Genomic DNA, 57,671 nt, shown 5'->3' with positions numbered 1-57,671 from the left:
GTCAACAACTCGCGGAACAGCGAGGTGTACATCGCGTCGATCTCGTCATCGCGGTCGCGAACGACATTGATCTGCTGCACCGAGCGCGACGCATAGGCATCGAGCACATCCTTGAGCTGGGTCAGCGCGAGTTCGGCCAGTGTTTCGAGCCCGCGATAAAGCTTTACCGGCTGGCGCGATTCCGAAACAGCGGCAACGCGCTTGGCAATGTTCTTGCCCAGATCGCCCACGCGCTCCAGATCGGCAGAGATGCGGATCGAGCCGATGATCTCGCGCAGGTCCACAGCCATGGGCTGGCGCTTGGCGATGATCATCACGGCCTTGTCGTCGATCTCGCGTTCGCTGGCGTCGAGGATGAGATCGTCGGAAATGACGCGCTGTGCGAGCGCATTGTCCGCATTGACGATAGCGGCGACCGATTGTTCGACCATACGTTCCGCATGTCCGCCCATTTCGGCGATCTTATGGGTGAGAAACTTCAATTCCTCATCGTAGGAGCGAACTGTATGCTGAGACGGCATAGTAGACCTCGTAATATAAATTGCGGGGAAGCCGCACTGTCTATCTCTTGATTGCAGTTCCGGATCAGCCGAAGCGTCCGGTGATATAGTCCTGCGTGCGCTTTTCGGTCGGCGCGGTGAACATGGTTTCCGTGTCGCCCACTTCGACCAGATTGCCGAGGTGGAACATGGCGGTGCGCTGCGAAACGCGCGCGGCCTGCTGCATGGAGTGGGTGACGATCACGATCGTATAGTTCTGGCGCAGTTCATCGATCAGCTCTTCCACCTTTGCGGTTGCAATCGGGTCGAGCGCCGAGCACGGTTCGTCCATGAGGATGACTTCCGGGCTGACCGCAATCGCACGTGCAATGCAAAGGCGCTGCTGCTGGCCGCCGGAAAGACCGGTGCCCGCATCGTGCAGACGGTCCTTCACCTCTTCGAACAGGCTGGCCTTCTGGAGGCTCGTCACGACGATTTCTTCCAGATCGGCCTTGGTGCGGGCCAGACCATGAATGCGCGGGCCATAGGCGACGTTTTCATAGATCGACTTTGGAAACGGATTGGGCTTCTGGAACACCATGCCAACGCGGGCGCGCAGCTCGACGACATCGATCTTCGGATCGTAGATGTCCTCATTGTCGAGCGTGATCCTGCCGCCGACCTTGCAGCCTTCGATCGTATCGTTCATGCGGTTGAGCGACCGCAGGAAGGTGGACTTGCCGCAACCGGAAGGACCGATCAGCGCCGTGACCATCTTTTCCTGGATATCCAGATCGACATCGAACAGAGCCTGCTTCTCGCCATAAAACACGCAGACCTTGTCGCCGCGCATCTTTATGGAATTGGCGTTGGCGTTCATTTTTTCTCCTACGGCTTTCTCGAGAGATCGTTCAGTCATCAGATTCATAGCTTTCGACTCCCGTTTACCAGCGGCGCTCGAAGCGGCGGCGCAGAATGATTGCAGCAATATTCATCACGGCAAGGAACAGAAGCAGGACGATGATAGCGCCTGATGTGCGTTCCACAAAGGCGCGTTCTGCTTCATTGGCCCACATATAGATCTGCACCGGCAAGGCGGTTGACGGGTCCATCGGCGTCGACGGTACATCGGCAACGAAGGCCACCATGCCGATCAGGAGAAGCGGCGCGGTTTCACCCAGCGCATGGGCAAGGCCGATGATCGTGCCCGTCAGGATGCCGGGAGCGGCGAGCGGCAGGACATGATGGAACACCATCTGCGTTTTCGATGCGCCGAGGCCAAGAGCTGCCGCGCGGATGGAAGGCGGCACGGCGCGAAGGGCGGCGCGCGTCGCGATGATGATGGTGGGAAGCGTCATCAGCGTCAGCACCAGGCCACCGACCAGCGACGCGGAACGCGGCAGGCCGAAGAAGTTGATGAAAACCGCAAGCCCGAGCAGGCCGAACACGATGGACGGAACCGCCGCCAGATTGTTGATGTTCACCTCGATCATGTCGGTGAAGCGGTTCTTCCTGGCGAACTCTTCCAGATAGATCGAAGCGGCAACGCCGATCGGCAGCGACAGGCCGAGAACGATCAGCATCATGTAGAACGAACCGACCAGCGCGACGCCAAGACCGGAGGTTTCCGGACGGCTGGAGGCACCGAAGGTGAAGAGGCCGGTATTAAAGGCCTCCTTCATGACGCCTTCATCCGAAAGCGTCTTCATCCAGCCGACCTGACGGTCCGAAACCTTGCGGCTTGTCTCGGGCACGGAAAGATCGATCTGCCCCTTGAAGGCGGAATCGATATCGGCACCGGCCAGAACCGGAACGGTCTGCGTCGTGCCGATGAGCGCGGGATTGTCCATCACCATCTTGCGCAACTGAAGGCGCACGCCATCGGAATAAAAGCGGCCCAGATCGCGCATGGCCGGACGGTCGGTCTTGGCCACACCCAGCTTTTCGGCCAGCGCATTGCGCACCAGCAGCGGATAATTGGCGGTGATGAGCACATTCGGATCGGTCGCGCGCTTGTTGCCCGGATCGATCACCTTTTCTTCAAGCTTCACCGGCAGATAAAGCGTGGTCTGCCAGAAGGCCGTATAACCCTTGGAAAAGACCGAGAACAGGAGCGCGCACAGGAAGAACACGCCGATGGCAATCGCGGCGATGCCATAGTAGCGGAAGCGGCGTTCGGCAGCGTAGCGGCGTTTCAGTCCGATATCGCGGCGTGCGGGCTGTGCCGTCGTGCCGCTGGCGTTGAAGGTCGTATCGGTCATTATTCGTACTGCTCCCGGTACTTGCGCACGATGTGGAGCGCAAAAATGTTCATGATCAGCGTCAAGACGAAAAGCGTGATGCCGAGCGCAAAAGCCACCAGCGTCTGCGGCGAATTGAACTCAAGGTCGCCGGTGAGCTGGTTGACGATCTTCACCGTGATGGTGGTCATCGCCTCGAATGGATTGATGTTGATGCGCGCCGCAACGCCTGCCGCCAGAACCACGATCATGGTTTCGCCGATGGCGCGGGACGCAGTCATCAAAAGCGCGCCGACAATGCCTGGCAGAGCGGCCGGAAGCACGACACGCTTGATGGTTTCGGAGCGGGTCGCGCCAAGGCCGAGCGAACCATCACGCAATGCGCGCGGCACGGCGGTGATGATGTCGTCGGAAAGCGACGACACGAAGGGGATCAACATCACACCCATGACAAGACCGGCGGTCAGGACGCTCTGTGCCATGATGAAGCCCTGACCGCCTGCGATGGCAATCGAGAGATCGCGCAGGAAAGGCCCGACCGTCACAAGGGCGAAGAAGCCGTAGACGATGCTGGGAATGCCAGCGAGAAGCTCCAGAACCGGCTTGACGACCGTGCGTACGCGCGGCGATGCATATTCCGCCATATAGATAGCCGAGAACAAGCCGACCGGAACGGCAAACAGCATGGCCACGAGCGCGATATAGAGCGTGCCGGCCAGCAGCGGGATAAGGCCGAACTGGCCTGTCTCGCCACCCGAACCGGCAGCGGCAAAGCGCGGGTCCCAGACGGTGCCGAAGAAGAATTCCCATGGCGAAACGGACTGGAAGAAGCTGATCGTCTGGAACAGCATCGAGCAGATGATGCCAATGGTCGTCAGAATGGCAATGCCGGATGCCGCAATCAGGCCCCATAGAACGATCCGCTCGACATTGTTGCGCGCACGCATGCGCCGGCTGATCGTTGAAAGGCCGAAGATAAGGCCCGCCACGGCGATCACCAGGGAAACGGCCGAACCGATGGTGTGCGTCAGCGCTGTTGCCTTTTTCAGGTAGAGCGCGATCGGCACCATATAGTCCTGGCCTTCGGTGGCGAGCGCCACGCCCTTCGTTGCCAGAACCGCACGGGCATCCTGATAATTCGACGGGAAGCTTTCCAGTTCAGCGGGTGTCAGCCGGTCAAGCCCTTTGGCGAGGCCACGCACCATGCCAAGCTGCAAGCTGCGATTGGTGAAGGAACCCTCCTCTATTGCATCCGGCAAGCGGGCGGTCGCGCTGTGATCGAGATAGACCGAGGTTCCAACAGCCCACACGGCGAGGAACAAAACCGCAGGCAATGCGGAAACGAGGAAAACCCACCAGCCGTGATAATGCGGGCGGGAATGCATTTTCTCTGTCGGCGAGGCTTTTGCGGAAGCAGACTGCGCCTTGTCCAGTGCAACGGCACGCTGGCGGCCTATGAAGAATCCGATCAGCCCGATTGCAACGATACTGACGAGAACCAGAAAGAAGGACATTCAATTTCCCCGGTTGCCCTGATGAATGCGAATGGTGTGAGGTGCAGCTTCCACCCATACCGTTCCACGCGAATGCGCCTGTCATAATGCAAAGGCGCGAAAGGAGAAGAACGCGGAGATGTGTCATCCCCGCGTTCCACAGACTAAAATTTACTTCGCTGCCATCGTCTTGCCTTCGGAGAAGGCGGCGCGCTGTGCTTCACGTTCTGCATCGGGAGCCGGAACCAGACCATATTCGGCGAGCGGGCCGTCAGGACCGATCATCTGGTCGTTCAGGAAGAACTCGACATATTCCTTCAGTCCCGGAATGACGCCGAGATGGGCCTTCTTCACATAGAAGAACAGCGGACGCGACACCGGATATTCGCCCGAAGCGACGGTCTCAGCCGAAGGCGTGACATCGTTGACGGTGGCAACCTTCAGCTTGTCGGCATTGTTTTCGAAGAAATAGAGGCCGAAAACACCAACGCCCGTCTTGTTGGAGTCGATGCGGGCCAGCGTTTCCGCATAATCGCCATCGATGTCGACAGCCTTGCCGTCCTTGCGCACGGCAATGCAGGCGGAAGCGGCAGCCTTGTCGTCGAGACCGGTCTTCTTGATTTCATCCAAAGCGCCGGAGTGCTTGCAGCCGTCGGCGAGAACCTTTTCTTCAAACACTTCGCGGGTGCCGTGCTTTTCACCCGGAATATAGGCAGCAATGTCCCAATCCGGGAGGTCCGGGTTGACCTGGCTCCATTTGGTGTTCGGATTGTCGACCAGCTTGCCGTCAACGACCAGCTTGGCGGCGAGCGCCTTGTAGATGTCTTCCGGCTTCAGCTTCCAGTCCGGGCCCTTGGCATCGGTGGCGAAGACGATGCCGTCATAGCCGAAGCGCACTTCTTGAACGTCCTTGACGCCAGCGTCGATGCACGACTTCAGCTCCGAGTCCTTCATGGCGCGCGATGCATTGGCGATATCGATGGTGTTTTCACCGACGCCCTTGCAGAATTCCTTGATGCCCGCACCCGAGCCGCCCGATTCAACAACCGGCGTCTTGAAGTTAGGGAAGGTTTCTCCGAAGGTCTCGGCAACGATCTTTGCATAAGGCAGAACGGTCGAGGAACCGGCAACCTGAATCTGATCGCGCGCCTGAGCGGCGGAAACCGACATAACGGCAGCGATGGCAAGCGCTGCGGTCGAGGAAATCATCTTGTTCATGAGCTGCGGCTCCTGTTGTAAAAGACACGTGACGATGTGGCGTCGTTAGCCCTCTACGCGCTGTATATTACACTCGTATGACACTAATGTTACAGCTTTGTTGCAAACTGCCAAAGACATGGACGCAGCCGCGAGAGACGCGAAGCCTGCCATCCTGCTCACCCGTTGGGACGGCTCAAGACATAAGCTGCCGAACCCAGCATGAAGACAGTGACGAGCATCGCCAGAGGCAACCCCGGATGTGCCCCCCACCAGAACAGGCCATAGCCGCAGATCATGCCAAGGCAGGCATAGAGCTTTGCCTTGGGTGGAATGGCGCCGCGCTCGCGCCATTTGATGACCAGCGGACCGAAACGCGGATCGGCCAACAGGCGCGCTTCAAGCTTCGGCGATGACCGCGCAAAAAACCAGGCAGCCAAAATGATGAAGATCGTGGTCGGCATGACCGGCAGGAAGGCGCCAATGATGCCAAGCCCCAGCATCAGGAAACCAAGGCAGAAATAGACTATCCGCCTGCTCGCTGAAATTGCGGACGAAGCGGTATCGGTCCTATCTGTTTCCGGCTGATCCTGCATGGCGCTCCATCGTGTGACCCACACGCTTATAGCAGGTATCTCGCGCTTTCGTGGAGGATCAAAGCAGTCAAAGAAATGTCATTCCACCAGCTTTCAACCCCTGTGGATAACTTTTCCGAACCCGGTAATGAATTGTGAAATACAGTCATAAATTGCAATTCGCCTCCGAAATGCCTCATTTCGTCAACTTTGCCGCTCAGGCTGAAAACTTGCCATACAAATAAAAATTGCACCCTGGTTCGTCCGGTCGGGCAGCCGACCAAGCAGCTTTTCTTGCAATCGCCATGGGAAAACAAGGCACAGCAAAAGCGCGCCGTAGATTCCTAACGAATCGTAAACGGATTTACAGAAACAAAACCAAACGTTTCCTAATATTCCTTGGTTATGTTTATGCAATCAAGTAAACAACGCTCAGTATAGGATGATTTTCCCGACGCGATATAGATTCATATATCGCACAATGTTCTCATTCGAACCACGCCAGCGCCACATTTAGATTCCAGTTCGCATTTGTCTTTCTCAGCGACAACTGTGGGACACCCCGTTAACAACTAGTGGATCTGGCATGACTTTCAAGACCCGTATGGCTATGCTTGCCGTTGCGGCAACCGGTCTTCTCGCGGCCACCGCAATCGAGGCTTCAGCACAGCAATGCGGCGGCGCCTCCTGGTACGCCCTCACTTCCCGCACGGCTTCGGGCGAACGCATGAACCCAGCCGGCATGACCGCAGCGCACCGCACCCTGCCGCTTGGCAGCAAGGTCAAGGTTACCAATCAGAAAAACGGCAAGTCGCTTGTCGTGCGCATCAACGATCGCGGCCCCTTCATCAAGGGACGCGTTCTCGACCTGTCAAAAGGTGCCGCAAGCCGTCTCGGCTTCATCGGCGCGGGACACACCAAGGTCTGCTTTACACCGCTTTGAGTTCAGCCGGAGCATTTCCGGCAAAACCGCCTCGAATTTCAGGCGGCATGTCTACCTGCGATCCAGCCGGTCGGTGAACCAGCGCGTCAGCTTGATCCAGACCTCGTCCTTTTCGGCGGCGTCCTCGATCCCGCGTTCAAGATTGGGATTGTCGTTGACCTCGATCACCACCACGCCGTCGTCGGTTTCCTTCAGGTCGACGCCATAGAGTCCGTCGCCAATGCAGCGTGCCGCGCGAAGCCCGGTTTCCAGAACCGCTGGCGGCGCATCGCCCAGCGCATAGGACCGAAACCCGCCTTCCAGCGGCTTGCCGCCCGTATCGTGCTTGACGATCTGCCAGTGGTTCTTGGCCATCATATACTGGCAGATGAAAAGCGGCTTGCCGTCGAGGACGCCGACGCGCCAGTCGAACCTGGTCGGCATATATTTCTGCGCCAGCAGGAGGTCGCTGTCCTCCAGCCATAATGTGGCAAGCGCTTTCAGCTCCTCAAAATCCTTCACCTTCTTCACGCCGCGCGAAAACGACGAATCCGGTATCTTGATGACCATCGGAAAGCCGAGCATATCGGCAGCGCGCTCCAGATCCTCCTCGCCCGCGATCATCACCGTTGGCGGAACCGCCACATCGTTTGCCTGCATCAATTCGTGCAGATAAACCTTGTTGGTGCAGCGGATCATGGAAATAGGATCATCGATCACCGGCATGTTTTCCTGCTGCGCGCGCCGGGCAAAACGATAGGTGTGATTGGAAATCGATGTCGTCTCGCGGATGAACAGGGCGTCATAATTGGCAAGCCGCGGCAGATCCCGCTTGCCAATCGGCTCCACTTCCACGCCGAGCCGCGCCGCGATCCTCGCCCAGTGCTTCAGTGTGGAGACGGTCGATGGCGGCATGGCCTCCTTCGGATCGCACAATGTCGCGAAGGAATAGCGTGCCGGAACCTTGGGGCGTGCGGCGCGCCACTCACGCTGGGTATAGCGATCAAGTGCCTCCTCGAAGCGTTCCTTCTGTGTCTTCGTAAACTTCGCGATATTCGCAAAGCCGATCTTCTGGATTCGCGCCCATTCGCCGGGCTTGATCGTGACTTCCAGCGACGGCGCGCGAAACCAGTCGAAGAGCAGCCGGCCAAAACGCTCAAAATCAGGATTATCGGCAAGCCCGAAATGCACATGGATCGTTTCCGGCGCTTTTTCCGGATGCTTGCCGAGCGCCTTGTTCAACATGTCTTCCAGTTCGGGAATGGCGTTTTCATAAAGCCGCCGTTCCGACAGATCGATCATGGTTTCCACGGAAGGAATGATGCGATGGCCACGCGCCTCAGCCAGAAGCGAAGCGTAATAGCCGCGGCTCTGATAGGCATAGGAGCGTGATAGATTGATGATGCGCGGGCGCAGCTGCCCGTTGAAGAGTGCGGGATGGGCGAGATAATCGCGCGTGGTCATGACCTTGTGCGGCGTCGCCCCATTGTCGATATCCGAGAGGCGCCCTACCAGAATGACGCAGATCGTCATCAGTCCGTCCTTTTTTCCAGAATAACGGCTGCCCTGAGCCCATCGCTGCCGAACCGTGCGATACGGTCGAAAATGTGAAAGGGAACAGGGACATTTGCAGCATCGGCGATGGTTTCGCCGAGCTCTTCCTCCACCCAGGGATCGTGAATGAGAATGTGCCGCCCATCTTCACCATGGGCCAGCACCCAATGCGGCACTTTCTTGCCGAACATATGATAACCGCTGACCAAGACGATCACAGCCGCCCCGCGGCGCAGGGCAGCCAGAATATCGTGCAGCGTGAAACCACGATAATCCACCGGAATGGCATAGGCTTCGGTGCGCTGGCGAAAATCGGTCTGCGCCAGTTGCATGACCTTGCGCTTTTCTTCCGAACGCACCGACTGCAGGAAAAGCATATCCTCGATGGAGACGATGATCGATGCCTTCAGACCACGCTCATGTGCGGCAACGGCAAGCCCGAAAGGTTCGCAACCGCCCGGTCCCGACATCATATAGATCGTCGTCGCATCGCGCCAAAGGCGAACTTCCAGCACGGGATCGAGCTGCATTTCCCGATTGTGCCGGGCAAGCACCATCATCAGACAGGCGGCACCGCAGGTAAAATCGGTTGTCTGTTCGTAATAGGGAAAGGCCGTAACCGGGGAAATGTCGCCGCGAACCGTCTTTTCGAAACGCAGCGCATCCGAATGATCCGCATAGTAATCGAGATAACGTCCGATGGGGCGATAACCGTGCCGCTTGTAGAGCGCGATGGCACGTTCATTATCCTCGCGCACCTCCAGCCGCAGCAATGGACGGTCGTGGTCGTAAGCTGCCGTTTCAGCGGCCTGTAACAAAAGCGATCCGATACCCTTGATTCCGGCCTCCGGATCGACGGCTATGGAATATAGCCGCGCAAGCGCGGTGCCATGACGGAACAGGATCATCGCGTAGCCGATAACGCTCCCATCCACCGTTGCAACGATGGTTTCGGCGGTCGGTCTTGCGATGAGGGCGCGAAATGAGCGGCGGGAAATCCGGTCCGTCTCGAAACAGCGTTCTTCGATGCGCAGGAGCGCATCCATGTCGTCTGCCGTGGCCTTGCGCGTCGTTGCGCCTGTCATCCCTTGGCCTTTGCATTGGGATCGTGACGATCCGGTCGAACACCAACAATTGGCTTATTCGCGGCAAAAGACAAGCGCCCGGACCGTGGCAAAATTATGAGTGGTTTTCACTGCCCGATCGGTTCCGCACAGCCGTTAAATTCAATCAATGCTTGTATTTTTCACGGATGCGCGCGTTAACCATTAATTAAGAAGTCAGGCGAAGCTGAGGCAAACCGAATTGACTCCAGACTGTTTCAGACTTTAACGTTTCGTTAATAAATGAGTAAATGGCGAGAGCCAAAGGGCGTTGAGTATGTTTTGCGTTGTTCGCTCGACCACAAAGATTATGGCAGCCGCCGGTTTCGCGGCTTCGCTGCTGATGGCAAGCTTTGGTGCAAAAGCCGCTTCTGGTGACTTCATGCAGACGGGCAAGCTGACCTCGCAGCCGATCGGACATTACGAATTCTGCAAGCGCGAAGCCAAGGAATGCGGCATCACCAGCCGCGACACTCGCCCGTTGCAGCTCAACCATTCAAACTGGCAGCGCATCGTGGAGATCAATCTTTCGGTCAATGAACGCATCAAGCCGATGACCGATATGGAAATCTACGGCGTTGAGGAATATTGGGCCTATCCGACGACCGTCGGCGACTGCGAAGATTACGTCGTGCTGAAGCAGCGCGAATTGCAGAAAGCCGGCATTCCGATCACCGATCTGCTGATTACCGTCGTTCGCAAGCCGGACGGCGAAGGCCATGCGGTCCTCACCGTCCGCACCGATCGCGGTGACTTCGTTCTCGACAATCTGACGGATGAAGTCATGCGCTGGAACGAGACGGATTACACCTATCTGAAGCGTCAGGCCGCAAACGATACCGGCCGCTGGGTCACGATTGAAGGCCCGGATAATCTGCTCGTCGGCGCGGTGCACTGATATCGAGATTGCCTCATTTGTTTTGAAAATGTCCCGGAATGTGCTATTCATTCCGGGTCTTAAAAGGAGAGGTCGGTGCGGTTAGCCCGATCCCCGTTGCAAAGCGGGTCCTGGCCTTCGCGATTGCTTGCATTCTGGCAGGTGCGTCGTGTCCCTTGACCTTCCACTCCGATGCAATGGTGCGCCGGAGAACAAAAGGTCTTGGTTATGAAACAGCAAATCTCCGTCATCACGCTTGGTATTGCCGATCTGGCGCGCTCGCGTCGCTTCTATGCCGAGGGCTTCGGCTGGGTGCCCGTTTTCGAAAATGAAGAAATCATCTTTTATCAGATGAATGGTTTCGTTCTCGGAACCTTTCTGAAAGCCTCGCTTGAAACCGACATGAACCGCGATGGTCTTCTACAGCCCGGCGCACTTTCTCTTGCGCATAATGTGGACCTGAAAGCGGATGTCACGCCCCTGATGGACCGATTGGTTGGGGCCGGCGGCAAATTGTTGCGGCCGGCCGATGCACCGGCTCATGGTGGTTTTCGCGGCTATGTCGCCGATCCCGACGATCATGCCTGGGAAATTGCCTGGAACCCGGCATGGGCCATCGACGAAAATGGCTTTGTAACATTCGGGATATGAACCTGAAACGGGCGCTATTCGTACAATTTTATGGCCATCTCCGTCATCGGAAGCGAATAGCGCCACGTTGACTGCCAAATCATGGAGCAGTCCCGTTACTACGGTATCGCTGGAAATGCTTATGCTGCGGAAACCAGTCTTTCCGCCCCCATGCGATAGGATATGGCGCTGGCCAGATGGATGCGGCCGACCTTGTCGGCCCCATCCAGATCGGCCAGCGTGCGGGCGACCTTCAGGATGCGATGATAGGCGCGAGCGGAAAAATGCATCTGCTCGCTTGCGTCACGCAAGAGCTTGAGGCCTGCGGCATCGGGCTCGGCGACCGTCTCGATCAGCCTGGCTGAACAATAGGCATTGGTCATGAAGGGTTCCAGACCGAGCGCTTGATAGCGGGCGGCCTGCGTTGCACGGGCGCGGGCGACGCGTTGTGCGACCGTCTCGCTGGTTTCCGATTGGGACGGCTTGATGAGATCGAAAGCGGAGACGGCGGGCATATCCACCCGCAAATCGATACGGTCGAGAAGCGGGCCAGATATACGCGCCTGATAGTCAGCCTGACAGCGTGGGCCGCGTGCGCAAACATGCCCCGGTTCGCCTGCCATACCGCAACGGCAGGGGTTCATGGCGGCAATCAGTTGAAAGCGTGCCGGATAGCTGGTGCGATGATTGACGCGGGCAATGAGACATTCGCCGGTTTCGAGCGGCTGGCGCAGAGAATCCAGCACTTGCGGTGAAAACTCGGGAAATTCGTCCAGAAACAGCACGCCGTTATGCGCAAGCGATACCTCGCCGGGCCTTGCACGCAGCCCGCCGCCAACCATTGCCGCCATGGAGGCTGAATGGTGAGGGGCGCGGAACGGACGGCGATCCGACAGTTTTCCGCCCGAAAGTTCACCTGCAATCGAGGCGATCATCGAAACATCCAGCAATTCGCGCGGAGAAAGGCGGGGCAGAATGGAGGGCAATCGCTGTGCAAGCATGGATTTGCCCGATCCCGGCGGCCCAACAAGCAGCAAATTGTGATTGCCCGCAGCCGCGATTTCAAGCGCTCGCTTTGCGGTTTCCTGCCCCTTGATATCGGCGAGATCGAGTTCCGTTTCACCGGAAATCCGCATGGATGGTTCCGGCCGGGTCAAGACCTGCGTGCCGCGAAAATGGTTGGCAAGGGCGATCAGGCTGCGCGGAGCCAGAATGTCGATGTCAGCACCCGCCCAGGCCGCTTCCGGCCCGCAGGAATGCGGGCAGATGAGCCCTTTTTCTTCCCGGTTCGCCCCGATTGCAGCAGGCAGGACACCTGCCACTGATGTTATCGAACCATCGAGCGAGAGCTCACCCAGAACGAGATAGGACTGGATTGCATCTGCGGGAATAGCGCCGATCGCCGCCATCAGCCCGACGGCAATGGGCAAATCATAGTGCGACCCTTCTTTCGGCAGGTCTGCTGGCGCCAGATTGACCGCCACCCGCTTGGTTGGCATGGAAAGCCCGGAAGCGTGCAATGCTGCCTGCACACGCTCACGGCTTTCCGCCACGGCCTTGTCCGGCAGGCCGACGATGGACATGCCCATCTTGCCCGGCGCAACCATCACCTGCACGTCGACAGGCACAGCCTCTATGCCCTGAAAGGCAACCGTTCCAACCCGCGCGACCATGTGCCCCCGCTCGCCACGCACCACATCTCTCAAGTGAGTAAACACTCAAATACAACTTGAGGAGTTAAGCACGAGCGAGCAACAAGTTCAAGAACGTTAAGAGAACAAATTAACGCTTGGCCTCAACCGCATCCCAGAAGAGGGCTGCGATATCGGTTCCGTCGAAACGCTGGATTTCGCGGATACCGGTCGGAGAGGTGACGTTGATTTCTGTCATATAGTCGCCGATCACATCGATGCCGACCAGAATGAAACCACGCTCCTTCAGCGAAGGGCCAATACGCTCGCAAATCTCACGTTCACGCGGCGTCAGCTTGCTCTGTTCGGCACGCCCGCCAACATGCATGTTTGACCGGGCATCGGTTTCCGACGGTACGCGATTGATTGCGCCGACAGGTTCGCCATCGATCAGGATGATGCGCTTGTCGCCGGCGCGCACGTCCTTCAGATAGCGCTGCGCAATGAACGGCTCCTTGAACAGCTGACCGAACATTTCCAGAAGCGAGGTGAGATTGCGGTCGCCATCAGCCAGATGGAAGACGCCCGCACCGCCATTACCGTAAAGCGGCTTCAAAATGATATCGCCGAATTCGCGCCGGAAATCCATGACTTCCTGCGGGTCTTTGGTGATGAGCGTTTCGGGCATCAGATCAGGAAACTCGGTCACGAAGATTTTTTCGGGACTGTTGCGCACCCAGGCCGGATCGTTGACCACCAGTGTCTTCGGATGAATCCGCTCCAGAAGATGGGTGGTGGTGATGTAGTTCATATCGAAGGGCGGGTCCTGACGCAGAAGCACCACATCCATTTCCGACAGGTCGCGGCGGATCGGCTCACCCAGCGTATAATGGTCGCCCTTGACGTCGCGCACGTCCATCTTTTCCAGACGGGCGGAAACAATGCCATCGCGCATCGAAAGCCGGTCGGGCGTATAATGATAAAGCTCATGACCGCGCTTCTGCGCCTCGAGCGAGAGGGCGAAGGTCGTATCGCCTGCAATATTCACCGTGCTGATATGGTCCATCTGGACCGCGACTTTGAGAGCCATGATTTCCTCGCGATTCGAAGTTGCGGGAAATCTAAAACGGAATGGTCAGGCAATATAGTCCTTTCTCTTGAACCGGCCTGGGCCCTGGTCATACTTTCCGATGGACGAAGTTGAACTGGATCAGCTTTCATCCGTTGTCTATGCTGAGTACAATCATATCGGCCGTTTCGGGAGGAAAAGGTGAGCGTCGTTAAAACTACCCTGTTTGCCGACCATATAGCAGAACTTGGCGAAGGCCCCGGCTACGATCCATTGAGCGGAAATGTCTGGTGGTTCGATATTCTCGGCCAGAACCTGATCGAGAAAAACTGGGACAGCGGTGAAATCCACGTCCATGCGCTGGGCATGAAGGCCAGCGCCCTTGCCGTCATCGATCGCGACCGCCAGTTGATCGTCAGCGAACATGGGCTGTTCATTCGTGAGCGGGCCAATGGGCGCCTGACACTTCATCATCCGCTTGAAGCCGATAATGAAATCACCCGTTCCAATGATGCGCGCGTGCACCCGTCAGGCTCGTTCTGGATCGGCACGATGGGCAAGAAGGCCGAGCCCGATGCCGGCTCGATCTGGTGGTATAGCGAAGGTCAGGTGAAAAAGCTTTTCTCCGGCATCACGATCACCAATTCGATCTGCTTTTCTCCCGACGGCAAGGTTGCTTATTTCGCCGATACGGATCGCAATATCATCTGGCGGGTCGACACGGACCCCGAAACCGGCTTGCCGATATCCGACAAAAGCGTTTTCCACCATCGGGCCGAAGAAGGCGGCATTGATGGCTCGGTCGTCGATGCGGAGGGCACGCTCTGGAATGCCTGCTGGGGCGGCAGTTCGCTCAATGCCTATTCGCCGCAAGGTCGCCTGATCCGCTCGATTTCACTGCCGGTGAAGCAACCTTCCTGCCCCGCTTTTGTCGGGCCGGATGCAGCGGTGATGATCGTGACCAGCGCCTATGAAGGTCTTGACGAGGAATCCCGCCGTTCGGACCCTCATGCCGGAAAGGTTCTGCAACTCGATCTGACGCTTGCCGGTCGTCACGATCCGCCGGTGCGGCTGTAGAAACCGAGTGGAAAAGGGCCCCTGCGGGCCCTTTGATTTTAGATACCTTCAACGATGACGATCTCGCCGTCAGCCACTGTCTGGCGGATCGCCTTCGCAGCCTGATATTCCGGCGAATTGTAGCAATCGAGCGCGTGCTGCATGGTTTCGAACTCGATGATTACATTGCGCGCGCGGCCCTGCCCTTCGACCGCGTCAGCCTTGCCGCCGCGTGCGATGAAATTTGCGCCATAACGCTCAAAGGCCGGTTTCGCCGTCGAAACATAATCCTTGTATCGCTCGGGATCGCGGACATCCACACGGGCAATCCAATAGGCTTTCGTCATATCCTCTCCTCCAGTCTTCACTCACGCAACGGAACGCATTTCTTCCAGAATGGCAAGGGCTGCCGCTTTGCGATCAACCGCGCCGACAATCGGGCGGGCAACGACCAGATGGCTGGCTCCGGCCTTCAAGGCATCGGCAGGGGTCATGACCCGTTTCTGGTCGCCTTTTTCCGAACCTGCGGGACGAATGCCCGGCGTGACAATGGCCATATCGGGCCCTACCGCCTGACGGATGGCAGCGGCTTCCACAGCGGACGCGACGACGCCACCCATACCGGCCTCACGGGCCTGACGGGCGCGTTTCAGCACCAGGGCTTCCGCATCGTCGGAATAACCGGCTTCCCGCAGGTCGGCATTGTCCATGGAAGTCAGGACCGTCACGCCCAGAAGGCAGAGGTCCGACCCTCTCGCGGCTTCCACCGCCGCACGCATTGCCTTTGGATAGGCATGAAGCGTGAGCATGGAAACACCCATCTTCGCAATATTCTCGACACCCTTCGCAATGGTATTGTCGATATCGAGCAGCTTCATGTCGAGGAAGACTTTTTTCCGCGCCGCCACAAGGCTTTTCGCGAAGTCGAGACCACCGGCAAAAACCAGCTGATAGCCGATCTTGTAGAAGGAAACAGCATCGCCCAGCTCTTCGACCGCCTTCTCCGCCTCAGCAATAGTCGGCACGTCGAGGCCCACGATCAGTTGATCGCGCAAATCTGTCGTCGTCATGAGAGTCTCCGTGGTGATTCTTACTCTCTTCGCACAACAGGCCCCGATACGAAAGAGACGCAATCAGCTTTTTGCTGCTTCCACCCGCGCGATGAGGCTGCGGCAGACAGCAGAAAGCATCCTGGCGTTTCGCTCTTCTTTCAGCGTACCATCCTCATTGAACGCCACCGATGCATGACCGACCGAACATTGCTCCGTGACGATCTGCACGCCGACATTCATCAGCACCGCACGCAAATGATATAGTCCACGCATGCCGGCAAAAGCGCCATCCGAACTTGAGCAGAGGCCCACTGTCAGACCGGCATAAGGCCTGAACGGCCTGTCTCCATCCCTCGAAATACGGCTCACCCAATCGATGGTGTTTTTCAGAAGCGGCGGGATCGAGGCGTTATATTCCGGCGAGCAGATCATCAGCCCATCATGTTCGGCGAACAGGCGGCCGAGCCTCATGGCGTTTTCGGGAACGCCATGCTCGTTTTCCAGATTCTGATCCATGATCGGCAGAGGATAATCTGCAAGCGTGATGCGCGTGACCTCGGCGCCCTGTGCCTGCAACTCCTTTTCGGCCGCATCCGCCATGTGGCCGGAAAAAGCGCCGATGCGGACCGAACCCGCAAAGACGAGAATACGTGCAGTCATGCCGAAACTCCGCGATTAAAAAATCTAGACCAGAGGGCTGCGATAAACCCAAAGCTGCGCCGGTGGCACATTGCGCACCACAAAATCATAGTGCTGGACGGTATAGTTGCCGCGACCGGCCGGAACCGGCGGCAAGGGACCATAGGTGATCTGCATCAGGGGCCGTCCGCGCGGAATGCGCGCAAGCAGGCTTTCCACGAGGTGAATGCGCCGGTCCGTAGGGAAATTGAGCATGGGAACGGCAGAAATGATGCAGTCGAATGTCTGGTCCTTCTTCTCCCCCAGCGCGGTATCCAGATCGAATGCGTCACCCTGAATGATATTGACCTCTGGAAAGATCGTATTCAGATGGTCCACGAAATCCTGGGAATATTCAATCGAGTAAAGATCGGCAGGTTTCACGCCCTGTTTCAGGATCGCCTTGGTGATGACGCCCGTACCTGGCCCCAGTTCCAGAACCGGAAGGCCGGAGCCCGTATCGATGACGCTTGCCATGCGTCTGGCGGTAATGGAACTCGTCGGCAAAATAGCGCCGACCGCTTTCGGCCCGTCTATCCATCCCTTGAAAAAACGGATCTCCTCATCGAACTTAGCGGCCAGTTTCCTGCCGAGCTGTCCTGCCATTCTTGCTGCTCCCATTGTCGTTATTAGACAAGTTTATGCCGCTTTGAATTCCCTAAGCAAGGCGGGAATAAGGAAAAGAACAAAAAAGGGAGCCGAAAGGCCCCCTTTATTACTCACCGATACCTTCGAAGAATTCCTTCATCCTTGAGAAGAACCCCGCGGATTTCGGGCTGTTCTCCTGAGAGGATAATTTTTCAAACTCTTCGAGCAGTTCACGCTGGCGCTTGGACAGGTTCTGCGGCGTCTCGATGTCGATCTGTATATAAAGATCGCCGACCGCTGCCTGTCGCAAAACCGGCATGCCCTTGCCCTTGAGGCGAAACTGCTTGCCGTTCTGCGTACCTTCGGGAACCTTCACGCGCGTCTGCGTGCCATCGAGCGTCGAGACTTCGAACTGGCCGCCAAGAGCCGCCGTCGTCATCGAAATCGGCACCTTGCAATAGAGGTCCGAGCCGTCACGCTGGAAAAACTCGTGCGGCTTGACCGAAAGGAAGATGTAGAGATCGCCCGCCGGACCGCCACGCATGCCGGCTTCCCCTTCACCGGCAAGACGGATGCGGGTGCCATCCTCGATGCCAGCCGGAATATTGACCGACAGGGAACGTTCCTGCGTGACGCGGCCCTGACCATGGCACTTGCCGCAAGGGTCCTTGATGATCTGGCCGCGACCGTTACAGGTCGGGCAGGTGCGTTCCACCGAGAAGAAGCCCTGGGCAGCGCGCACGCGGCCCGAGCCGGAGCACATGGTGCAGGTGGTCGGCTGGGACCCGGCCTTCGCGCCGGAGCCGGAGCACTCGTCGCAGGTGATGGAGGTCGGAACGCGGATCTGCGCGGTCTTGCCCGCATAGGCTTCTTCCAGCGTTACTTCCATATTGTAGCGAAGATCGGCGCCGCGTTCGCGACCGCCATTGGAACGGCGGCGACCGCCGCCCATCATCTCGCCGAAAATATCTTCGAAGATATCGGCAAAACCGCCTGCGCCGCCAAAACCATTGCCGAAGCCGCCACCCATGCCGCCATTTTCAAAGGCTGCATGGCCGAACCGGTCATAAGCGGCACGCTTCTGCGGGTCCTTCAGCGTTTCGTAAGCCTCGCCGATTTCCTTGAACTTGCGTTCAGCTTCCGGATTATCCGGATTGCGGTCCGGATGATATTCCATGGCGAGTTTGCGAAAGGCTGTCTTCAGCGTCTTGTCGTCTGCTGTTCGTTCAACACCCAGAGCTTCGTAGTAGTCGATCTTCATCAGTTCGTTATCCCGGCGACAGGAACGCGCCTTTTGTTTTCACGGACATCGTATCCCGAAACCGGTCCCCAGATTCGCGCGACACGCCCCAAAGCGTTCAACACTTGCCAGGGCCCAGCGTTTCCAATTGTTCATTTATCAAAGTGTCTTCCGGCAAACATGCCGGAGCGGCACCTCGGGTTCCAGCATCAACACCCACTTTGTCCGAAACCGTCTCATGCTTTTCAAGATGTATGCAGGCCAGAGCGATTTTTCAAACAGAGGCTGATTTCCGGTTTCAACCGACACTGGCCCATGTGCAGGCTTATACAGCCTGCGAATATGAACATTCAAAACCGGCAAAAGCCCGGGGCGAAACCCCGGGCTTTTGCGTATTGGGTCTGGAATTACGACTTCTTCTTGTCGTCGTCGATTTCTTCATAATCGGCGTCGACAACATCGTCGTTCGAAGCGGCAGCCTCTTCGCCAGCGCCGGCAGCTCCGGTTTCAGCAGCCTGAGCGGCTTCGTACATCGCCTGACCAAGCTTCATGGACGCTTCTGCAAGCGCCTGCGTCTTGGCCTTGATGTCCTCGGCATCGTCGCCTTCAAGCGCGGTCTTGAGGCTTGCCAGCGCATCCTCAATGGCCTTCTTGTCATCAGCCGAAACCTTGTCACCATATTCGCCCAACGACTTTTCAGTCGAGTGAACGAGGCTTTCGCCCTGGTTCTTGGCTTCAACGGCATCGCGACGCTTCTTGTCGGCTTCGGCATTCGCCTCGGCGTCCTTGACCATCTTTTCGATGTCGGCATCGCTCAAACCACCGGATGCCTGAATGCGGATCTGGTGTTCCTTGCCGGTGCCCTTGTCCTTCGCCGTCACGTTGACGATACCGTTGGCGTCGATGTCGAAGGTCACTTCGATCTGCGGCACGCCACGCGGTGCGGGCGGAATGCCGACGAGGTCGAACTGGCCGAGCATCTTGTTGTCCGCAGCCATCTCACGCTCGCCCTGGAAGACGCGGATCGTCACGGCCGACTGATTGTCCTCGGCGGTAGAGAAGGTCTGCGACTTCTTGGTCGGGATCGTGGTGTTGCGTTCGATCAGACGGGTGAACACGCCGCCCAGCGTTTCGATACCCAGCGAAAGCGGGGTCACGTCGAGCAGCAGAACATCCTTGACGTCGCCCTGCAAAACGCCTGCCTGAATAGCCGCGCCCATGGCGACGACTTCGTCAGGATTGACGCCCTTGTGCGGCTCCTTGCCGAAGAAGGCCTTCACGACTTCCTGAATCTTCGGCATGCGGGTCATGCCGCCGACCAGGATCACTTCATCGATTTCGCCAGCCTTGAGACCGGCATCCTTCAATGCCGCCTTGCAAGGTTCGATGGTGCGCTGGACGAGATCGTCGACCAGGCTTTCGAACTTGGCGCGCGACAGCTTGATGGCAAGATGCTTCGGACCGGACTGGTCGGCCGTGATGAACGGCAGGTTGACTTCGGTCTGCTGCGAGGACGACAGTTCGATCTTGGCCTTTTCGGCAGCTTCCTTGAGGCGCTGCAAAGCAAGCTTGTCGTTCTTGAGGTCTATGCCGCTTTCCTTCTTGAACTCGGAAACGAGGTATTCGACCAGACGCATGTCAAAGTCTTCACCGCCGAGGAAGGTGTCGCCGTTGGTCGACTTCACTTCGAAGACGCCGTCGCCGATTTCAAGGATCGACACGTCGAAGGTGCCGCCGCCAAGGTCGTAAACAGCGATGGTCTTGCCATCGTTCTTGTCCAGACCATAAGCGAGTGCGGCAGCAGTCGGCTCGTTGATAATACGCAGCACTTCAAGACCGGCAATCTTGCCGGCATCCTTGGTTGCCTGGCGCTGCGCGTCGTTGAAGTAGGCCGGAACGGTGATGACCGCCTGCGTGACCGTTTCGCCGAGATAGGATTCAGCGGTTTCCTTCATCTTCTGAAGGATCATCGCAGAGACCTGCGACGGGGAATATTTCTTGCCGTGGACTTCCACCCACGCATCGCCATTGTCGCCCTTGACGATCTTGTAAGGAACAAGATCCTTGTCCTTGGTGACCATCGGGTCGTCAAAACGGCGGCCAATCAGGCGCTTGACAGCAAAAATGGTACCTTCCGGATTGGTCACGGCCTGACGCTTTGCAGGCTGGCCGATGAGACGTTCGTCACTGTCGGTGAATGCAACGATCGAAGGGGTTGTACGCGCGCCTTCGGCATTTTCGATGACCTTCGCGTTCTTGCCGTCCATGACGGATACGCAGGAGTTGGTCGTTCCCAGATCGATACCAATAACTTTAGCCATATTTCTCTCCATTCAGCAAACCGCCAAGACCTCTACCGAGCGTTCCATGGGCGGTTCCTACAGATTTCACAATGCTCTTTTCACGATGCTTGTCCAGATTTCCAACCGGTTTTCGGACGCGCATCAATGCCCTGTGCGAGGCGTATATAAGAAACGCGGTTTTTCACTGCAAGTCACAACAGCCAAGCTGAAGCAGATTCCGCACCCGCAAACACTGACAGGCCCCTGTCGACGTGTGAAATAATGTGCGCGGACCGTCATACCATAGCCGATCCGCCGTCTTTTGCCGCGCGGTAGATCGCGTCGATGAATTTCTGGTTCGCCTTTGAATTTTCGAGCGAGAAAAGCAGTGCCTCCTTGTCGCCGCGCGCAGCGCGCACAAAGCTTTCCGCCTGAAGCTGATAATGATTGGCGTCGCCGAACGACCATTCCGTGGCCTTGGTGTGGCCGGCATCGAAAAGCGCGATGCTGCCGTGACCATATTTGCCGGTGTTGAACGGCGCATAGACTTCGATGAAGCCCTTGTCGCCATGAAAAACCATCGTCTGGCGCGCGCCAAGCTGTGTCGCGACATAGAAAGTCAGGTCAAATCCGTCGAAGCGGGCCGAAACATTGGCATAGCGGTCCGTACCGAAGGCCGGGTCGTATTCCACCGATGCCTGAACCGATACCGGTTCCTGACCGCTCACCATGCGTGTCACCACGGTCGGGTAAACACCGATATCCGGCAGAGCGCCGCCGCCCAGCTCCGGCTGGTTGCGCATATTGCCCGGATCGACATTGAAATAGGAAAAAGCGCCCTGCACATGGCGAAGCTTTCCGATGGCGCCTTCGGCCAGAAGTTCCCGCAGCTTGATCCATTGCGGATGGTAATAGACCATGAACGCTTCCGCAATCGTGACCTTATGCCTGTCACGCGCTGCGACGAGCCGGTCGATATCGTCGGCCTTCAGCGCAATCGGCTTTTCACACAGGACATGCTTGCCCGCTTCAGCCGCCTTGAGGCTCCATTCAATGTGCTGCGAGGTCGGCAATGGAATGTAGACGCCGTCCACTTCCTTGCTGGCCAGCAATTCCTCATAGGAACCGAATGCCAGCGGCGCGCCAAAACGATCGGCGACAGCACGCGCACGCGACTGGTCCCGGCTTGCTATGGCATGAACGACACCATTTTCGGAGGCGCAAAGTGCTGGAATCACCTGCGTGACACCGATCTTGGCAGTCGAAAGAATACCCCAACGAAACATGCTATTCCCTCTTTTTATCAGGAGCTCAATCCGGCATGTCCCAGCTCTGCACGGTCAGTTCCGGCCAGAATTTTAGGGCGCGGGCGGCCTTGATCTCATGTGTTTCGCGGTTATCGATGGCACGATTGGGCCGAATGCGAAACGAAAAAATATCATCGAGGCCAAAAGGGGCATGGATGAGCAGCCCCTGATCCGTGGCCTCATTGTCTTTCGCCAGCCGCGCGCCCACGCAATGGGCGATCGTCGCATAGCGCCCTATCGATTCGGTCGCGGAACGAAGCGGCGCATAAGGCTGCCCGAAGCGTTTTTCGAACCACAGATGCACCCGCGCCTGATTGCGTATCTCCACCGGAAGCGGGAATTTGCGAAATATCTCAACCCCGCGCGCGATGACCGCATCCTCGGCTTCCCAGGAAAGATTGCCGTCATCGAAATAGATGATGTCGATATCCTTGATCCCGTTCAGGGCTGGCCGCCCGGTCAGTTGGTTCCAGACGGAATTATAGAGCGCGCCCGACACCATCCAGAATTCGGACATTTCTCCCGCCAGTTCTTGCATCCGATGCAGCGCATCGTTGAGCATCGGACTTTCCAGAACCATCCGTGAAAAGATATCGCTCTGCCGTGCGGGCGATAAGCCAGCATAACGCAGATGTTTCGCCATCCCCTTCATGGGCCGTTTCCCAATACAAAAGTATAAGCCCGCCAGTTGGCGGGCTTATCGTCAGTCTATCCGCGAAGAACGCCGCCGGTCTGCTTGGCAACGCTGGCGACGATCTGTTTCGACAGCGTCTCCAGGTCCTCATCGGTCAATGTCCGATCCTGTGGCTGAAGCAGCACTTCAACCGCAATCGACTTCTTGCCTTCGCCAAGCGAAGCGCCGGTGAAGATATCAAAGACCTGAACGCCGACGATCAGCTTCTTGTCGGCGCTAGCGACCGCCTTCACGACATTTCCGGCTTCCACGGCTGCATCCACCACGAACGCATAGTCGCGCTTGAGGCTCTGGAACTGCGACAGGTTCAAAGCGGGCTTGGTGCGGGTGCTTTTCGCCTTCGGTTCCGGGATCGCATCCAGATAGACCTCAAAGCCGCAGAGCGCACCGGAAACGTCGAGCGCTTCCAGCGTATCCGGGTGGAATTCGCCGAACGTGCCGAGGACGACCTTCGGTCCGAGTTTCAAGGTGCCCGAACGGCCCGGATGGAACCATGCAGGACCACCGGCTTCGATCTGGATACGATCGACCGGCGCACCGGCAGCTTCCAATGCGGCCAAAGCATCGGCCTTGGCGTCGAACACGCCGACCGGGGCGGCATTGCCAGCCCAGAAACGGCCCGAGCCATCAACCTTTGCCGTGCCGCGGCGCACGCCGCCTGCAACGCGGCGTTGCTTGTCCGGCGTATCGCCTTCATAGATGCCCGAAACCTCGAACAGCGCCGTGTCACTGAAGCCGCGATCTGCATTGCGCTGGGCTGCGGCCAGCAGGCCCGGCAGAAGCGACGGGCGCATGTCCGACATATCGGCGGCAATCGGGTTGGCAAGCTTCAGTTCCGGCTTGCCGCCGCCGAATGCCTTGGCCTGCGTTTCGGAAATGAAGGAATAGGTCACGGCTTCCATCATGCCGCGCGAGGCAAGCATGCGGCGGGCGTGGCGCGTGCGGATCTGCAACGTGGTCAGGATACGACCGTTCACCGCGCCATGGCTTGGCAGGGGCTGCGGGTCGATCCGGTTGATGCCGTGGATACGCATCACTTCTTCCACGAGATCAGCCTTGCCTTCCACATCGCCGCGCCAGCTCGGGACCGTCGCCTTGATGGTCTTGCCGTCGCCTTCCACACGGAAGCCGAGGCGCTTCAGAATATCGAAGGCATCCTCATAGGAAACATCGAGCCCGGTCAGGCGCTTGACCTCCGTGACCGGGAAATCGATCACGCGCGGCGTGTGCGGCTTGTAACCGACCACATCGAGAACCGTCGGCTGACCGCCGCAAAGTTCCAACACCAGTCTGGTCGCAATTTCCGCGCCGGGGATCATCATTTCCGGGTCCACGCCACGCTCGAAGCGGTAGCGGGCATCCGTGACGATGCCAAGTTCGCGCCCCGTGCGGGCAATCATGCGCGGGTCCCAAAGAGCGGATTCGATCAGCACATCGACCGTGTTTTCATCGCAGCCCGAATGCTCGCCGCCCATGATGCCGGCAATCGATTCGGCACCGTTTTCATCAGCGATCACATACATGCCCGGCTTGAACTTGTATTCGCGCTGGTCGAGGCCGAGAATGGTTTCACCATCCCTCGCCGCACGGACCGTCAGACTGCCCTTGACCTTGGCCGCGTCGAAGACGTGCAGCGGACGGCCCTGATCGAAGGTCACGTAATTGGTGATGTCCACCAGCGCGTTGATTGGACGCAGGCCAATGGCCTTCAGGCGCTGCTGCATCCATTTCGGGCTTGGGCCGTTCTTCACGCCCTTGACCATGCGCAGTGCAAAGCCGGTGCAGAACGGATTTTCGGCATCCTGATCCAGAACGACCTTGACCGGCGTTTCGCCCTCGCCCTTCACCGCTTCCGGCAACGTATCTTTCAGCACACCAAGACCGGCTGCGGCCAGATCGCGTGCAATACCGCGAATGCCGGTGCAATCGGCACGGTTCGGCGTGAGGCCGATTTCAATCACCGCATCATCCAGACCGGCATAGCTTGCGAAGCTGGTGCCCACCGGCGCATCTTCCGGCAAATCAATGATGCCATTGTGTTCGTCGGAAAGCTCCAGCTCGCGCTCGGAGCACATCATGCCAAAACTTTCGACGCCGCGAATCTTGCCGACAGAGAGCGTAACGTCGAGGCCCGGAACATAGTCGCCTGGACGGCCCAGAACACCGACCAGACCGGCGCGCGCGTTCGGTGCGCCGCAGACGACCTGCACCGGCTTGCCGTCGCCCGTATCGACGCTCAGCACCTGCAACTTGTCGGCATCGGGATGGCGCGTTGCCGTCAACACCCTGGCAATGGTGAAAGCCTTGAAGGCAGCGCGGTCATCGACCGATTCCACTTCAAGGCCGATATCGGTCAGCTTTTCGACGATCTGTTCCAGCGTCGCATCGGTTTCAAGGTGATCCTTGAGCCAGGAAAGCGTGAATTTCATTTGTCTTGTCCCTTCCTGTCCTTACGCGCTCAGTCCGCCGAAAAGCGTCGGAATGTCGAGCGGACGGAAACCGTAATGTTCGATCCAGCGCACATCGGCATCGAAAAAGGCGCGCAGGTCCGGCATTCCGTATTTCAGCATGGCGATACGGTCGATGCCCATGCCCCAGGCAAAACCCTGATAGATTTCCGGGTCATAGCCCGACATGCGCAGGACATTCGGATGCACCATGCCGCAGCCCAGAATTTCCAGCCAGTCATTGCCCTCGCCGAACTTCACATGCGGACCGGAGCGGTCGCACTGGATGTCCACCTCGACCGATGGCTCGGTGAAGGGGAAGAAGCTTGGGCGCATGCGCATCTTGACCGAAGGCACTTCGAAGAAGGCCTTGCAGAACTCTTCCAGCACCCATTTCATATTGGCGACATTGGCCGACTTGTCGACGACCAGACCCTCGACCTGATGGAACATCGGCGAATGGGTGGCATCGGAATCCATGCGATAGGTCTTGCCGGGAATGACGATGCGGATCGGCTCGTCACGGCCTTCCCTGTCACGGATCGCGGCAAACTTCTCCATCGTGTGGACCTGTACCGGAGAGGTATGCGTGCGCAAAAGTTTGCGCTCACCCTTCTCATCCGGGTTGAAGAAGAAGGTGTCGTGCATTTCACGCGCCGGATGACCTTCGGGAAAGTTGAGCGCGGTGAAATTGTAGTAGTCGGTTTCGATATCCGGACCTTCGGCAATCGAGAAACCCATATCGGCGAAGATTGCCGTAATCTCGTCGATCACCTGCGAGATTGGATGGATGCGTCCGCGTGATGCAGCGCTTTCGCGCACCGGCAGCGTCACATCGACCTTTTCACGCTCAAGGCGCGCTGCAATCGCCTGTCGGCGCAATTCCGTCTTGCGCTCGGTCAGGGCATCGGTGACGCGGTTCTTCAGGCCGTTGATGGCCGGGCCCTGTAGCTGGCGCTCTTCCGGCGTCATTGCGCCCAGCGTCTTCAGCTTTTCCGAAACCGTGCCCTTCTTGCCAAGCGCGGCCACACGCACGGCCTCGATGGCCTGCTCATCCGCGGCTGCGGCAATGTCATCGAGAATCTGGCGTTCGAGTTGTTCTAGCTCACTCATTGTTTCAATCCCAGTCGTGCCCGCAGCACTCCAAATATTTCGTTCTGAAGCCAAAGAAGCGTTGTCGTCACTCTCTTTGGCCTGATTGGCGAGACGCATCAAGATTGGCGTCGAAAAATTCCATCGCCTGCAAAAGCCGTCTTCCATCGCCGCCAAGAAAAATGCGGCGACACAGCCTCAGCGGCGCGATGGTAAATCGGAAAAATCCGACGATTTTCCTCAGTTCCGGAATCACCTCGGCGGGTGCGGCCGCGCAATAGGCCGCGAGCGCCTGCTGCGATGTCCCGGTGAGACGTGCCTGCGCCGCGATCTGGAAAAACAGAAGCCACACATCGCGCGCCTGTGCGGTGGCCAGCGGCATGACCGCTTCCGGTTCCTCTTCGAAATCCAGAAAACCGGCAACACCGTTCCTCTCGAAGAAATCGCGCGGATGCGGACGTCCGTGGCAAAGCCCTGCCGCATGGGCCTCGCCCAAGGCACGGGCACACTGGACGAGAAGCGTATCGTGCTCCAGCGGATCACCATGGCGCAAATGATTGAGCCGATCCTGGATGATCGGCGCGACGTCGCTTAGAACCATCACCGCCGCCTGACGGTAGACGACCCTCGGCACCTGAAAGCCCGCCCGCAGAAAGGCGCTCATCTTGCGCTCTTCACGATCGGCCAAGCCCGCCCGGCCGACATCCTTGGGGCTGCGCAGGAATGGATAGGGAAGGAGCGGCGAAATCAGGCTGTGCAGGCGCTTGGGAAGCGGTCGCCTCTCGGCATCATAGCGCTTGATCCAGACACGATGACCACCAATGACAGCGCTGGAAATGCGCTTGCCCTGGCTCTGGACGAGCAGAGCCAGCAGGTTGCGGAGATCATCCGCATCCAGATCCAGCCTCAACTTGCCCGGTTCGTCCTTCATCTGCGCCCCTGCATGAGAAAACCCGCGCCAGCCGAGCCAGCGCGGGTCCCCAAATTTAACGATAGTGCTTGGGAAAGGCGGCTGGCTTAGCGGACAGCGCCTTCAAAAGCGTTCGGCGTCTCGGTGTTCTTGAGATATTCGAGAGCCTTCTTTGCCGACGCAACCAGCGCACCGAATGCATCCGGCTCGTGGATTGCGATGTCGGACAGAACCTTGCGGTCGATTTCGATGCCAGCCTTGGCCAGACCATCGATGAAACGGCCATAGGTCAGGCCCTGTTCGCGAACAGCAGCGTTGATGCGCTGGATCCAGAGAGCGCGGAACGAACGCTTGCGGTTCTTGCGGTCGCGGTAAGCATACTGCTTCGAACGGTCAACCGCAGCCTTGGCGGTGCGGATGGTGTTCTTGCGACGGCCACGGAAACCGGCAGCCTGATCCAGAACCTTCTTGTGCTTTGCGTGGGCGGTAACGCCGCGTTTTACGCGTGCCATGTTATGATCTCCTTCTCAGACTAATCTTAGAGGCCGTTCGGCAGGAACTGCTTCACGATCTTTGCATCGGCATCGGCGAGAACCATGGTGCCGCGTGCATCGCGAATGAACTTGTTCGAACGCTTGATCATGCCATGACGCTTACCAGCAGCGGCGGCCTTGACCTTGCCCGTGCCGGTGATCTTGAACCGCTTCTTGGCGGCCGATTTGGTCTTCATCTTGGGCATTTTGCTACTCCTTCTTGGCATCCCTCTCGTACCCAAGGGTACTCGACGCCTCTTGCTTATCTTCCCTCGTGCCTCCGGCACTCGACGCCTCTTGTGGTGGCGTCCGGTCATGCCTGATACGGACGGGAACCTAGTTTTACTTCCGGACTGACCAAGCCCGAAAAGCATACGAAACCGCCACGGCATGCCCTGCCGGGCGGTTCGAACGCGGCCTTATAGGCTCAAAGACCGCAAAAGGCAATGCCCGAATTGGGCGGAAAACGTCAATAAAGCCGCAGAAGCACCGGCAGAACGTGGATGTCCTGCAAATATTCCACGAGTTCGAAAAACGGATAGGCCACGAAAAACACCAGGCCGTCGGTGAAGGTGCGGTAAAGCCGGTCGGGACGGACGATCAGCTCCTTGTCATCGCGAAACAGCGAAAAACTTGGAAAGAACCGCGGAACTTTGGCACAATAGGCTTCATAAGGCTTGCCGAAATTCTGCTTGAGAAATTTCTCTTCCGTTCGGATGACAATCGAAAAGGCGAGATAGCAAAGCACACCGAAGGCAACCGCAATGATGAGGCTGCCGGTCTGCGCGCCAACGCCTATCGCACCGATGCTGCTGAAGACGTAAAGCGGATTGCGCGAAACGGAGTATGGTCCGCTCTGCACGATTTCCGCGCTCTTGCGCCCGCCAATATAGAGCGTACACCACATGCGGCCGATGATGGCAGCCACGATCAGGCTCAGACCAAAAGCCTCGACATATTCATGGAAATGGCCGGTCGCTTTCGCGCTGACGAAAAGCAGCGCCATGACCAGAAGCGCCACGACGGCGCCGATCGCAAAACGCCGACGCCGCTGATATTGCCCCAATTCGCCCAAAGTCTTCATTGCAGTTTCCTTGATCCCTTTTGTCCGGGCAAAAGAAAAGCCGCCCGAAGGCGGCTTTTCCAAGGCATCTCGAAATGGTCAGCGCGGAGCGAGCACCATCATCATCTGACGGCCTTCAAGCTTCGGCTCGGACTCGACCTTGGCGATTTCGACAGTATCTTCCTTGACGCGCTGCAAAAGCTTCATGCCAAGTTCCTGGTGCGCCATTTCGCGTCCACGGAAACGCAAGGTAACCTTGACCTTGTCGCCTTCCTCAAAGAAACGCAGAGCAGCCTTCATCTTCACCTCATAATCATGGGTGTCGATGTTCGGTCGCATCTTGATTTCCTTGATTTCAACCGTTTTCTGCTTCTTGCGCGCTTCGGCGGCCTTTTTCTGATTCTGATACTTCAGCTTGCCGAGGTCGACGATCTTGCAAACCGGAGGCTCTGCATTCGGCACGATCTCGACGAGATCGAGACCTGCTTCTTCCGCCATGGCCAGCGCTTCCTGAATGGAAACGTCACCATGGTTCTGGCCTTCGGCATCGATAAGCTGAACCCGGGGAACCCGGATATCACGGTTGGAGCGCGGTCCGTCTTTCTGAACCGGCGTCGCTCTGAAGGGTCGGCGAATGGTCGTTATCTCCTGAATTGTTACGTCTCATGCGGTCGGATGCTTGCTGCCAGACGGCATGTCCCCGATCAAACCGCAGTTGATCGCGGAAATGTCGTCAAGCAGGCGGCGAAGTCAATAGCATCTTTGGCAGGAAAAATCACCCCCGCGTGATAAACGTTCTTTTTGTCATCATTTCGCGGGAGCCAAGCGGCATATCGGTCACATTTGCCGTCATTTCAAGGGCCTCCCCCCACATGGCGGGTTTTCTCCGTTTTGCGAACATGCCAAAACAATCCCGAAAATTGAGGAGATCTGACATGGACGTTGCGGAGCCGGAATTCATTGACGTGGACGGAGCGAAAATCGCAGTCCGCTACAGAGCCGGCAACAAGGCGCCCGGCGTCATTTGGCTCGGCGGCTATCGTTCCGACATGCTGGGCACCAAGGCCGTTGTCCTCGACGAATGGGCGGCCGGGACCGGACACAGTGCCCTCCGGCACGATTATTCCGGCCATGGCGAATCCGGCGGCGATTTCAATCAGGGCACCATCTCGCGCTGGCTTGCGGAAAGCCTCGCCGTCTACCGCCAGTTTGCCAAGGGACCGCAAATCCTTGTCGGTTCCTCCATGGGAGGATGGATTGCGCTGCGCATGGCGCAGGAATTGAAGAAGGAAGGCAGGCCGCTCGCAGGCATCGTGCTGATCGCACCCGCGCCCGACTTCACCGCCACGCTCGTCGAACCCTCCCTCTCCGACGCACAGAAGAACGATCTCCTGGAAAAGGGCTATTTCGAGGAGCCTTCCGAATATTCGCCGAACCCTTATGTCTATACCCGCGCGCTGATCGAGGACGGGCGGAAGAATCTGGTTCTCAAGGATATCATCGAGACCGGCTGCCCGGTTCATATCCTGCAAGGCATGCAGGACCCGGATGTTCCCTACAGGCATGCGCTGCACCTTGTGGAACACCTGCCTGTCGATGATGTGACCCTGACGCTGGTGCGCGACGGCGATCACCGTCTCTCGCGACCACAGGATCTCGACCTTCTGATCCGCACCGTATCGGGTCTGGCGGAACGCATCGGCGAAAAATCATAACGGGGCACAATCATGCGTTTTTCAGTCTTCGCTTCCTCCGCGGTCGCAGCCATTGTCGGCTTCGGCGGCACGCTGGCGCTCATCATTGCGGCAGCACAGGTGCTGGGCGCCACACAGGCTGAAACCGCAAGCTGGGTTACGGCAATCTGTCTTGCAATTGCCGCTTCTTCCGTCTGGCTCAGCACCCGCTACAGGATGCCGATCATCGCGGCCTGGTCCACACCTGGACTGGCGCTGATCGGCGCCAGCGCCGGTTTCACGCTTGCCGAAGCGGTTGGCGCGTTCATCGTAACGGCGCTTGCACTCGTCGCCACCGGGCTGATCCGCCAATTGTCAGTCCTCGTTTCCCGGATTCCGGCTTCGGTCGCCTCAGGCATGCTTGCTGGCGTGCTGCTGAGTTTCGTCATTGCCGCAGCCAAGACAGTGCCTGGCGATCCGGTTTTCGTTCTGCCGCTGGTGGCGCTATTCTTCATCATCCGCCTGTTCAATCCCTCGCTCGCGGTCATAGCCGTTCTGGTGATCGGCATGCTCTTTGCATTGGTCACAGGACGCTCGCCCGCCCTGCCCGCGCCTGAAATCTCCACGCTCACCCTCATCTGGCCGGAATTCCACATGGGCGCGATGATCGGCATCGCGATCCCGCTCTATCTCGTGACCATGGCCTCGCAGAATCTGCCGGGCTTCGCCGTTCTGCGCGCTTCGGGTTATGAGCCGCCGACCAGCGCCTGTCTGCGCGTGACCGGCCTGTTTTCACTGCTGACCGCTCCTTTTGGTGCATCCACCACCAATCTTGCCGCCATTTCGGCAGCGCTCTGCACCAATCCCGATGCACATCCAGACCATGGCAAACGCTGGCTCACCGGGCCGGTCTATGCCGCGATCTATGTGGTGTTTGCCCTTTTCGGGGCGTCACTGGTCGCGATCTTTGCCGTATTGCCGGTCACGCTTATCGCGCTTGTTGCCGGGCTGGCGCTGACAGGCCCTTTCATCAATGCGATGTCGCTAGCGTTGAAGGACGAGAATGAGCGTCTCGCAGCCACCATAACCTTTGCGGTGACGGCCTCGGGCATGGCATTTTTTGGTGTCGGCTCCGCGTTCTGGGCGCTGATCGCCGGACTTTGCGTGACTTTTCTCGAACATCTTCGCAAAAAAATCTCGAATTAATCACATTGGTTACGAGACGCGCAGCCTGAATCCGCAGGTTGCATTCTTGAAAAGCCGCAATCTTTTCACCACGTCGAAGTCAAGCCGCCAGAAGAAAATGCCCGCATGAGGCGGGCTGGCAGGCCCTGGTTTCGCGCATGTTGCCGGACGATGTCGAACGGTTGATGGCATGCGCTTTTCGACGGAGCAGACCATGACCAATACCGCATTGATCCGCCCGGCATGGACGCCAGCCACGATTGCGCTGATGGTGCTCGGCTTTTTCCTGTTCTGGCCGCTTGGCCTTGCCATGCTTGCCTATATCCTCTGGGGTGATCGCCTCGAAGGATTCAAGCGCGGCGTCAACGAGAAGACCGATTCCATGTTCGGCTCGTTCCGCAACTGCCGCAAGGGCGAAGGTTTCAACTTCGGCGGCACCACCGGCAACGAGGCCTTTGACGACTGGCGCCGCGCCGAGCTGGAGCGGCTGGCTGAAGAGCGCCGCAAGCTTGAAGAAGCACGCACCGAATTCGAGGCCTATGCCGCAGAACTGCGCCGTGCCCGCGACAGGCAGGAATTCGACCGTTTCATGGCTGAACGCCGCGCGACCTCGAAGAAGACACCTGCCCCGCGCACAAAAAGCGGCAAGGACGACGTCACCGACGTCTAATCGCCAAAAAGCCTTTTAAAAGCATAGAGCGGCGCGGTTTTTCCGCGCCGTTTTGCGTCCATAAGCAAAATTTTCTGGCTTTTCGCGCGAATCACCTATTCTTTGGGGATGGCCCTTTCCTTTTTTCGGCAACTCAATGCAAACCGGATGCCTGCCGGTTCGGCGGCTGTCAGAAGCGAACGCATTCACGCGGTCGCTGGACGAGAATTGCCCTTGCGTGTCTTTGAAAATCCGCGCGCAAAAAGGCTGACGCTGCGTATCGAAGCAGGCGGCAGGGGATTGCGCATCACCGTGCCGCCCGGCCTGCCGGAACGCGAGGTGCAGAATTTTCTCAACCGCCATGAAGGCTGGATTGAAAGCCGCATCGCAAGGCTGCCCGATCAGCCGGGCGTGCGCGCCGGCATCAAGATTCCCCTGCGCGGTGTGCCACACAAGATCGTGCATCAGCCCGGTCGCGGCACGACACAGCTTCTCGACGGCAATATTCTGCTCGTCCATGGCGATCCGGCACATCTGCCGCGCCGCGTCGCCGATCACATCAAGCGCGACGTGAAGCGCGAGATCGAGGCGCTTGTCCTCCGTCACACCGCCACTGTCGGCCGCAAGGCCAAGGCGGTGCGCTTCAAGGACACGAAAAGCCGGTGGGGATCATGCACGGCCGACGGTGTGCTTTCCTTTTCCTGGCGCATCGGCATGGCTCCTGCCCCCGTCATCAATTATCTTGTCGCCCATGAGGTCGCCCATCTCATAGAGATGAACCATGGACCACAATTCTGGAAACTCTGCCATGCGCTTTGCCCCGACACGGAACGCTGCAAGGAGTGGCTGAAACGCAATGGCAGCGCATTACAGGCTATCGACTTCACATGAACCCATCCATACTGACCGCCGCCAAGGTGCTGTGGGATTATCACTGCATCTATGATCCGCTGGAAACCGCCGATGTCATCATCGGGCTTGGCAGCTATGATCCCCGCGTTGCCGAGAGGGCAGCCGATCTCTATCTGGAGGGGCTTGCGCCCTGGCTGATCTTTACCGGCAAGAGCGGCCACTGGACGGAAAAACTCTACAAGGCAAGTGAAGCGGAAGCCTTTGCCGAAATCGCGGCCCGGCGCGGTGTACCGGACGATGCCATCATCATCGAAGCCGATGCCACCAATATCGGCGAAAACATCCGCTTCTCCCGCGAAAAACTGGTGCCTGGCGCGATCAGCGCCATCCTCGTCACCAAACCGCAGACCCAGCGCCGCGTCCTTGCAACGGTCGCCCGGCAATGGCCGGAAGCCAGAGCCAGCGTAACCGCACCGCTCGTCTCCTTTGAGGACCAGCCGACAGCCGGATTTCCGCTCGAAATGCTTATCCATGAAATGACCGGCGACCTGCAACGCATTCTGGAATATCCGGCCAAGGGCTATCAGATCGCACAGGCGGTTCCCCTGGAGGTCATGGAGGCGTATGATTTTCTGATCGCACAGGGTTTTGACGGGCATCCGGTCCGATAGCAACTTGAGTAGCGCCCTGATTTGTGCGACGGGAAACCTATGGTCCTTGATATCAAAATATGCGGGTTGAAGACGCCCGAGGCTGTTGCCGCCGCCCTTGACGGCGGCGCGTCGCATATCGGCTTCATCTTCTTTCCGAAAAGCCCGCGCCATATTGCGCCGGATGTAGCGGCAGGGCTGCGCAGAGCCGCCACGGCCCGCGCAAGGACTGTTGCGGTAACAGTCGATGCCAGCGATGAAACACTGGATGAAATCGTTGCGACGGTCAGACCCGACATGCTGCAGCTTCACGGTAAGGAAACACCGGAACGGGTGCGTTTCGTGAAAGAACGCCACGGTCTTCCGGTGATGAAGGCGTTCTCGATCTGCGAAGCCGCCGATCTTGCTGCAATCGCGCCCTATCGGGGCGTTGCTGACCGCTTCCTCTTCGATGCCAGGCCGCCCAAGGGATCGGAACTTCCCGGCGGCAACGGCATATCCTTCGACTGGAACCTGCTGGCCGCGCTTGACGCGGATATCGATTACATGCTTTCCGGTGGGTTGAACGCGGACAATATCGCCGAGGCGCTTGAAAAGACAGGCGCGCACGGCATCGACATATCGTCCGGAGTGGAACGCGCGCCCGGCGAAAAGGACGTGCACCTTATTGAGAATTTCTTCCAGGCGGTAGCGGATGCGAATGCCCAGCCATTCGCCAGACGCGCCTGAACATGACGGAGCGGAAACGTTGAACAAGCCGGTTGCACCCAATTCCTACAAGACGGGCCCTGACGAAGAGGGCATGTTCGGCATGTTCGGTGGCCGTTTTGTCGCCGAAACACTCATGCCGCTGATCCTCCAATTGCAGGACGCCTATGGAACGGCGAAGAACGATCCTGCGTTCAAGGCGGAACTGAACGCGCTTTCCACCTTTTACGCCGGACGACCTTCCAAGCTCTATTTTGCCGAAGGCCTGACGAAACATCTGGGCGGCGCGAAGATTTACTTCAAGCGCGAAGACCTGAACCACACCGGCAGCCACAAGATCAACAATTGCCTTGGCCAGATTCTGCTGGCCAAGCGCATGGGCAAGACGCGCATCATCGCCGAAACCGGCGCCGGCCAGCATGGCGTGGCATCTGCCACCGTTGCCGCGCGCTTCGGCCTGCCCTGCGTGGTCTATATGGGGGCAACCGACGTCGAGCGTCAAAAGCCGAACGTGTTCCGCATGAAGCTGCTCGGCGCGGAAGTGAGGCCGGTTTCCGCGGGCAACGGCACGCTGAAAGACGCGATGAACGAAGCCCTGCGCGACTGGGTTACGAATGTCGAGGATACCTATTACCTGATCGGCACCGCCGCCGGTCCGCATCCCTATCCCGAACTGGTGCGCGATTTCCAGTCCGTCATCGGCACCGAAGCGCGCCAGCAGATTCTGGAACAGGAAGGCCGCCTGCCGGATGTGATCGTAGCGGCGGTCGGCGGCGGCTCCAATGCCATCGGCCTGTTCCATCCATTCCTCGATGACGCCTCGGTGAAGATCGTCGGTGTCGAAGCAGGCGGACGCGGCCTCGAGGGCGAGGAGCATTGCGCCTCGATGAGCGCGGGCCGCCCCGGCGTGCTGCATGGCAACCGCACCTATCTCCTCCAGAACAGTGACGGCCAGATTCTCGAAGGCCATTCCGTTTCCGCCGGTCTCGACTATCCCGGCGTCGGGCCGGAACATGCATGGCTGCGGGATAGCGGGCGCGTCGATTATGTGCCGATCCTCGACGATGAGGCGCTGGATGCATTCCAGCTATGCACCCGCACCGAAGGCATTATCCCCGCGCTCGAATCCGCCCATGCCATTGCGCAGGCCGTGAAAATGGCGCCGGCCATGGGCAAGGATCAGGTCATGATCGTCAATCTGTCCGGTCGTGGCGACAAGGATGTCCACACGGTCGGCAAGCTTCTCGGCATGGACATCTGACATGGGTAACGACGTCGCCGAAATCTCCGTCTACAAGCCGCGCGCCGCATGGTTCGACGGCCTGACGACGTGCGGCCCGGCGACGATCAAGCTCAACATCATCGAAGCCGATCCGGCCAATCCAGTGGCGGAGGCCGCTGTCGGCCTCGCCCGCAGGCAGATCGAAGCCGCTGCTGAAAAGCTCGTCGCCCTGCCGCATCTGGGGGCCGGTTTCGCCATTCTGCATCAGGGAGAGGAGGGCCTGTGGCTGCTTCTGCACTGGTGGCTGGAAGGCGGCATCGCCACGGAAATCCTCTGGCAGTCGGAACTCGGCGACGAGGTGGAATTCATATCCGCGCAGCCGCTCTTGATGGCCTGTGTTTGGGAACTCGGAATTATTGACTTTGAACGGCGCGCATGGATGGAAACGGCAATGGCGGGCAAGTCCGTTGCCGACTATCTGGCGCGCACTTTGCCACGGGGCACAGTATGACGACTCGCATCGACACCAAATTCGCCGAACTGAAGGCCGAGGGCCGTCCGGCGCTCGTTACCTATTTCATGGGTGGCGATCCCGATCTGGAAACTTCGCTCAAGGTGATGAAGGCGCTGCCGAAAGCCGGGGCGGACGTGATCGAGCTTGGCATGGCTTTCTCCGACCCGATGGCCGATGGCCCGGCCATTCAGGCGGCTGGCCTGCGTGCCCTCAATGCCGGACAGACGCTCGCCAAGACGCTGCATATGGCCGCGGAATTCCGCAAGGAAGACAACACAACACCCATCGTGATGATGGGCTATTACAACCCGATCTATGTCTATGGCGTGGAGCGCTTTCTGGCCGATGCCAAGGCATCCGGCGTCGACGGCCTGATCGTCGTCGATCTTCCCTCCGAAATGGATGCGGAACTTTGCATTCCGGCCATGAAGGCGGGCATCAATTTCATTCGCCTCACCGCGCCGACCACCGACGACAAGCGCCTGCCGAAAGTGCTGCATAACTCGTCGGGCTTCGTCTATTATGTCTCGATGAACGGCATCACCGGCTCGGCGATCGCCGATACGGCAAAGGTCGGCGAAGCCGTACGTCACATCAAGAAAAGCACCGACCTGCCGATCTGCGTCGGTTTCGGCGTCAAGACGCCGGAACAGGCCGCAGCCATCGCCGCCCATGCGGATGGCGTCGTCGTCGGCACGGCCATCGTCAATGCCATCGCCGGTGAACTCGATGAAAAGAACAAGGTGAAAGGCGATCCGGTCGCCGCCGCGACCCGGCTTGTCCGCGCCCTTGCGGAGAGTGTGCGCGCCACACGCCTTGAAGCCGCCCAATAAATCGTCCATTTAAGCGGCTGAGAAGTCGTTGCCGAAGAACAAGAAACGGAACCAAACGTCATGAACTGGATCACCAACTACGTTCGTCCGAAGATCAATTCGATGCTCGGTCGCCGTGAAATGCCGGAAAATCTATGGATCAAGGATCCATCGACCGGCGAAATGGTGTTCCACAAGGATCTGGAAAGCAACCAGTTCGTGATTCCGTCTTCGGGCCATCACATGCGCATCAAGGCGAAGGATCGCCTGCGCTTTTTCTTTGACAATGGCGAATATACGACGCTTGAAGCGCCAAAAGTGCCTGTCGATCCGCTGAAATTCCGCGACGAGAAGAAATATATCGACCGTCTCAAGGATTATCGCACCCGCACCGGCATGGATGACGCCATCATCAACGGCCTCGGCACCATCGAAGGTCTGCCGATTGTCGCCACGGTCCAGGATTTCGGCTTCATGGGCGGTTCGCTCGGCATGGGCGCCGGTGAAGCGATCATCCAGGGCTTTGAAAAGGCCATAGAACTCAAGCGTCCGCTGGTTCTGTTCGCCGCCTCCGGTGGCGCGCGCATGCAGGAAGGCATCCTGTCGCTCATGCAGCTTCCGCGCACCACGGTTGCCGTGGAAATGCTGAAAGAAGCCGGTCTGCCCTACATCGTCGTCCTGACCAATCCGACCACCGGCGGCGTGACGGCTTCCTATGCCATGCTGGGCGATGTCCACATTGCCGAACCCGGCGCACTGATCGGCTTTGCCGGACCGCGCGTCATCGAGCAGACGATCCGCGAAAAGCTGCCGGAAGGCTTCCAGAGCGCCGACTATCTCATGGAACACGGCATGGTCGACATGGTCGTCTCGCGTCTGGAACTGAAGGGCACGATTGCACGCCTTCTCAAGATCATGACCAGACAGCCCGGCAATAGCGACGCGCCGGAACCCAAAAAGACGGAAGCAACCGACAAGGCAGCCTGATCGTGACCGAAAAAGCCGCCGCCGCAATCGAGCGGCTTATGCAGTTGCATCCAAAGGGTTTCGATCTTTCGCTCGACCGCATTCGCGGTCTGCTGGAACAGCTTGGCAATCCGCATCTGAAACTGCCGCCGGTCATCCACATTGCCGGAACCAACGGCAAGGGATCGGCGACCGCTTTCTGCCGCGCGCTTCTGGAAGCGGGCGGCTTCGATGTTCACGTCCACACCTCGCCGCACCTCGTCCACTGGCACGAGCGCTATCGCCTGGCAGCGCCAGGCGGCGGCAGGCTGGTCAGCGACGATATTCTGGCCGAAGCCATAGAGCGTGTTGCAGCGGCCAATGGCGGCCAGCACATCACTGTTTTCGAAATCCTGACCGCCGTGGCCTTCGTGCTCTTTTCCGAGCATCCGGCGGATGTCGTCATCATGGAAGTGGGCCTTGGCGGGCGTTTCGACGCCACCAATGTCATTCCTGAACCCGCCGTCTCGCTCATCATGCCGGTTTCCATCGACCATCAGGCCTATCTCGGCGACCGTGTGGAGCTTATTGCCGCTGAAAAAGCCGGTATCATCAAGAAGGATTGCCCGGTCGTCGTAGGGTTCCAGCCCTTTGATGCGGCACGGGAGGTTCTCGTCTCGACCGCAGACCGCCTTGGTTGTCCCGTCTCGGTTTACGGGCAGGATTTTCTCGCTTTCGAGGAACATGGCCGCATGGTGTTCCAGAACGAGGATGGCCTGATCGACCTGCCATTGCCGCGCCTGCCCGGACGTCATCAGATTTCCAATGCCGCAGCCGCAATCGAGGCCGTACAGATGGCCGGGTTCAACCTGACCGACAAAGCCGTCGAAAAGGCGCTGATGGTGGTGGACTGGCCTGCCCGCATGCAGCGGCTGACCCATGGCGAGCTCGTGAACCTCGCTCCGGCAGCATCTGAAATCTGGCTCGATGGCGGGCATAATCCGGGCGCGGGTGCCGTGATCGCGGAAGCCTTTGGCGACCTTGAAGAACGCAATGCGCGCCCGCTGTTTCTCGTAACCGGCATGATCAATACCAAGGACCCGGTTGGCTATTTCGAAGCCTTTGCCGGCATGGCACGGCATGTTTTCACCGTGCCTATTCCGTCCAGCGATGCGGGCATTCCCAACGACGCGCTGGCGATCGCAGCCCAGAAAGCCAATCTGTCGGCAGAACCGGTGCATTCGGTTGCCAATGCGTTGAAACTTCTACACGACACATGGCCTGCGGATGAAGCGCCGCCACGTATCCTGATTGGCGGTTCGCTTTACCTTGCCGGTGAAGTCTTGCGCGATAACGGCACGCCACCCCAATAAACAAAAACCCGGCTCGCAGGCCGGGTTTTGCGTTTTTATAATGCTGTTCTTTATGCAGCCGAAGCCTTGATCCAGTCGGCAAGGCGGCTCTTCGGAGCAGCGCCAACCATATTGGCGGCGAGTTCGCCGTCCTTGAACATCAGAAGCGTCGGGATCGAACGCACGCCGAACTGCGCGGCCAGTTCCGGGTTCTCATCAATGTTCACCTTGGCGATCTTGATCTGGCCGGCCATTTCGGTCGCGATTTCATCCAGTGCCGGAGCGATCATCTTGCAGGGACCGCACCACTCCGCCCAGAAATCCACCACCACAGGCTCGCTCGACTGGAGAACGTCCGACTGAAAATTGCTGTTATCGACCTTAACGGTTGCCATAGGGCTATCCTCTTTTCTCACCAAGAACGGCAGACATCTTTTCAGACTCACACCACATTCCGCTCTTTATTCACTATATCATGTGGCGCGTCTGCCGCCATCCGTCAAGTTCTGGTTACTCACCTTTCCTTGAGAGTCTTTCAGGGACTGCAACGCCTCGTCCAGAATCGCATCCGGCAAAGGCATCAAAAACGGGCCCTCGGTGAAAAGGAGCGCCGTTTCGACAATCCGTCCCGGATAGAGCGGTGCCAGCAATTCCCGGTAGAGCGCAAGCTGCGCCCGATAGGCGAAAGGAACCGCTTGAACAGTTTTCGGTGGCGGTCGATTGGTCTTGTAGTCGACGATCAGCACCCGGTCCTCACCGACGCTGATGCGGTCGATCTGGCCCGACACGGCATGATCGCGCCCGCCAAGCTCGATCGTACCCATGATGGCGACTTCCCCGCGTGAGCCTTCCGCAAAGACAGGCGCATAGGTCGGATCGTCCAGAATGGTCCGCACACTTTGCCATGCTATCTGACGCTCCGTTTCCGGCCAATCGGCGGTGATCCGGTCAAGATAGTCATGCGCAAGCGTTGCACGGTCAGCCTGTGGCACATCGGGCAGATATTGCAGCAGCATGTGGATTGCCGTGCCGCGCCGCAGCGCAAAGGCTGGCGTGCCATTGCCCGGCCCCAGAACCGGCGAAAACGTATCGAGCGGCGGTTCCTCATCCGCTTCGATCAACGCGGATGCGCCGGATGGAGCCAGCGGCCGCGGCAATCCGGTTTCAGGCTTTATCGGCTTGCGATATTCGTCTGGAAATGATGGCAAAGCATGGTCTTCAGCCTTGTTCTGATCGGCAATCTCGACCATTCCGCGCGGTGTATTGCGGTAACGCCGCGCGGCAACTTTCAGAACGGGGTGCACGAATGTCTCGGCCTTGGTGGCCAGCGCATCCTCGACAAGGCGATGCCATGTCTCGCCGCTTTCACGCGTGCCGCGATAGCCGCAGATGATGAGACGGTCTTCGGCCCGCGTCATGCCGACATAAAGCAGGCGGCGATATTCTTCCTCGGCCCGCGTTTTGAGCTTTTCGATCTGCGCGGTCGTGAATCCCGTCTGGTATCCGGCATTGGGTTGCCAGAGATAGCCTTTCACCGGAGGATTGTCGTTCGAAAACTCAAAAGGAATAAGCTTTGGCGCGCGACTGCCGGTCCAGACCGCGCTTCCCGGATCGACCAGAAACACCACCGCCCCTTCCAGCCCCTTGGCGGCATGGACGGTCATGATGCGCACTTCATTGCGCCCCTGATCCAGTTCGCGCTTGATTTCTGGCGATGCCGCTTCCAGCGTTTCAAGGAAGGCCTGCAAGCCCGGCAGACCGGCGCGCTCGGCGGAAAGCGCATAGTTCTGGAATTCGTCGATAATGTCGCCAGCCTCCGGCCCCAACCGGGCCAGAAGTTTTCGCCGTGCACCGTCCGCGCTCAATATGCGTGCATAGAATTCGAACACCGGCATGGTGTCGGCCATATTGCGCCAGCGGCTCAAGGTTTTGTGCACTTCGGCCAATGCTGCATCGCTGCGCGATAGCTGGTAGAGCCGCTCAAACAGTGTGAGGCTTGAACCTCGCGGATGGGCAAGCTCGAACAGCTGGTTGTCATCCCAGCCGAACAGCGGGCTTTTCAGGATCGATGCCAGCGAAAGATCATCCGAAGGCTGCAACACGAAACGCCCGAGCGCCATCAGGTCCTGAATGGCGATATGGCTGGTGAGCCGCAGGCGGTCAGCGCCTGCCACCGGAACGGACAGGTTTTTCAGCGCCCGCGACAGAGCAGGCATGAACTGGTCGCGCTTTCGCACCAGTACCATGATGTCACGCGGCATGATCCGCCGGTTCTGTCCCGGAATAGCTTCGCCTCTATCCAGCCAGTGGCGAATGGTGGCGGCTATCTGATCCGCCAGCCGGACGGCAGGTGCTGCCAGATGATCAACCGGCTCACGCCAGTCGTCCGGTTCTTCCACCACTTCCGGCGTCAGCATATCCCAGATTTCCACCTCGCCCGGCGCGTCGGAACGAATGGCCTCATGCACCGTTGCGCCCGCAAGGCCGCGATTGGCCTCGGGTCGCGCAAAAACCTCGTCGACCGCCTGCAAAACATCCGGCGCGGAGCGGAACGAGAAATTGAGACTAACGCGCTCGAATTTCAGCTCTGCATCTTCCGCGCGAAGACTGACGGAACGCCCCTGCGCCGCAAAATCCTCCGGCACCGCGCCCTGGAACGAATAGATCGACTGTTTTTCATCACCGACGGCAAAGAGCGTGCGGCTGATATTGCGCTGCCCGAGGCCGGAGAAAAATTCTTCCGACAACATGCGGATCACCTGCCACTGGTCGGGGCTGGTATCCTGCGCCTCATCGACCAAAATATGATCGATGCCGCGATCGAGCTTATATTGCACCCACTGCCCTGCGCCGTTACGGGCAAGCAGCGCCACGGTTCGGGTGATGAGATCCTCGAAATCGAGCAGTCCACGCTGGCGTTTCAGGTCATGATAGCGTTGCAGCAGATTATCGATCAGCGTCAGCGCGGCCAGATTGAGCCGCACAAGGCGCAACTCCTTCAGCCGGTCGAGACCCTGTTCGACACGCGCCGCCGCCGCGTCGAAATCTTCCTCGAAATCCGGCAGAAGTTTTTTCACCGCTGCCGAGCAGACATAGGAGCCGGATTTGGGCTCGCCGGTACTTTTCAGGAAGGCGGCGCGCAACACGGCCTCGCGGTCGCGCTGGCTTGTCACTTTCTCAAAACGCCGGAGTTGTAGCGCAAAATCCTGCGCGCGCGACGCGCCCTTTTGGATCGACATGATGAGATCGAGCGCATCGTCGGAAAATTCCGGTATCGGCCAGAGATCGGCGACGAGATCGTCTTCGCTGGTTTGCGGATCGAAGCGGAAAGCGCGATGCAGGGCTTCGCTTCGATGTGCCGCCACGCCCAGTTCGGCGATATAGGTCTGCAAGCCGTTGCGTCTGCTTACCGCCTCGTCCAGAAGCGATTGCAGCCCCATCTCGCCGGCTGCCTGCAAAACATCGGCAAAGGCTGCTGCGAGCTCAATATCGCCGCCGCCATGCGCTGTTTCAAGCAACTGACGCCGCGCTTCGCCGACAAGAGCGGCCTGCATCAGATCATCCATCATCTCGAAATGACCGGCAATGTTCGCCTCAAGCGGGAACTGGTGCAGGATCGCTTCGCAGAAAGCGTGGATGGTCTGGATTTTCAGCCCGCCCGGCGTTTCCAGCGCACGCGCAAACAGCCGTCGCGCGGCGGCAAGACGGGCATCGCCCGGCCTGCGCCCTTCCAGCGATTTCAGACGTTCGGCAAGTTCGATATCGGGCAGGACCGCCCATTCGGAAAGCCGCATGAACACGCGGTTCTGCATCACCGCCGCTGCCGCCTTGGTATAGGTGAGGCAGAGAATCTTGGACGGGTCCGTGCCTTCCAGCAGCAGGCGGATAACCCGTTCGGTCAGAACGTGCGTCTTGCCTGAACCTGCATTGGCGGACACCCAGACAGAGGCTGCCGGATCAGCGGCCCTGCCCTGCGCAAACAATGTTTCCGGCGGAATATGGAGCTTCTTTTTCACGCCTCGCCCTCCCCGCCAGTATCGCCCCCGGCAGACCATTCCAGCACCCGCGCCAGATGATCGTAATCGCCCGTCAGATCGGTTTCACGGAACGGCAATGCGCGCGACAGATACCCTTTTTCCGGCTTCTGATACTCGGCCAGCAGTTGCGCCAGCCGCTGCCAGGATTCTTCGCCAAGCGCCAGGGCGGTTTTCTCCGATGGCGGTCGTCCGATCTTGAGGATGGATTCCGGCTTGACCTCGCCGCCCGCCTTGAGACGGACATAGGTGAGGTCCGAAGCGCGGACCGCCCCCAGTTCGCGGAATGCGCCGCGTACCAGCAACGCTGCCTCCAATGCCAACTGCGGCGACAGCAGCACATGCGCCTGTTTGGGCGATGGCGTCGAACCGGTCTTGTAATCGATGATTTCGGCTGTTCCGTCGCGCATCAGGTCGATGCGGTCCGCACGGCCGGAAAGCGTGATGCCAAGCCCTTCGACCTCGCGCTTGTCGGAGGAAATCTCGGCAAAGCGGGTCTGGACATTATAGGCGCGCTCGCGCTCCCAGGCCAGAAACTGCGGAATGAGCGCCGTGAAGCGCGGCCACCATACGGCCTCTATTTCCGTCGGCAAATCCATATCGGCAAAGAGGATGCGGCCAAACTCCATCAGGCGTTCGGCGGCATCGGGCGCCAGCGGATCGATTGCCTCTTGCGTGAAATGACCCAGAATATCGTGGAACAAAGTGCCGCGCTCGGCGGCAGCCGGATCACGGATCAAAGGCTCAAGTGGCCGGAGTTTCAATATCTTCTTGGCGAAAATCGCATAGGGATCGCGGCGCAGCGTTTCGATTTCCGTCACCGAAAAATGCTTCGGACGTGCAGCGACAGGAGGGGCTGGTTCCGGCCGCTTGACGAAAGGCACGTCGGGCGCCTGATCGATTTCGCGCGACCACTGGATGAAACGCGCCCCGCGCCTGCGCATTTGCGCGGTCACACCAGCGCCCAGCACGGTTTCAAGCCGCTGCAGCCAGCGTGAGGGAACCGTCGGCGCATTGTCGGAACGCTGCGAGCGCGTCAGCACGACATGATCCATGCCCAGCGCCATCTGGAAGTCGTGGGCGGCAAGGCCGGTGCGGCGTTCGGGCGGATCGAGCGCGATCATCGACTTCATCGGGCGCGACATGAACGGATCATTGCGGGTGCGGGCAGGCCAACTCCCCTCATTGAGACCGCCAATCACCACCGTATCCATGGTTTGCAGGCGTGCTTCCAGCGCGCCCCAGATGAAGAGCCGCGGATGACCGCCCGGATGCGGCTTGACCGTCTCGCCCGCCATCAGCGCGTCGAGGATGGCTGGCCATTCCGAAGCTTCAAAGTCGAGCCCGGCCTCGCTTGAAACCAGACCCCGCAAAAAGGCGGCAAGCTGTTCTCCGCGTTCGCCGGAATAAAAAGGCGCGAGGCTGGCCTTTTCGTTGCGCGCAAGATTTTCCAGCGCCTCGACCGTGGCGCGGGCGATTTCGCCGATCTCGGTCCTGCGGCCAGCGAGGACGAAAGGTGCGAGTGGCACGACGGCTTCTGACAGGCTCTCGCAAAGATTGCGGGCAGCCGCGATCATGTCCGGCGTAACGGTGTCATGCCATGCCGGTTGCCATGGCTGGTTGGCGCTTTCCTCCAGCCGCCGGTCGAAAAACACCGGAAGATCGAGCACCGAAGCGCGGCCCGTGCCGCCGCGAAAGGCGATGAGTTCGAGCGTTTCGGCGGCAAGGCGTCGCTCGATGCGGGGCGCCTCCAGCCGCAGCAGCGGATGCTTGACCAGCGCCAGCAGCGCGACCGGATCGCCCGGATTGAACACGGTTTCGACCAGCAGCCGCAGCAATGTCGTGGTTTCGACATCGCGCAGGTGCCGCCCACCGGAATCGTCGGCATCGATCCCGAAACGGGCGAGTTCACCCACCACGCGCCGCGCCAGATTGCGGTCGGCGGTGACGAGCGCCGCCGTCTTGCCTTCCTCATTGATGGCATCGCGCAAGGCAAGAGCGACGGCGAGCGCCTCTTCGCGTTCGTTGGCGGCTTCAATCAGGTCGATCGTCTGCGCGGCGGCGTGCAAGCTATCAGTCTCTATATCAAGCTTGCCCCATGCATCGGTCGTTTCCGCCGGGCGAAGCGCTTCGCTCACCACCCGCTCGCGCAGGCGTTTGGAAGCTGGCATATCGTCCAGATGTTCCACGTCGTCGCGCAATGTCTGCATTGCATCCAAAAGCTTGCGCAAGCCGAATTGCGGATGACCAAAGGTCGAGGGATTGTCGGTCGCCGATGCCAGCATCTGCCAGGCGGCATCATCCAGATCGCGGTCCAGCCCCGGCAGCACCACCGCGCCATTGGGCAAATCCGCAATAGCGGAAATAAGTTCGGCAGTCGCCGGTATGGAACCGGTAGAACCCGCAACGATCACCGGCCCGGTTGGCGGATGGGCGCGCAGGCGCTTTACCTCGCTCCAGATGAGATCATTGCGATGCGCAGCTGGATTTGAAAGCCTGCGTTCCGCGAGAATGTCCGGCCACAGATTGGTGACGATATTGAGAAAGCCAAGCGTGACCTGCCACCAGTCGGCGAGGTCTTCCGGGGCAATGCTCGCAAGCTCGCTCCATGCAGCTCCGTCGGTTTCGACCTGATCCATCAACCCCGCCAGATCGCGGGCAAGCCAGATCGCATCGGCAGTCGTTGCCGGAACGGAAACATCGTCAACGCCGAAAAGGGCACGCACATGGGAGGGCAGCGATTCCCGCCACGGACGGATCAATCGCGCCAGAAGCAGAAGCCGCTCCGCCGTGCCGATAGGCGGATTGATATCGAAGACGCCTGATGAGTCGGCATTGAAGAAAGCGGCATCTTCATCCACGTCACCCAGCGGTTTTATCGTCGGCAATATAGCGCTTCTAGCTAGATTCTTATCTACTAAAATCGATCTTAGCGCACGCGCCGCACGGCGCGTCGGCACATAGATGGTTGCATTGGCCAATGCCAGCGGATCGGAGGGGTTGGCAGGAAAGCCCTCAACCAACCGGCCTTCCAGAAGCGCCTTGGCAAAAGCAGGCAGAAACGGCGTGCCGGGAGGAATTGAAAACAGGCGCTGTTTCCCATCTCTGGGCTGTCGTGCGCTCATGCGTTTTGCCTCCTTATGCTAATGCGGTAAGCGCTGCCTCCGCCTCGCCGATGGCGTCCGGCGTTCCAACGGTCAGCCAGTGCCCGGTCATTGGCATACCATAAAGGCGGCCCGCTGCAATTGCCTCATCGAAATAGCGGTTGAGCGAGGCCACACCCGGCTCCGCGCCTTCGAAAATACGGGGATGGATGATCCCCGCTCCCGCATAGATCACCGGCTTGCCGGAAACATCGCGTGCACGACGCAGATATCCCTTCTCATCGGCAACAAAATCGCCCTGGCCCTCATAGCCTGTTTCCTGATCGAGACGCGCCGTCATCAGGAGAATATCCATCCGTTCGGCATCCCAGGCCTTGGCGAGCGCCGACAGATTGGGAGATTTCTCGTCGCCCACCCAGAACGTGTCGGCATTCAGAATGAAAAACGGTTCGGTTCCAAGTATCGGCAGCGCCTTCACAATACCGCCAGCGGAATCGAGCAGCATGTCGCGTTCGTCCGAAACTACGATCTTCAGATCGTTGCGATCACGAAGATGCGCTTCCAGTTGGTCGGCTAAATAGTGCACATTGACAATTGCCGTACCGATGCCTGCCTGCGCTGCCGCATCAAGCCCCCAGTCGATCAAGGGCTTGCCCGCCACCTTGACCAGCGGTTTTGGTATGGTTTCGGTGATGGGGCGCATGCGCTTGCCAAGACCGGCAGCAAGAACCATTACCAGTTCAGGCATTTTCATTGCGCGGCCTCTTCCTGCTGCATCAACCCCAATTGCTCAAACCATGCCGCCACAGGCGCCATGACGGGGTGTTTCAGTACACGCCCGAGATAGTCGTGAATGCGCGGCAGATGTTTAAGATAATCCGGCTTACCATCGCGCTCATCGAGCCGGACGAAAAGGCCAAGCAGCTTGGCATTGCGCTGTGCCCCCATCGCGGCATAGGCCTTGCGGAACAAAGCCTCATCGAATGCGTGTCCGAGTGCACGGCGCTCATCGCAATAGGCAGCAACCACAGCCTGTTCCAGTTCCGGCGAAATCGTCACACGCGCATCGAGAGCCAACGAGGCCACGTCATAGGCCGCCGGTCCAATCATCGCATCCTGAAAATCGATGACGCCGATCTTGTCCTTGCCTTCCGCCTCCGGGAACCAGAACAGGTTCGGCGAATGATAGTCGCGCAAGAGCAGGCTCTTTTCGACATCGGCAATATCGGCTATCACCTTGTCCCACGCGGCTTCATAAGCTTGTTTTTCCGCGTCCGTGAGCTGCCTTCCCATCATGCGCGGCGCGTACCACTGGCCGACAAGGCTCACCTCGATCATCATCGCATCGCGGTCAAAACCGGCAATGATGTGGTAGGGGTGCCCCGCCACCGGCACATGATCAGGCCAGGCAACACCATGCAGATGCGCCAGAAAGCGCCCGGCGGCTTCATAACGTTCCGCGACAGGTTCACCCGAGACCGCCCGCACGCCCTCGGTTCCGAGATTTTCAAGGATGAGAAAACCGGCATCGAGATCAGCCGCACGCATTTGCGGCACACGGAAGCCCTGCCCCGCAAGAAGCCCATCCATGGCGGCAAAGGCAAAAATGTTTTCTGCCAGATGCGCAATCTGCCGATAGGATTTTCCGTCTCGCAGCGGCGGATCATAGGGCATCTGCGGCGCATTCATCAGAATTTCGACGCCGCGTGCAGCCGTGCAGATCGTCTCGTATTTGCGTGGGGAAGCATCGCCCTGCAAATAGCGGCGCGTTGCATCGGCGCGGTCGTGACTATCCAGAAAAGCGCGGATTGCCAGACTGCGCTCCAGCCGCTGGATCGCGGCCGCAGGCCCGGACACGGCAATACGCCGCCCTGCCCCTTCATGGCTCAGTGTGACGGCAAAGGACGGTTCGGGCATAAAGCCTTCGCCCTGCTCCGGCCATTCGGCCAGAACCACGCCATCTTCCAGAAACTCCGGCAGCCCCAGCTCATCCAGTTCTTCGCCGTGTGAAATACGGTAAAGATCGGCATGGGCCACAGGAATGCGCAAGGCTTCATAGCTCTGCACCAGCGTGAAAGTCGGGCTTGGAACGTCCAGTCCCCCATCATCGGCGATGGCCCGGATAATCGCGCGGGCAAGCGAGGATTTTCCCGCCCCCAGATCACCGGAAAGCGTAACAAGATCGCCCCTCTGCAAGGCGAGGGCGAAATCCTCACCGAAACGCTGCGTCGCGGCTTCGTCGGGCAGGAAATAGCTGGTGCTGGATTGTGAGGCGCTCATGCGCACCCTTTACCTTATTCGGCGGCGATGCGGAAGCTGCGCGTTTCCGAAGGAAAGCGGCAGATAACCGTGGTTCCACGGCCCGAACCCGTGTCGATATCGACCGACCCGCCATGCAGTTCAACAAAGCTCTTGACGATGGCAAGTCCAAGTCCGGCACCGCGGCGGCGACCGCCATTCGGATAGGATTGGAAACGCTTGAAAACCGTATCGAGCACTTCACCGGGCATGCCTGGACCATCATCGTGGACGCTAAAGACCACTTCCGATCCCTCACGCGCCACCTGCAGCTGGATGCTGGAGCCTTCCGGCGCATAATTGGTGGCATTGGACAAAAGATTGAAAAGCACCTGACGGACGCGGTTCGCATCGGCCTTGAACACATCCACGTCGTCGGCAATGTCGATATCGAGCCCGATATCGTGATCATGCAGGCGCTCGCCGACACGGGAGGCGGCAGCAGAAATCGCTTCCACGACGGAAACGTCGCCAACCTCCAGTTCCATGATGCCGGCATCGACAGTCGCTAGATCGAGAATGTCGTTGACGATGGTCAGGAGAACCGATGACGACGTGCTAATATGGTCGAGATATTCGATCTGGCGCTCGTTGAGCGATCCGAAAGCCGGGGTCTGCAACAGTTCGGTAAAGCCGATGATGTTGGTCAGCGGCGAACGCAGTTCGTAGGAAACGTGCTGGACGAAATCGTTCTTGATCTGGTCGGCCAGTTCCAGCGCCTCGTTCTTTTCCTTCAGCGCCCGCTCGACGCGCACCGTATCGGTCACGTCGATGAAGGTCAGCATGGTCTGCCCCTTCGGCAGCGGCACCACGGCGAAGGAAAGAATGGTGCCGTCATCCAGCTCCACCTGTCCCATGCGCCCGTCGCGCTTGTCGAGGAAGCCGGTGACGGTGGAGACGAAATCATCCCACAAGCCATTGCCGCCGCGCTCGCTGCATATCCTGGCAATCGACGAGATATGCGTGCCTTCGACGATCAGCGGCATCGGCAGCGCCCAGAGATCGGCAAAAGACGGGTTGGAGAGCCGGATGCGGCCATCGGAGCCAAACACCGCCACGGCTTCCGCCAGATGGTCGAGTGTTTCCCCCTGTACCTTGATAAGCGTATTGTAACGGCCTTCGAGTTCGAACTTTTCCGTCATGTTCTCGAAGAACCAGGTCACGCCGCCTTGCGGATGCGGATTGGCGACGACGCGCATCGTGCGTGTATCCGGCAGATGCCACATATGCTCCTGCGGCTCGACAGCGCGATAGGCGGAAAGCACCGAATCCTTCCATTTGCGCCATTCCGGCTGTTCGGGCAGTTTGCCTTCCGAACGCAGGCGGTCAAGGATCAGCGTGTTGCTCGGCTGCGATTCCAGCCAGGCTGTATCCAGCGACCACAATTTCGCGAAAGCCTGATTGAAGAATTGCAACTTCATCTCGGGATCGAAGATCGCCACTGCGGTCGAAAGCTGGTCCAGCGTTTCGGCATGGCTTTTCATGGTTCGGTTCAATTCCTCGCGGACGGACTGAACTTCGGTCAGGTCGAAGCCGAGGCCGATGGAACCCGCCTCCCCGCTCACATCCGTCACGTTGAAAAGGCGGCGATCACCATGCACCACAGCCGTCAATTGTTCCTGCAGGACAGGCTCGGCAAAGCGGTCGCGCTCCAGACGCTGGCGTGCCTGAGCACCGAACAACTCGCGCCCTTCGGATATGACCTGGCTTGCATCGGCCATATCGACAGCCTGTGCATAGGCGGCATTCACCCATTCGACGCGGCCACCGGCATCGCGTGTCCAGACCGGCTGGTCGATCCGGTCGAAGAGACGGCGGAAAAGCTCGATACGTTCGGAAAATTCCCGATTTTGCGCCTGAAGGGCCGCACGTTCCGCCTGCACGCCTTGCAGGCTCAAGAAACGCGCCACAGCAAAGCCGCCCGATGTGCGTCCGCGCACGTCAAGCAGGGTGCCGTTGACGGTTTCGACCGTGAGATCGAAAGACCGCGCCTGTTCGCGCAGCATTCCAATAGCGCGCTCAAGTGCCGTCACCGATTGCGGGCGCAGCCAGCGGCCAAAGGCCAGAAATGCCGAACGATCCTGCGGCGCCGCACTTTCATCCGGCAGCAGGCCGACGACCTCGGCGCGCGTGCTGTGGCCATCCCAGACCACAATGCGCTGATCCTTGAGGTTGAGCAGGGCTTCATTGCGCTGGGCAACAAGAGTGAGATCGGCGAATTTCGAACGCAGTTCCTTGTTTTCCGCCGCAACACGCGACCGTTCGCGGATCAGCCATCCGGCGGAAAGAAGGGCAGCGCCCATAACCCCGAGAAACATGGAAAACTGGATGATCTCAAAGGCGCCGACGCTGCCGCCGCCAAAGGGCAGGGTGATCCGCGCCGATTCCGTACCCTGCGCAAAAGCAGGCACGGCGGTGAGAAGCGTTGCAAGGGAAACGGAAGCCTTCATCAGGGCATTTTTCGGCGCAAGCCATGCAAACGGCCTTGCAACATGGGCGGCAGGACGCCATTGCCTGGCAGTCACGATTGCGGAAACATTCCGCAAAATCCCCGTTGCGCCGAACTCTGGCATGTCGTCCTTTTCTCCGCCACCCGGCCATGAAAACCGCCCAAAGGCAGACTGGCCGTATTAAAACACTTCAATACACATCAAAACCTGACCATGTGCAGCCGCCACAGTGCACGATGGTCATCGCGTTCTCAGGTATTCAGGGGATGAATTGTCCTCTCGCATTCCGCCAAAAACGGCAGAAAACGCGCAACGCAAACACCCGCTCAAACACCTTGATTCGCCTACACAATACCCTTCCGGCGAATCCACGTGAAGCATCTTGCACGCAAAAAGAAAGACCGGGCAGTTTGTCAACCACCCGGTCTCAACATGTAGTGCAATACTTAATGTATGGTTAATACCTGTAGTGTTCCGACTTGAACGGCCCCTGTGGAGTGACGCCGATATAGGCGGCCTGTTCCTCGGAAAGCACAGTCAGTTTGGCGCCGAGCTTGTCGAGATGCAGGCGCGCGACCTTCTCGTCGAGATGTTTCGGCAGCACATAGACTTCATTCTTGTAGGCGTCTGTGCGGGTAAACAGCTCGATCTGGCCCAGAACCTGATTGGTGAACGAAGCCGACATGACGAAGCTTGGATGACCCGTTGCATTGCCCAGATTGAGCAGTCGGCCTTCGGAAAGCAGGATGATGCGCTTGCCATCGGGGAATTCGATCAGGTCGACCTGCGGCTTCACATTGGTCCATTTCAGGTTGCGAAGTGCAGCCACCTGAATTTCATTGTCGAAGTGGCCGATATTGCCGACGATCGCCATATCCTTGAACTTGCGCATATGGTCGATGGTGATCACGTCCTTGTTGCCGGTCGTGGTCACAATGATGTCGGCGGTGGAAGCGGCATCATCCAGCGTCACGACCTCGAAACCGTCCATTGCGGCCTGAAGCGCGCAAATCGGATCAACTTCCGTCACCTTCACGCGGGCACCGGCACCGGCGAGCGACTGGGCGGAGCCTTTGCCGACATCGCCATAGCCGCACACGACCGCAACCTTGCCTGCCATCATGACGTCGGTGCCGCGACGAATGCCGTCGACGAGCGATTCCTTACAGCCATACTTGTTGTCGAACTTCGACTTGGTGACGCTGTCATTGACGTTGATGGCGGGGAAGGGCAGGAGGCCCTTCTTCTGCAACTGGTAAAGACGGTTGACGCCGGTGGTGGTTTCCTCCGTCACGCCCTTGATGGCGTCGCGCTGGCGCGTGAAGAAGCCCGGCGTTGCAGCCATGCGCTTCTTGATCTGCGCGAAGAGCACTTCCTCTTCTTCCGAGCCGGGGTTCGACAGAACGTCCTCGCCCGCTTCGGCGCGCGCGCCGATGAGGATATACATGGTCGCGTCGCCGCCATCGTCGAGGATCATGTTGGACGGTTCACCGTCCGGCCACTGGAAGATCTTGTCGGTATAGGTCCAGTATTCCTCAAGCGTTTCGCCCTTGATGGCGAAAACCGGCGTGCCGGTTGCGGCAATCGCGGCGGCGGCATGATCCTGCGTCGAGAAAATATTGCAGGAGGCCCAGCGGACCTGTGCGCCCAGCGCCTGCAAGGTTTCGATCAGAACGGCGGTCTGGATCGTCATATGCAGCGAGCCGGAAATGCGCGCGCCCTTCAAAGGCTGCGACTTGCCGAATTCCTCGCGGGCAGCCATCAGGCCCGGCATTTCGGTTTCTGCGATATCGAGTTCCTTGCGGCCCCAATCGGCCAGGCTAAGATCCTTGACGACAAAATCTTGGCTTGCGGTCATCGCGTGCTCCAATAAAAGGCAGTTCCAGCTCGATAAAGATGTAATCAGCCACCGGAATTGCATTCCAATGTGGGGCAGCTTTCCATGCAGGAAAGCGCTCCGGCTGCCGCCTTGACTAGCAGATTGCGGCCAGAAGCACAACGCAATATAAAGAAATCTTTATACGTGCATATCAAGCAGGTTTATCGAAAGCGCCACCGGATCGTCGGGTTTATCTGCCGCAGCGGTTCCGTGCTTCAGCATTCTTCGCCAAACTTGTCGGCGATGAGCGTCTGGAGCGCGTCGAGCACCGCATCAGCCTCTTCGCCGGAAGCGCTCACATCGATGGAGCAGCCGGGTGAGGCGGCAAGCATCATCAGGCCCATGATCGATGTGCCGCCAACCGTCATGCCATCCTTGCTGACGCGCACATGCGCATTGTAGCCGTCGACCAGCTGCACGAACTTGGCCGAAGCGCGGGCATGAAGACCGCGCTTGTTGACAATCTCGAAGGATCGGGAAATTGCAGTTTCGGGTTCGTATTCGCCGGTGACGGGCACGCTGGAATGCATGAATTATTTTCCTGTCAGCACCTGGCTCGCAACATTGATATATTTGCGCCCCGCATCCTGCGCCTCACGCAGGGCTGTCTTGATATCGCCGCCGATGCGGACGCTCGACAGCTTGATAAGCATCGGCAGATTGACACCGGCGATGACTTCAACCTTGCCTTCCTCCATGACGGAAATGGCAAGATTGGACGGTGTACCACCAAACATATCTGTCAGAATGATGACCCCGCGGCCATTATCGGCGCGCTCTACCGCGTCAACGATATCCCGCCGACGCTGTTCCATATCGTCTTCGGCACCGATGCAAACGGTTTCGAAATTGTCCTGCGGCCCGACTACATGCTCGACAGCATGTAAAAACTCTTCGGCCAATCTTCCGTGCGTAACAAGCACGAGTCCGATCATACTATAAAAGCTCCCGTCGCGTGCCCGCCGCATCACCCCGCAGAGTGGCAGATGGCACTGAAACCACGCCGGAAAAGCGCCGGCGAGTTGTGCATCTTGGCAGCGCAAATCTTGATAGCAAGTGAAAAATTTCCACGCTGCCATGAAAAAAGCAAAATGCCGCAGTGTTGTGAAAAGTTAATCGATTCGTAACAGAGCCCGTTTCAGCCCTCATCCGACGGCCATTTGTCGTAGAACAAGGTGGCCTCGATGGCCCGCGAAAGCGCGTTGGAATCGCCATTCGCAGACAAAGCCGGCAAAAGAAGACGGGGGAGGGCAATGCCTTCAAACTCCCAGGTTTCACCACCCGGATAACGTTCCGCCTTGTCACGATCCACAAGCTGGACAACGAGATAGAGCGGTGCGGCTTCCACAAAAGCGACCTTGAAAAGCCCCGCGCCGCGAATCTCCACACCGCCTGCAAGCGCTGCCGGAACACTGGCAATCAACCGGCCGCTCTCCACGTGAAGCAATGTGCGGTCGTCCGCGACCAGTGAAGCAGCCTCACCGCGAAGGATGGCCCTTTCCACCAGCGTCAGCGCAAGTTCGGTCTTGCCCGCCCCGGAACGGCCCATAATCATGACGCCGCGCCCCCGGACCTGAAGCGTCGATGCGTGAAACCCGCTTTTTTTCTCCTCCGGGGTCATGCGCTTGCCGGCAGGTCGACGATGAAGCGCGCGCCCTTGAACTGATCGGGTTTTGCCGGATCGACAATATTTTCCGCCGTCAGCGTGCCGCCATGAGCCTCGATGATCTGGCGGCTGATCGAAAGACCGAGGCCGGAATTCTGACCGAATGCCTCCGAGGCCGGACGATCCGTATAGAAGCGCTCGAAGATGCGCTCGATATTCTCAATCGGAATACCCGGACCATTATCCTCGACAAGCACGCGCAGGCGGCTGCCTTCGCCACTCAGCGTCACCACGATGCGTCCGGTATCGTCAGGCACGAAAGAACGCGCATTTTCGATGAGGTTGCTCACCACCTGACCGAGCCGCAGATCGTGGCCGGCGACATAAAAACCCTTTTTTCCGGCGGGAAGCTTGCCGGTATTGAAGACAATTTCGGTGCCGACCTTGTTGCGGCGCACTTCACGCGCCGCCGTCACGAGATTGGTCAGAAGCGTCTTCATGTCCACGCGGTCGATATGTTCGCGCGCCAGTTCCGCATCCAGACGCGAGGCGTCGGAAATATCGGTAATCAGACGGTCGAGACGGCGAACATCGTGCTGGATGATGTCGAGAAGCCGTTTGCGCGATTCCTCGGTCTTGGCGAGCGGCAATGTTTCGACGGCGCTGCGCAGCGAGGTGAGGGGGTTCTTTAACTCGTGACTGACATCGGCGGCAAAGCTTTCGATGGCCTCGATGCGGGCATAGAGTGAATCCGTCATCTCGCGGATAGATGTGGAAAGATGGCCGACTTCATCCTGACGGTCGGAGAAATCGGGAATTTCCACACGGCTTTTCACACCATGGCGAACACGGTCGGCAGCGGCGGAAAGCTTGCGCAACGGGCTTGCAATCGTCGATGCGAGGAAAAGCGACAGGATGACCATGACCAGCGACACGACGCCGAACACGCGGAAGACCGCCATGCGCTCGGCCTGCACGATCTTGTCGATATCGTCGCCTTCGGTGGAAAGCAGAAGCACGCCCAATATTGCGCGCGAACGCTGGATCGGGACGGCGACCGAGACGACCAACTCGCCCTTTTCGTTGCGCCGCTGCGCCGTTTGCGGCGAACCGGCCAGCGCCTTGACGATTTCGGGAAAAGCGAGGCCGTTGCCGCCCGGCTGTTCCTGATAGACCGGTAATCCTCCGCCGTAGAACAGGTGCGAAATCCATGTTCCGGCCCGTTCCCAGATGGTTGGCGTCTCTTCCTCGATCGGCGGCAGGTCATAGCGCAGCACCGGCCCAGCCGAAGGAAAGCTTGGCGAATAGAGCGCGCGTGAATCGAGCAGCATATTGGCATAGCGATCATAGATGCGCGCCCGCGTGCTGGTCGGTGAAATCAACCGGCGCAACAGGGGAGAAACCTTTTCCGGATTGATCGGAAATTCCCAATTGTCGGGCGAATCCGGCGATGGCGTCAGGCTTTGGCCGGCCTGAAGTTCCAGAAGCTTTTCCGGATCGATCATCAAGGAATTGGTATCGACGGTCGCCGACGCAGAAATCGCGCCCGCTATGATCTTGCCCTGGGTGAGCAGGCTTTCGATCTTCGCATCGATCAGCCCCTCGCGGAACTGATTCATGTAAAGAATGCCGGAAACCAGAACGGCCAGCGCCGCCAGATTGAGAAACAGGATGCGGCGCGTCAGGCTCGAAAACAGATACTGGCCGAGAAACTTGCGCAAGGGCGCAAAAAAGCGCCGCCAGAACACCGAGCGCTGCCGCCGGGCCCTGCGTTCGCGCAAATCCGATTTCTGGCCGACAAGGCCATCGTTCCGGGTTTCTGCGACCATGCCGCTCTGTCTGCTCTCATCAAACTATCGCCAGGCCTCACGGACTGGCGATATGTCATTATCTATCAGGCCTCGCGGAAGCGATAGCCGACGCCATAGAGCGTTTCGATCATTTCGAAATCGTCGTCAACCGCCTTGAACTTCTTGCGCAGGCGTTTGATATGGCTGTCGATGGTACGGTCATCCACATAGACCTGCTCATCATAGGCCGCATCCATGAGGGCGTCACGGCTTTTCACCACACCCGGACGCTGCGCCAGCGAATGAAGGATCAGGAATTCGGTGACTGTGAGCGTCACCGGTTCGCCCTTCCAGGTGCAGGTGTGGCGCTCCTGATCCATGACCAGCTGGCCGCGTTCGAGCGATTTTGCCTGCTGTCCGGTCGGCTTGGCCGTGCCGTCGCGCGCAGCAACCCGGCGAAGCACCGCCTTGACGCGCTCGACCAGAAGACGCTGCGAGAACGGCTTGGTGATGAAATCATCCGCGCCCATCTTGAGCCCGAAAAGCTCGTCGATCTCGTCGTCCTTGGAGGTGAGAAAGATGACGGGGAGGTCGGATTTCTGGCGCAGACGGCGCAGAAGCTCCATGCCATCCATGCGCGGCATCTTGATATCGAAGATCGCAAGATTGGGCGGACGCGCCATCAGACCATCCAGCGCGGATGCGCCATCGGTATAGGTTTCCACCCGATAGCCTTCCGATTCCAGCGCAATGGACACGGAGGTCAGGATGTTGCGGTCGTCGTCGACCAGCGCAATTGTCTGCGTTGCCGAGGCTTCCTTCATGCGAACCTTTCTCCTTCAACTGAGCCAGCCGGGATGTCCGGCCGGTGATGTCGTTCAGCCGCCACGAGACTGGCAGGCTGTCAATCGAGCGCCTGATGACACATCGATACTATTATAATGTGTCTGCTTGTGCAGTACAAATTAGGTACAAAATGTGGCGGCGCCAGAAGAAGGCGTGAAACACCCTTCACCGAATCGTGCCTTGGTTAATACCGGGGTCGGCGCCCGCCCAACCGCCAATCCCCGAATCTCACAGGTCATAACGCACAGATTAAATGATTCAAACAACTTTCAAACATTTTAAATCGAGTAAATATTTGAAATGGCACAATCAATCTGTTTCGTACTGCCATCCTCTGTTTCCCGATCACACGTTAACCCCGAAACCGCAGCTCCAAATTCGAAACCCACA

Annotated in this window: 52 protein-coding genes (1 of these 52 running past the window's edge); 15 read left to right on the top strand and 37 right to left on the bottom strand. The window is 58.7% G+C overall.

Going from position 1 to position 57,671, the window contains the following annotated elements:
- The 6 genes from phoU to AVM02_RS13975 all read right to left on the bottom strand — a co-directional run.
- Window positions 1–521, bottom strand: partial view of a phosphate signaling complex protein PhoU gene (gene phoU / locus AVM02_RS14000; RefSeq protein ID WP_006468129.1) — the 5' portion only. 202 nt of this gene lie to the left of the window's left edge; the window shows 521 of its 723 coding nt (coding positions 1–521); its start codon is at window positions 519–521; its stop codon lies beyond the left edge, outside the window.
- Between the two features lie 64 nt (window positions 522–585).
- Window positions 586–1,359 carry a phosphate ABC transporter ATP-binding protein PstB gene (gene pstB / locus AVM02_RS13995; protein ID WP_411507532.1) on the bottom strand — a complete coding sequence of 258 codons (774 nt, stop codon included), beginning with the start codon at window positions 1,357–1,359 and terminating at the stop codon, window positions 586–588.
- A gap of 64 nt (window positions 1,360–1,423) precedes the next feature.
- Window positions 1,424–2,740, bottom strand: coding sequence for a phosphate ABC transporter permease PstA (gene pstA, locus AVM02_RS13990; protein ID WP_411507531.1), 1,317 nt, complete (start codon window positions 2,738–2,740; stop codon window positions 1,424–1,426).
- The gene (gene pstC / locus AVM02_RS13985; RefSeq protein ID WP_411507530.1) at window positions 2,740–4,233 is read right to left on the bottom strand and encodes a phosphate ABC transporter permease subunit PstC; all 1,494 of its coding nucleotides are present in this window, start codon (window positions 4,231–4,233) and stop codon (window positions 2,740–2,742) included. The genes pstA and pstC overlap by 1 nt, the downstream gene beginning before the upstream one ends.
- Window positions 4,234–4,383: 150 nt before the next feature.
- Window positions 4,384–5,430, bottom strand: coding sequence for a PstS family phosphate ABC transporter substrate-binding protein (locus tag AVM02_RS13980; RefSeq protein ID WP_411507529.1), 1,047 nt, complete (start codon window positions 5,428–5,430; stop codon window positions 4,384–4,386).
- A gap of 158 nt (window positions 5,431–5,588) precedes the next feature.
- Window positions 5,589–6,005 carry a YbaN family protein gene (locus AVM02_RS13975; RefSeq protein ID WP_411507528.1) on the bottom strand — a complete coding sequence of 139 codons (417 nt, stop codon included), beginning with the start codon at window positions 6,003–6,005 and terminating at the stop codon, window positions 5,589–5,591.
- 565 nt (window positions 6,006–6,570) lie between these two features.
- Between AVM02_RS13975 and AVM02_RS13970 the strand changes: the two genes are divergently transcribed.
- A complete protein-coding gene (locus AVM02_RS13970) occupies window positions 6,571–6,927 on the top strand; it encodes a septal ring lytic transglycosylase RlpA family protein (protein WP_411507527.1) in 357 nt (118 codons plus the stop codon).
- 51 nt (window positions 6,928–6,978) lie between these two features.
- Here AVM02_RS13970 and AVM02_RS13965 read toward each other — a convergent pair whose 3' ends face one another.
- Window positions 6,979–8,439: a RimK family protein gene (locus AVM02_RS13965; RefSeq protein ID WP_411507526.1), complete on the bottom strand. Its 1,461-nt coding sequence runs from the start codon at window positions 8,437–8,439 to the stop codon at window positions 6,979–6,981.
- Complete coding sequence (locus tag AVM02_RS13960) at window positions 8,439–9,545, bottom strand: peptidase C39 family protein (RefSeq protein ID WP_411507525.1); 1,107 nt, start codon at window positions 9,543–9,545, stop codon at window positions 8,439–8,441. The genes AVM02_RS13965 and AVM02_RS13960 overlap by 1 nt, the downstream gene beginning before the upstream one ends.
- Window positions 9,546–9,840: 295 nt before the next feature.
- Between AVM02_RS13960 and AVM02_RS13955 the strand changes: the two genes are divergently transcribed.
- Complete coding sequence (locus tag AVM02_RS13955) at window positions 9,841–10,461, top strand: transglutaminase-like cysteine peptidase (protein WP_411507524.1); 621 nt, start codon at window positions 9,841–9,843, stop codon at window positions 10,459–10,461.
- Window positions 10,462–10,668: 207 nt separating this feature from the next.
- On the top strand, window positions 10,669–11,091 hold the full coding sequence (locus tag AVM02_RS13950; RefSeq protein ID WP_411507523.1) for a VOC family protein: 423 nt from the start codon (window positions 10,669–10,671) through the stop codon (window positions 11,089–11,091).
- Between the two features lie 119 nt (window positions 11,092–11,210).
- Here AVM02_RS13950 and AVM02_RS13945 read toward each other — a convergent pair whose 3' ends face one another.
- Entirely contained in the window at window positions 11,211–12,743 is a 1,533-nt protein-coding gene (locus tag AVM02_RS13945; RefSeq protein ID WP_411507522.1) for a YifB family Mg chelatase-like AAA ATPase, read from the bottom strand.
- A 109-nt stretch (window positions 12,744–12,852) separates the two neighbouring features.
- Complete coding sequence (gshB, locus tag AVM02_RS13940; protein ID WP_411507521.1) at window positions 12,853–13,791, bottom strand: glutathione synthase; 939 nt, start codon at window positions 13,789–13,791, stop codon at window positions 12,853–12,855.
- A gap of 180 nt (window positions 13,792–13,971) precedes the next feature.
- On the opposite strand from gshB, the gene AVM02_RS13935 reads away from it, so the two are divergent.
- Window positions 13,972–14,847 (top strand): SMP-30/gluconolactonase/LRE family protein, encoded by an 876-nt coding sequence (locus AVM02_RS13935; protein ID WP_411507520.1) that lies wholly within the window; start codon window positions 13,972–13,974, stop codon window positions 14,845–14,847.
- Window positions 14,848–14,885: 38 nt separating this feature from the next.
- Here the strand turns inward: AVM02_RS13935 and AVM02_RS13930 are convergent, their stop codons facing one another.
- From AVM02_RS13930 to infC, 15 genes are all read right to left on the bottom strand, one after another.
- Window positions 14,886–15,173 (bottom strand): DUF1330 domain-containing protein, encoded by a 288-nt coding sequence (locus AVM02_RS13930; RefSeq protein WP_411507519.1) that lies wholly within the window; start codon window positions 15,171–15,173, stop codon window positions 14,886–14,888.
- 21 nt (window positions 15,174–15,194) lie between these two features.
- Window positions 15,195–15,896 (bottom strand): orotidine-5'-phosphate decarboxylase, encoded by a 702-nt coding sequence (gene pyrF, locus AVM02_RS13925; RefSeq protein ID WP_411507518.1) that lies wholly within the window; start codon window positions 15,894–15,896, stop codon window positions 15,195–15,197.
- Window positions 15,897–15,959: 63 nt separating this feature from the next.
- Complete coding sequence (locus AVM02_RS13920) at window positions 15,960–16,538, bottom strand: NADPH-dependent FMN reductase (protein WP_411507517.1); 579 nt, start codon at window positions 16,536–16,538, stop codon at window positions 15,960–15,962.
- A gap of 24 nt (window positions 16,539–16,562) precedes the next feature.
- Window positions 16,563–17,162: a phospholipid N-methyltransferase PmtA gene (gene pmtA, locus AVM02_RS13915; RefSeq protein WP_411507516.1), complete on the bottom strand. Its 600-nt coding sequence runs from the start codon at window positions 17,160–17,162 to the stop codon at window positions 16,563–16,565.
- A 109-nt stretch (window positions 17,163–17,271) separates the two neighbouring features.
- Complete coding sequence (dnaJ, locus tag AVM02_RS13910; protein WP_411507515.1) at window positions 17,272–18,405, bottom strand: molecular chaperone DnaJ; 1,134 nt, start codon at window positions 18,403–18,405, stop codon at window positions 17,272–17,274.
- Window positions 18,406–18,791: 386 nt separating this feature from the next.
- On the bottom strand, window positions 18,792–20,705 hold the full coding sequence (gene dnaK, locus AVM02_RS13905) for a molecular chaperone DnaK (protein ID WP_411507514.1): 1,914 nt from the start codon (window positions 20,703–20,705) through the stop codon (window positions 18,792–18,794).
- A 257-nt stretch (window positions 20,706–20,962) separates the two neighbouring features.
- Window positions 20,963–21,952 (bottom strand): Gfo/Idh/MocA family protein, encoded by a 990-nt coding sequence (locus AVM02_RS13900; protein WP_411507513.1) that lies wholly within the window; start codon window positions 21,950–21,952, stop codon window positions 20,963–20,965.
- Between the two features lie 25 nt (window positions 21,953–21,977).
- Window positions 21,978–22,625 (bottom strand): nucleotidyltransferase family protein, encoded by a 648-nt coding sequence (locus tag AVM02_RS13895; protein WP_411507512.1) that lies wholly within the window; start codon window positions 22,623–22,625, stop codon window positions 21,978–21,980.
- A gap of 56 nt (window positions 22,626–22,681) precedes the next feature.
- Complete coding sequence (pheT, locus tag AVM02_RS13890; protein ID WP_411507511.1) at window positions 22,682–25,096, bottom strand: phenylalanine--tRNA ligase subunit beta; 2,415 nt, start codon at window positions 25,094–25,096, stop codon at window positions 22,682–22,684.
- Window positions 25,097–25,117: 21 nt separating this feature from the next.
- Entirely contained in the window at window positions 25,118–26,227 is a 1,110-nt protein-coding gene (pheS, locus tag AVM02_RS13885) for a phenylalanine--tRNA ligase subunit alpha (protein ID WP_411507510.1), read from the bottom strand.
- Between the two features lie 67 nt (window positions 26,228–26,294).
- The gene (locus tag AVM02_RS13880; RefSeq protein WP_411507509.1) at window positions 26,295–27,137 is read right to left on the bottom strand and encodes a serine/threonine protein phosphatase; all 843 of its coding nucleotides are present in this window, start codon (window positions 27,135–27,137) and stop codon (window positions 26,295–26,297) included.
- Between the two features lie 86 nt (window positions 27,138–27,223).
- Entirely contained in the window at window positions 27,224–27,628 is a 405-nt protein-coding gene (rplT, locus tag AVM02_RS13875) for a 50S ribosomal protein L20 (protein WP_006468099.1), read from the bottom strand.
- A 26-nt stretch (window positions 27,629–27,654) separates the two neighbouring features.
- A complete protein-coding gene (gene rpmI / locus AVM02_RS13870) occupies window positions 27,655–27,855 on the bottom strand; it encodes a 50S ribosomal protein L35 (RefSeq protein ID WP_002965184.1) in 201 nt (66 codons plus the stop codon).
- Between the two features lie 263 nt (window positions 27,856–28,118).
- Window positions 28,119–28,733, bottom strand: a complete 615-nt coding sequence (locus AVM02_RS13865; RefSeq protein ID WP_411507508.1) for a methyltransferase family protein — start codon at window positions 28,731–28,733, stop codon at window positions 28,119–28,121.
- Between the two features lie 78 nt (window positions 28,734–28,811).
- Window positions 28,812–29,348: a translation initiation factor IF-3 gene (infC, locus tag AVM02_RS13860; protein WP_122002851.1), complete on the bottom strand. Its 537-nt coding sequence runs from the start codon at window positions 29,346–29,348 to the stop codon at window positions 28,812–28,814.
- A 299-nt stretch (window positions 29,349–29,647) separates the two neighbouring features.
- On the opposite strand from infC, the gene AVM02_RS13855 reads away from it, so the two are divergent.
- The 11 genes from AVM02_RS13855 to AVM02_RS13805 all read left to right on the top strand — a co-directional run bounded on the left by AVM02_RS13855 (window position 29,648) and on the right by AVM02_RS13805 (window position 39,295).
- Complete coding sequence (locus AVM02_RS13855) at window positions 29,648–30,427, top strand: alpha/beta hydrolase (protein ID WP_411507507.1); 780 nt, start codon at window positions 29,648–29,650, stop codon at window positions 30,425–30,427.
- A 12-nt stretch (window positions 30,428–30,439) separates the two neighbouring features.
- Window positions 30,440–31,591 (top strand): benzoate/H(+) symporter BenE family transporter, encoded by a 1,152-nt coding sequence (locus AVM02_RS13850; RefSeq protein ID WP_411507506.1) that lies wholly within the window; start codon window positions 30,440–30,442, stop codon window positions 31,589–31,591.
- A gap of 193 nt (window positions 31,592–31,784) precedes the next feature.
- On the top strand, window positions 31,785–32,240 hold the full coding sequence (locus AVM02_RS13845) for a DUF2852 domain-containing protein (protein ID WP_411507505.1): 456 nt from the start codon (window positions 31,785–31,787) through the stop codon (window positions 32,238–32,240).
- 108 nt (window positions 32,241–32,348) lie between these two features.
- On the top strand, window positions 32,349–33,110 hold the full coding sequence (locus AVM02_RS13840; RefSeq protein ID WP_411507504.1) for a M48 family metallopeptidase: 762 nt from the start codon (window positions 32,349–32,351) through the stop codon (window positions 33,108–33,110).
- Entirely contained in the window at window positions 33,107–33,742 is a 636-nt protein-coding gene (locus tag AVM02_RS13835; protein WP_411507503.1) for a YdcF family protein, read from the top strand. The genes AVM02_RS13840 and AVM02_RS13835 overlap by 4 nt, the downstream gene beginning before the upstream one ends.
- A gap of 39 nt (window positions 33,743–33,781) precedes the next feature.
- Window positions 33,782–34,450 carry a phosphoribosylanthranilate isomerase gene (locus AVM02_RS13830; protein ID WP_411507502.1) on the top strand — a complete coding sequence of 223 codons (669 nt, stop codon included), beginning with the start codon at window positions 33,782–33,784 and terminating at the stop codon, window positions 34,448–34,450.
- Between the two features lie 19 nt (window positions 34,451–34,469).
- Window positions 34,470–35,690 (top strand): tryptophan synthase subunit beta, encoded by a 1,221-nt coding sequence (gene trpB / locus AVM02_RS13825; protein WP_411507501.1) that lies wholly within the window; start codon window positions 34,470–34,472, stop codon window positions 35,688–35,690.
- Window position 35,691: 1 nt separating this feature from the next.
- Complete coding sequence (locus AVM02_RS13820; RefSeq protein WP_411507500.1) at window positions 35,692–36,162, top strand: hypothetical protein; 471 nt, start codon at window positions 35,692–35,694, stop codon at window positions 36,160–36,162.
- Window positions 36,159–36,998 carry a tryptophan synthase subunit alpha gene (gene trpA / locus AVM02_RS13815; RefSeq protein WP_411507499.1) on the top strand — a complete coding sequence of 280 codons (840 nt, stop codon included), beginning with the start codon at window positions 36,159–36,161 and terminating at the stop codon, window positions 36,996–36,998. The genes AVM02_RS13820 and trpA overlap by 4 nt, the downstream gene beginning before the upstream one ends.
- 60 nt (window positions 36,999–37,058) lie before the next feature.
- Entirely contained in the window at window positions 37,059–37,964 is a 906-nt protein-coding gene (accD, locus tag AVM02_RS13810) for an acetyl-CoA carboxylase, carboxyltransferase subunit beta (RefSeq protein ID WP_411507498.1), read from the top strand.
- Between the two features lie 38 nt (window positions 37,965–38,002).
- The gene (locus AVM02_RS13805; protein ID WP_411507681.1) at window positions 38,003–39,295 is read left to right on the top strand and encodes a bifunctional folylpolyglutamate synthase/dihydrofolate synthase; all 1,293 of its coding nucleotides are present in this window, start codon (window positions 38,003–38,005) and stop codon (window positions 39,293–39,295) included.
- Between the two features lie 50 nt (window positions 39,296–39,345).
- Here the strand turns inward: AVM02_RS13805 and trxA are convergent, their stop codons facing one another.
- From trxA to AVM02_RS13745, 12 genes are all read right to left on the bottom strand, one after another.
- Window positions 39,346–39,669: a thioredoxin gene (trxA, locus tag AVM02_RS13800; RefSeq protein ID WP_075041819.1), complete on the bottom strand. Its 324-nt coding sequence runs from the start codon at window positions 39,667–39,669 to the stop codon at window positions 39,346–39,348.
- Between the two features lie 78 nt (window positions 39,670–39,747).
- The gene (gene addA / locus AVM02_RS13795; RefSeq protein WP_411507497.1) at window positions 39,748–43,290 is read right to left on the bottom strand and encodes a double-strand break repair helicase AddA; all 3,543 of its coding nucleotides are present in this window, start codon (window positions 43,288–43,290) and stop codon (window positions 39,748–39,750) included.
- On the bottom strand, window positions 43,287–46,433 hold the full coding sequence (addB, locus tag AVM02_RS13790) for a double-strand break repair protein AddB (protein ID WP_411507496.1): 3,147 nt from the start codon (window positions 46,431–46,433) through the stop codon (window positions 43,287–43,289). The genes addA and addB overlap by 4 nt, the downstream gene beginning before the upstream one ends.
- 13 nt (window positions 46,434–46,446) lie before the next feature.
- On the bottom strand, window positions 46,447–47,166 hold the full coding sequence (locus AVM02_RS13785) for a nucleotidyltransferase family protein (protein WP_411507495.1): 720 nt from the start codon (window positions 47,164–47,166) through the stop codon (window positions 46,447–46,449).
- Window positions 47,163–48,692, bottom strand: a complete 1,530-nt coding sequence (gene tsaE / locus AVM02_RS13780; protein ID WP_411507494.1) for a tRNA (adenosine(37)-N6)-threonylcarbamoyltransferase complex ATPase subunit type 1 TsaE — start codon at window positions 48,690–48,692, stop codon at window positions 47,163–47,165. The genes AVM02_RS13785 and tsaE overlap by 4 nt, the downstream gene beginning before the upstream one ends.
- Before the next feature lie 14 nt (window positions 48,693–48,706).
- Window positions 48,707–51,160: a PAS-domain containing protein gene (locus AVM02_RS13775; protein ID WP_411507680.1), complete on the bottom strand. Its 2,454-nt coding sequence runs from the start codon at window positions 51,158–51,160 to the stop codon at window positions 48,707–48,709.
- Window positions 51,161–51,617: 457 nt separating this feature from the next.
- Window positions 51,618–53,018 carry an adenosylhomocysteinase gene (gene ahcY / locus AVM02_RS13770; protein ID WP_140020553.1) on the bottom strand — a complete coding sequence of 467 codons (1,401 nt, stop codon included), beginning with the start codon at window positions 53,016–53,018 and terminating at the stop codon, window positions 51,618–51,620.
- A 236-nt stretch (window positions 53,019–53,254) separates the two neighbouring features.
- Window positions 53,255–53,569, bottom strand: coding sequence for an HPr family phosphocarrier protein (locus AVM02_RS13765; protein WP_411507493.1), 315 nt, complete (start codon window positions 53,567–53,569; stop codon window positions 53,255–53,257).
- A 3-nt stretch (window positions 53,570–53,572) separates the two neighbouring features.
- The gene (locus AVM02_RS13760; RefSeq protein WP_411507492.1) at window positions 53,573–53,974 is read right to left on the bottom strand and encodes a PTS sugar transporter subunit IIA; all 402 of its coding nucleotides are present in this window, start codon (window positions 53,972–53,974) and stop codon (window positions 53,573–53,575) included.
- Window positions 53,975–54,177: 203 nt separating this feature from the next.
- Entirely contained in the window at window positions 54,178–54,660 is a 483-nt protein-coding gene (locus AVM02_RS13755; protein WP_411507491.1) for an HPr kinase/phosphorylase, read from the bottom strand.
- Window positions 54,657–56,474: a stimulus-sensing domain-containing protein gene (locus AVM02_RS13750; protein WP_411507490.1), complete on the bottom strand. Its 1,818-nt coding sequence runs from the start codon at window positions 56,472–56,474 to the stop codon at window positions 54,657–54,659. Before AVM02_RS13750 ends, AVM02_RS13755 begins: the two co-directional genes overlap by 4 nt.
- 65 nt (window positions 56,475–56,539) lie before the next feature.
- Window positions 56,540–57,259, bottom strand: a complete 720-nt coding sequence (locus AVM02_RS13745) for a response regulator transcription factor (RefSeq protein WP_006468074.1) — start codon at window positions 57,257–57,259, stop codon at window positions 56,540–56,542.
- Between the last annotated feature and the right edge of the window lie 412 nt (window positions 57,260–57,671).

Source organism: Brucella anthropi (assembly GCF_046630315.1).
Taxonomy (GTDB): Bacteria; Pseudomonadota; Alphaproteobacteria; order Rhizobiales; family Rhizobiaceae; genus Brucella; species Brucella anthropi_A.
Note: the sequence above shows the minus strand (reverse complement) of the source record. Positions and strands in the feature narration are given on the sequence as shown.

What these genes read in the sequence shown, in the direction of transcription:
- AVM02_RS13750 (WP_411507490.1), bottom strand. Translation starts at nt 56,474, where the DNA reads ATGGTCGCAGAAACCCGGAACGATGGCCTTGTCGGCCAGAAATCGGAT.
- AVM02_RS13895 (WP_411507512.1), bottom strand. Translation starts at nt 22,625, where the DNA reads ATGAAGGGGATGGCGAAACATCTGCGTTATGCTGGCTTATCGCCCGCA.
- AVM02_RS13920 (WP_411507517.1), bottom strand. Translation starts at nt 16,538, where the DNA reads ATGACTGCACGTATTCTCGTCTTTGCGGGTTCGGTCCGCATCGGCGCT.
- AVM02_RS13975 (WP_411507528.1), bottom strand. Translation starts at nt 6,005, where the DNA reads ATGCAGGATCAGCCGGAAACAGATAGGACCGATACCGCTTCGTCCGCA.
- pstC (WP_411507530.1), bottom strand. Translation starts at nt 4,233, where the DNA reads ATGTCCTTCTTTCTGGTTCTCGTCAGTATCGTTGCAATCGGGCTGATC.
- AVM02_RS13855 (WP_411507507.1), top strand. Translation starts at nt 29,648, where the DNA reads ATGGACGTTGCGGAGCCGGAATTCATTGACGTGGACGGAGCGAAAATC.
- AVM02_RS13805 (WP_411507681.1), top strand. Translation starts at nt 38,003, where the DNA reads ATGCAGTTGCATCCAAAGGGTTTCGATCTTTCGCTCGACCGCATTCGC.
- trpA (WP_411507499.1), top strand. Translation starts at nt 36,159, where the DNA reads ATGACGACTCGCATCGACACCAAATTCGCCGAACTGAAGGCCGAGGGC.
- AVM02_RS13945 (WP_411507522.1), bottom strand. Translation starts at nt 12,743, where the DNA reads ATGGTCGCGCGGGTTGGAACGGTTGCCTTTCAGGGCATAGAGGCTGTG.
- AVM02_RS13930 (WP_411507519.1), bottom strand. Translation starts at nt 15,173, where the DNA reads ATGACGAAAGCCTATTGGATTGCCCGTGTGGATGTCCGCGATCCCGAG.
- AVM02_RS13845 (WP_411507505.1), top strand. Translation starts at nt 31,785, where the DNA reads ATGACCAATACCGCATTGATCCGCCCGGCATGGACGCCAGCCACGATT.
- AVM02_RS13840 (WP_411507504.1), top strand. Translation starts at nt 32,349, where the DNA reads ATGGCCCTTTCCTTTTTTCGGCAACTCAATGCAAACCGGATGCCTGCC.
- rplT (WP_006468099.1), bottom strand. Translation starts at nt 27,628, where the DNA reads ATGGCACGCGTAAAACGCGGCGTTACCGCCCACGCAAAGCACAAGAAG.
- rpmI (WP_002965184.1), bottom strand. Translation starts at nt 27,855, where the DNA reads ATGCCCAAGATGAAGACCAAATCGGCCGCCAAGAAGCGGTTCAAGATC.
- AVM02_RS13980 (WP_411507529.1), bottom strand. Translation starts at nt 5,430, where the DNA reads ATGAACAAGATGATTTCCTCGACCGCAGCGCTTGCCATCGCTGCCGTT.
- tsaE (WP_411507494.1), bottom strand. Translation starts at nt 48,692, where the DNA reads ATGAGCGCCTCACAATCCAGCACCAGCTATTTCCTGCCCGACGAAGCC.
- gshB (WP_411507521.1), bottom strand. Translation starts at nt 13,791, where the DNA reads ATGGCTCTCAAAGTCGCGGTCCAGATGGACCATATCAGCACGGTGAAT.
- pyrF (WP_411507518.1), bottom strand. Translation starts at nt 15,896, where the DNA reads ATGACGACGACAGATTTGCGCGATCAACTGATCGTGGGCCTCGACGTG.
- AVM02_RS13965 (WP_411507526.1), bottom strand. Translation starts at nt 8,439, where the DNA reads ATGACGATCTGCGTCATTCTGGTAGGGCGCCTCTCGGATATCGACAAT.
- AVM02_RS13960 (WP_411507525.1), bottom strand. Translation starts at nt 9,545, where the DNA reads ATGACAGGCGCAACGACGCGCAAGGCCACGGCAGACGACATGGATGCG.
- AVM02_RS13765 (WP_411507493.1), bottom strand. Translation starts at nt 53,569, where the DNA reads ATGCATTCCAGCGTGCCCGTCACCGGCGAATACGAACCCGAAACTGCA.
- AVM02_RS13745 (WP_006468074.1), bottom strand. Translation starts at nt 57,259, where the DNA reads ATGAAGGAAGCCTCGGCAACGCAGACAATTGCGCTGGTCGACGACGAC.
- AVM02_RS13970 (WP_411507527.1), top strand. Translation starts at nt 6,571, where the DNA reads ATGACTTTCAAGACCCGTATGGCTATGCTTGCCGTTGCGGCAACCGGT.
- pheT (WP_411507511.1), bottom strand. Translation starts at nt 25,096, where the DNA reads ATGAAATTCACGCTTTCCTGGCTCAAGGATCACCTTGAAACCGATGCG.
- AVM02_RS13835 (WP_411507503.1), top strand. Translation starts at nt 33,107, where the DNA reads ATGAACCCATCCATACTGACCGCCGCCAAGGTGCTGTGGGATTATCAC.
- AVM02_RS13880 (WP_411507509.1), bottom strand. Translation starts at nt 27,137, where the DNA reads ATGAAGGACGAACCGGGCAAGTTGAGGCTGGATCTGGATGCGGATGAT.
- AVM02_RS13755 (WP_411507491.1), bottom strand. Translation starts at nt 54,660, where the DNA reads ATGACCCCGGAGGAGAAAAAAAGCGGGTTTCACGCATCGACGCTTCAG.
- pmtA (WP_411507516.1), bottom strand. Translation starts at nt 17,162, where the DNA reads ATGGCAGGACAGCTCGGCAGGAAACTGGCCGCTAAGTTCGATGAGGAG.
- AVM02_RS13785 (WP_411507495.1), bottom strand. Translation starts at nt 47,166, where the DNA reads ATGAAAATGCCTGAACTGGTAATGGTTCTTGCTGCCGGTCTTGGCAAG.
- AVM02_RS13760 (WP_411507492.1), bottom strand. Translation starts at nt 53,974, where the DNA reads ATGATCGGACTCGTGCTTGTTACGCACGGAAGATTGGCCGAAGAGTTT.
- pheS (WP_411507510.1), bottom strand. Translation starts at nt 26,227, where the DNA reads ATGAGTGAGCTAGAACAACTCGAACGCCAGATTCTCGATGACATTGCC.
- accD (WP_411507498.1), top strand. Translation starts at nt 37,059, where the DNA reads ATGAACTGGATCACCAACTACGTTCGTCCGAAGATCAATTCGATGCTC.
- AVM02_RS13830 (WP_411507502.1), top strand. Translation starts at nt 33,782, where the DNA reads ATGGTCCTTGATATCAAAATATGCGGGTTGAAGACGCCCGAGGCTGTT.
- pstB (WP_411507532.1), bottom strand. Translation starts at nt 1,359, where the DNA reads ATGAACGCCAACGCCAATTCCATAAAGATGCGCGGCGACAAGGTCTGC.
- addB (WP_411507496.1), bottom strand. Translation starts at nt 46,433, where the DNA reads ATGAGCGCACGACAGCCCAGAGATGGGAAACAGCGCCTGTTTTCAATT.
- AVM02_RS13850 (WP_411507506.1), top strand. Translation starts at nt 30,440, where the DNA reads ATGCGTTTTTCAGTCTTCGCTTCCTCCGCGGTCGCAGCCATTGTCGGC.
- dnaK (WP_411507514.1), bottom strand. Translation starts at nt 20,705, where the DNA reads ATGGCTAAAGTTATTGGTATCGATCTGGGAACGACCAACTCCTGCGTA.
- AVM02_RS13865 (WP_411507508.1), bottom strand. Translation starts at nt 28,733, where the DNA reads ATGAAGACTTTGGGCGAATTGGGGCAATATCAGCGGCGTCGGCGTTTT.
- trxA (WP_075041819.1), bottom strand. Translation starts at nt 39,669, where the DNA reads ATGGCAACCGTTAAGGTCGATAACAGCAATTTTCAGTCGGACGTTCTC.
- pstA (WP_411507531.1), bottom strand. Translation starts at nt 2,740, where the DNA reads ATGACCGATACGACCTTCAACGCCAGCGGCACGACGGCACAGCCCGCA.
- AVM02_RS13775 (WP_411507680.1), bottom strand. Translation starts at nt 51,160, where the DNA reads ATGAAGGCTTCCGTTTCCCTTGCAACGCTTCTCACCGCCGTGCCTGCT.
- AVM02_RS13950 (WP_411507523.1), top strand. Translation starts at nt 10,669, where the DNA reads ATGAAACAGCAAATCTCCGTCATCACGCTTGGTATTGCCGATCTGGCG.
- AVM02_RS13955 (WP_411507524.1), top strand. Translation starts at nt 9,841, where the DNA reads ATGTTTTGCGTTGTTCGCTCGACCACAAAGATTATGGCAGCCGCCGGT.
- ahcY (WP_140020553.1), bottom strand. Translation starts at nt 53,018, where the DNA reads ATGACCGCAAGCCAAGATTTTGTCGTCAAGGATCTTAGCCTGGCCGAT.
- AVM02_RS13900 (WP_411507513.1), bottom strand. Translation starts at nt 21,952, where the DNA reads ATGTTTCGTTGGGGTATTCTTTCGACTGCCAAGATCGGTGTCACGCAG.
- dnaJ (WP_411507515.1), bottom strand. Translation starts at nt 18,405, where the DNA reads ATGAAGATCGACTACTACGAAGCTCTGGGTGTTGAACGAACAGCAGAC.
- AVM02_RS13820 (WP_411507500.1), top strand. Translation starts at nt 35,692, where the DNA reads ATGGGTAACGACGTCGCCGAAATCTCCGTCTACAAGCCGCGCGCCGCA.